The organism is Mucilaginibacter sp. CAU 1740, from assembly GCF_039839285.1.
GTDB lineage: Bacteria > Bacteroidota > Bacteroidia > Sphingobacteriales > Sphingobacteriaceae > Mucilaginibacter.
In genome coordinates this window covers 57,672-112,644 of the sequence record NZ_JBDOQS010000019.1, presented here as the reverse complement: position 1 = coordinate 112,644, position 54,973 = coordinate 57,672, and the positions used below count along the sequence as shown (strand labels likewise).

42 protein-coding genes and 1 tRNA gene (1 of these 43 running past the window's edge) are annotated in these 54,973 nt (G+C 42.8%); 21 read left to right on the top strand and 22 right to left on the bottom strand.

Annotated features, from left to right (window positions below; translation table 11 throughout):
• The first annotated feature begins 218 nt into the window (after positions 1 to 218).
• Together AAFN85_RS30150 and AAFN85_RS30145 are read left to right on the top strand one after the other, a co-directional pair.
• Positions 219 to 458, top strand: a complete 240-nt coding sequence (locus AAFN85_RS30150) for a hypothetical protein (protein ID WP_347531688.1) — start codon at positions 219 to 221, stop codon at positions 456 to 458.
• Between the two features lie 418 nt (positions 459 to 876).
• The gene (locus AAFN85_RS30145) at positions 877 to 1,947 is read left to right on the top strand and encodes an AAA family ATPase (protein ID WP_347531687.1); all 1,071 of its coding nucleotides are present in this window, start codon (positions 877 to 879) and stop codon (positions 1,945 to 1,947) included.
• Positions 1,948 to 2,009: 62 nt separating this feature from the next.
• Here the strand turns inward: AAFN85_RS30145 and AAFN85_RS30140 are convergent, their stop codons facing one another.
• The 7 genes from AAFN85_RS30140 to AAFN85_RS30110 form a co-directional block, all read right to left on the bottom strand.
• Entirely contained in the window at positions 2,010 to 3,491 is a 1,482-nt protein-coding gene (locus AAFN85_RS30140) for a class I SAM-dependent DNA methyltransferase (RefSeq protein ID WP_347531686.1), read from the bottom strand.
• Between the two features lie 31 nt (positions 3,492 to 3,522).
• Entirely contained in the window at positions 3,523 to 5,430 is a 1,908-nt protein-coding gene (locus AAFN85_RS30135) for a restriction endonuclease subunit S (protein WP_347531685.1), read from the bottom strand.
• Entirely contained in the window at positions 5,430 to 8,228 is a 2,799-nt protein-coding gene (locus tag AAFN85_RS30130) for a DEAD/DEAH box helicase family protein (RefSeq protein ID WP_347531684.1), read from the bottom strand. Before AAFN85_RS30130 ends, AAFN85_RS30135 begins: the two co-directional genes overlap by 1 nt.
• 347 nt (positions 8,229 to 8,575) lie before the next feature.
• Complete coding sequence (locus AAFN85_RS30125) at positions 8,576 to 10,144, bottom strand: hypothetical protein (protein WP_347531683.1); 1,569 nt, start codon at positions 10,142 to 10,144, stop codon at positions 8,576 to 8,578.
• The gene (locus tag AAFN85_RS30120; RefSeq protein WP_347531682.1) at positions 10,141 to 11,994 is read right to left on the bottom strand and encodes a glycosyltransferase; all 1,854 of its coding nucleotides are present in this window, start codon (positions 11,992 to 11,994) and stop codon (positions 10,141 to 10,143) included. The genes AAFN85_RS30125 and AAFN85_RS30120 overlap by 4 nt, the downstream gene beginning before the upstream one ends.
• A 269-nt stretch (positions 11,995 to 12,263) precedes the next feature.
• Entirely contained in the window at positions 12,264 to 14,354 is a 2,091-nt protein-coding gene (locus AAFN85_RS30115; protein WP_347531681.1) for a cellulose biosynthesis cyclic di-GMP-binding regulatory protein BcsB, read from the bottom strand.
• A 13-nt stretch (positions 14,355 to 14,367) separates the two neighbouring features.
• The gene (locus AAFN85_RS30110; RefSeq protein ID WP_347531680.1) at positions 14,368 to 15,714 is read right to left on the bottom strand and encodes an ATP-binding protein; all 1,347 of its coding nucleotides are present in this window, start codon (positions 15,712 to 15,714) and stop codon (positions 14,368 to 14,370) included.
• 107 nt (positions 15,715 to 15,821) lie between these two features.
• Between AAFN85_RS30110 and AAFN85_RS30105 the strand changes: the two genes are divergently transcribed.
• Both AAFN85_RS30105 and AAFN85_RS30100 read left to right on the top strand, forming a co-directional pair.
• On the top strand, positions 15,822 to 16,901 hold the full coding sequence (locus AAFN85_RS30105) for a cellulase family glycosylhydrolase (RefSeq protein ID WP_347531679.1): 1,080 nt from the start codon (positions 15,822 to 15,824) through the stop codon (positions 16,899 to 16,901).
• 59 nt (positions 16,902 to 16,960) lie between these two features.
• On the top strand, positions 16,961 to 17,941 hold the full coding sequence (locus tag AAFN85_RS30100; protein ID WP_347531678.1) for an acyl-ACP desaturase: 981 nt from the start codon (positions 16,961 to 16,963) through the stop codon (positions 17,939 to 17,941).
• A gap of 203 nt (positions 17,942 to 18,144) precedes the next feature.
• On the opposite strand, the gene AAFN85_RS30095 is transcribed toward AAFN85_RS30100, so the two are convergent.
• The gene (locus AAFN85_RS30095) at positions 18,145 to 19,755 is read right to left on the bottom strand and encodes a mechanosensitive ion channel family protein (protein ID WP_347531677.1); all 1,611 of its coding nucleotides are present in this window, start codon (positions 19,753 to 19,755) and stop codon (positions 18,145 to 18,147) included.
• 375 nt (positions 19,756 to 20,130) lie between these two features.
• Positions 20,131 to 20,457: a hypothetical protein gene (locus tag AAFN85_RS30090; protein ID WP_347531676.1), complete on the bottom strand. Its 327-nt coding sequence runs from the start codon at positions 20,455 to 20,457 to the stop codon at positions 20,131 to 20,133.
• A 140-nt stretch (positions 20,458 to 20,597) separates the two neighbouring features.
• On the opposite strand from AAFN85_RS30090, the gene AAFN85_RS30085 reads away from it, so the two are divergent.
• Positions 20,598 to 21,617 carry an aldo/keto reductase gene (locus AAFN85_RS30085; protein WP_347531675.1) on the top strand — a complete coding sequence of 340 codons (1,020 nt, stop codon included), beginning with the start codon at positions 20,598 to 20,600 and terminating at the stop codon, positions 21,615 to 21,617.
• A gap of 123 nt (positions 21,618 to 21,740) precedes the next feature.
• On the opposite strand, the gene AAFN85_RS30080 is transcribed toward AAFN85_RS30085, so the two are convergent.
• From AAFN85_RS30080 to AAFN85_RS30050, 7 genes are all read right to left on the bottom strand, one after another.
• A complete protein-coding gene (locus tag AAFN85_RS30080; protein WP_347531674.1) occupies positions 21,741 to 22,499 on the bottom strand; it encodes a DUF4846 domain-containing protein in 759 nt (252 codons plus the stop codon).
• Entirely contained in the window at positions 22,496 to 23,221 is a 726-nt protein-coding gene (locus AAFN85_RS30075) for a M23 family metallopeptidase (RefSeq protein ID WP_347531673.1), read from the bottom strand. Before AAFN85_RS30075 ends, AAFN85_RS30080 begins: the two co-directional genes overlap by 4 nt.
• Before the next feature lie 180 nt (positions 23,222 to 23,401).
• Complete coding sequence (locus AAFN85_RS30070) at positions 23,402 to 23,968, bottom strand: pentapeptide repeat-containing protein (RefSeq protein ID WP_347531672.1); 567 nt, start codon at positions 23,966 to 23,968, stop codon at positions 23,402 to 23,404.
• Between the two features lie 299 nt (positions 23,969 to 24,267).
• Entirely contained in the window at positions 24,268 to 25,221 is a 954-nt protein-coding gene (locus AAFN85_RS30065; protein WP_347531671.1) for an acetyl-CoA carboxylase carboxyltransferase subunit alpha, read from the bottom strand.
• Positions 25,222 to 25,272: 51 nt separating this feature from the next.
• Positions 25,273 to 25,776: a hypothetical protein gene (locus AAFN85_RS30060; protein ID WP_347531670.1), complete on the bottom strand. Its 504-nt coding sequence runs from the start codon at positions 25,774 to 25,776 to the stop codon at positions 25,273 to 25,275.
• A gap of 219 nt (positions 25,777 to 25,995) precedes the next feature.
• A complete protein-coding gene (locus AAFN85_RS30055) occupies positions 25,996 to 27,753 on the bottom strand; it encodes a discoidin domain-containing protein (protein ID WP_347531669.1) in 1,758 nt (585 codons plus the stop codon).
• Between the two features lie 73 nt (positions 27,754 to 27,826).
• Complete coding sequence (locus AAFN85_RS30050) at positions 27,827 to 28,303, bottom strand: hypothetical protein (protein ID WP_347531668.1); 477 nt, start codon at positions 28,301 to 28,303, stop codon at positions 27,827 to 27,829.
• Between the two features lie 169 nt (positions 28,304 to 28,472).
• Here AAFN85_RS30050 and AAFN85_RS30045 point away from each other — a divergent pair, with 169 nt between their 5' ends.
• Positions 28,473 to 30,557, top strand: coding sequence for a beta-galactosidase (locus tag AAFN85_RS30045; RefSeq protein WP_347531667.1), 2,085 nt, complete (start codon positions 28,473 to 28,475; stop codon positions 30,555 to 30,557).
• Between the two features lie 88 nt (positions 30,558 to 30,645).
• Complete coding sequence (locus tag AAFN85_RS30040) at positions 30,646 to 31,737, top strand: acyltransferase (protein WP_347531666.1); 1,092 nt, start codon at positions 30,646 to 30,648, stop codon at positions 31,735 to 31,737.
• A gap of 16 nt (positions 31,738 to 31,753) precedes the next feature.
• On the opposite strand, the gene AAFN85_RS30035 is transcribed toward AAFN85_RS30040, so the two are convergent.
• On the bottom strand, positions 31,754 to 32,128 hold the full coding sequence (locus AAFN85_RS30035; protein WP_347531665.1) for a hypothetical protein: 375 nt from the start codon (positions 32,126 to 32,128) through the stop codon (positions 31,754 to 31,756).
• A 133-nt stretch (positions 32,129 to 32,261) separates the two neighbouring features.
• Here AAFN85_RS30035 and AAFN85_RS30030 point away from each other — a divergent pair, with 133 nt between their 5' ends.
• Entirely contained in the window at positions 32,262 to 32,465 is a 204-nt protein-coding gene (locus AAFN85_RS30030) for a DNA-directed RNA polymerase subunit alpha C-terminal domain-containing protein (RefSeq protein ID WP_347531664.1), read from the top strand.
• Positions 32,466 to 32,579: 114 nt separating this feature from the next.
• On the opposite strand, the gene AAFN85_RS30025 is transcribed toward AAFN85_RS30030, so the two are convergent.
• The 4 genes from AAFN85_RS30025 to AAFN85_RS30010 all read right to left on the bottom strand — a co-directional run bounded on the left by AAFN85_RS30025 (position 32,580) and on the right by AAFN85_RS30010 (position 36,437).
• A complete protein-coding gene (locus tag AAFN85_RS30025; protein ID WP_347531663.1) occupies positions 32,580 to 33,512 on the bottom strand; it encodes a bestrophin family ion channel in 933 nt (310 codons plus the stop codon).
• Positions 33,513 to 33,538: 26 nt separating this feature from the next.
• Complete coding sequence (locus tag AAFN85_RS30020; RefSeq protein ID WP_347531662.1) at positions 33,539 to 34,030, bottom strand: hypothetical protein; 492 nt, start codon at positions 34,028 to 34,030, stop codon at positions 33,539 to 33,541.
• A 362-nt stretch (positions 34,031 to 34,392) separates the two neighbouring features.
• Complete coding sequence (locus AAFN85_RS30015; RefSeq protein ID WP_347531661.1) at positions 34,393 to 35,757, bottom strand: HAMP domain-containing sensor histidine kinase; 1,365 nt, start codon at positions 35,755 to 35,757, stop codon at positions 34,393 to 34,395.
• Entirely contained in the window at positions 35,754 to 36,437 is a 684-nt protein-coding gene (locus AAFN85_RS30010; protein WP_347531660.1) for a response regulator transcription factor, read from the bottom strand. The genes AAFN85_RS30015 and AAFN85_RS30010 overlap by 4 nt, the downstream gene beginning before the upstream one ends.
• Before the next feature lie 211 nt (positions 36,438 to 36,648).
• Between AAFN85_RS30010 and AAFN85_RS30005 the strand changes: the two genes are divergently transcribed.
• On the top strand, positions 36,649 to 37,695 hold the full coding sequence (locus tag AAFN85_RS30005; RefSeq protein ID WP_347531659.1) for a hypothetical protein: 1,047 nt from the start codon (positions 36,649 to 36,651) through the stop codon (positions 37,693 to 37,695).
• 448 nt (positions 37,696 to 38,143) lie between these two features.
• Here AAFN85_RS30005 and AAFN85_RS30000 read toward each other — a convergent pair whose 3' ends face one another.
• Entirely contained in the window at positions 38,144 to 41,281 is a 3,138-nt protein-coding gene (locus AAFN85_RS30000; RefSeq protein ID WP_347531658.1) for a DUF2723 domain-containing protein, read from the bottom strand.
• 215 nt (positions 41,282 to 41,496) lie between these two features.
• On the opposite strand from AAFN85_RS30000, the gene AAFN85_RS29995 reads away from it, so the two are divergent.
• From AAFN85_RS29995 to AAFN85_RS29940, 12 genes are all read left to right on the top strand, one after another.
• Positions 41,497 to 41,567, top strand: a tRNA-Gln gene (locus AAFN85_RS29995).
• Between the two features lie 155 nt (positions 41,568 to 41,722).
• The gene (locus tag AAFN85_RS29990; RefSeq protein ID WP_347531657.1) at positions 41,723 to 42,667 is read left to right on the top strand and encodes a ribose-phosphate pyrophosphokinase; all 945 of its coding nucleotides are present in this window, start codon (positions 41,723 to 41,725) and stop codon (positions 42,665 to 42,667) included.
• A gap of 62 nt (positions 42,668 to 42,729) precedes the next feature.
• The gene (locus AAFN85_RS29985; protein WP_347531656.1) at positions 42,730 to 43,314 is read left to right on the top strand and encodes a 50S ribosomal protein L25/general stress protein Ctc; all 585 of its coding nucleotides are present in this window, start codon (positions 42,730 to 42,732) and stop codon (positions 43,312 to 43,314) included.
• Positions 43,315 to 43,688: 374 nt separating this feature from the next.
• Complete coding sequence (pth, locus tag AAFN85_RS29980) at positions 43,689 to 44,249, top strand: aminoacyl-tRNA hydrolase (RefSeq protein WP_347531655.1); 561 nt, start codon at positions 43,689 to 43,691, stop codon at positions 44,247 to 44,249.
• Between the two features lie 104 nt (positions 44,250 to 44,353).
• Entirely contained in the window at positions 44,354 to 46,801 is a 2,448-nt protein-coding gene (locus tag AAFN85_RS29975) for a TonB-dependent receptor (RefSeq protein ID WP_347531654.1), read from the top strand.
• 114 nt (positions 46,802 to 46,915) lie between these two features.
• Positions 46,916 to 49,423, top strand: a complete 2,508-nt coding sequence (locus tag AAFN85_RS29970) for a TonB-dependent receptor (RefSeq protein ID WP_347531653.1) — start codon at positions 46,916 to 46,918, stop codon at positions 49,421 to 49,423.
• A gap of 159 nt (positions 49,424 to 49,582) precedes the next feature.
• Positions 49,583 to 49,933 carry a Spx/MgsR family RNA polymerase-binding regulatory protein gene (locus AAFN85_RS29965; RefSeq protein WP_347531652.1) on the top strand — a complete coding sequence of 117 codons (351 nt, stop codon included), beginning with the start codon at positions 49,583 to 49,585 and terminating at the stop codon, positions 49,931 to 49,933.
• Positions 49,934 to 50,171: 238 nt separating this feature from the next.
• On the top strand, positions 50,172 to 50,681 hold the full coding sequence (locus AAFN85_RS29960) for an SMI1/KNR4 family protein (protein ID WP_347531651.1): 510 nt from the start codon (positions 50,172 to 50,174) through the stop codon (positions 50,679 to 50,681).
• 118 nt (positions 50,682 to 50,799) lie between these two features.
• Complete coding sequence (locus AAFN85_RS29955; RefSeq protein ID WP_347531650.1) at positions 50,800 to 52,791, top strand: M1 family metallopeptidase; 1,992 nt, start codon at positions 50,800 to 50,802, stop codon at positions 52,789 to 52,791.
• A 336-nt stretch (positions 52,792 to 53,127) separates the two neighbouring features.
• Positions 53,128 to 53,970 (top strand): oxidoreductase, encoded by an 843-nt coding sequence (locus AAFN85_RS29950; RefSeq protein WP_347531649.1) that lies wholly within the window; start codon positions 53,128 to 53,130, stop codon positions 53,968 to 53,970.
• Between the two features lie 282 nt (positions 53,971 to 54,252).
• Complete coding sequence (locus tag AAFN85_RS29945) at positions 54,253 to 54,570, top strand: hypothetical protein (RefSeq protein ID WP_347531648.1); 318 nt, start codon at positions 54,253 to 54,255, stop codon at positions 54,568 to 54,570.
• Between the two features lie 10 nt (positions 54,571 to 54,580).
• Positions 54,581 to 54,973, top strand: the beginning of a protein-coding gene (locus AAFN85_RS29940; protein ID WP_347531647.1) for a DEAD/DEAH box helicase. It continues 1,017 nt past the right edge of the window; 393 of the gene's 1,410 nt are visible here — the first part of the coding sequence; its start codon is at positions 54,581 to 54,583; its stop codon lies beyond the right edge, outside the window.

The window sequence follows — 54,973 nt, the reverse complement described above, 5'->3', positions numbered from 1 at the left end:
GAACGGTACAGGGCGGATTTGTATAACCCCCTGCTTCCGTGCGATTGCTTCGTGCCTCGCAATGATGTGGAGGAGTAGTCAACCTTTAGTTATCGCCGGTAACCAACCACTCACCCAATCAACTCAACCAACCACTCACCACCCCCACAACAACTTTTTCACTTAGTTAACACAACGTGAACCCAATTTTTTATGTTTGCGCTTCCTAAAATAGCCCCATGGAATTTGAAAAATTAGCAGCCCAAATTAAGGTAGAAATAGCCAAACTGGATACCACCCCCGAAGTTGACAAGATCAACAAGGTGTTTGATGAAAAGATCCGCAAGGTAGAGGAAGCCCGCCGCGAAAAGCTGGCTACCGTGCCTGATAACAGCGTTGAAAAGAAAAAACTCATCGCCGCCCTCGAAGCCCTTGGCGAAAAATGGGTTGAACCGGCGAAGAAGAAGGCAAAGGAATAAGCAGTTTTTTTAAAAGCATTGAAGGTTAGCCGGGTTGGGCTGACCTTTTTTGTTTACAATCCATCGTATCCTCAAACGTTTGATGCTCACTAAAACATACTGTTCAATTTTTGAAAGTGTAAACACTTTGCATTTTTTTCAAAATTTAACACCTGATAATCAGTTGGTTATAAATTTATAAAACTGTTCAAAATTCGATATTGAACAAATTATATTTGATAATCAGGTCTTTATAAAATTTGATTTAAAAACATTGAACACCCCGTTTTTAAAAATTGAACACTGACAAAATACTGTCACCATCCTGGCCTTTTTTAGTGGGTAAATTTGAGTGCCTTTCATGATTGCCGGTAGGTTGGCGGCAAATAACGATGGATGTTTCCTGCTTTTTAAAGGGTGGGATTAGGCGGTAATTTTTATGAACCATACTTCAGAGAAGCCTTTGGTTGTTCAGGTGATTCGGCAGGAGGGGAGGGAATTTGCGGATAAGCTTGCGCGGAAAGGGCTGTATGTTAAGTCGGACCCGGAGGCTGTGGTTGAGTTGTTTGATATTTACCAGGCCAATGAGTGGATGGCTATGGAAACCGAACACGAAACCCCGCAAATGCTGTTTGGTAACTTCTGGCTGGAGGGCGAGTTGTGCATCCTGTTTGCCGATACCAATATGGGCAAAAGCCTGCTGGCTGTGCAGCTGGCCGACAGTATTACCCGTGGCGAACGCATCGCTCCTTTTGAACTTGGAGCCGAACCCTCGGCGGTGTTGTATATTGATTTTGAGCTTACCGGTAAGCAGTTTGAACAACGCTATACCGACGGGCAAAACCGTTATCAATTTGCCTCCTGGTTTTATCGCGGCGAATACAACCAATTTAACCGTGCAACCTCGCATTATAATAAGCAGTTTGACAAGTATGTTATTCAGGCTTTAACGCGAGGCATTAAGCGTACGGATGCCCGCGTACTCATTATTGATAATATCACTTGCCTGCGCAATGGAACCGAAAGCGCCGGGGCAGCCTTGTTACTGATGAAGGAATTGAAAAAGCTTAAAACCCGCCACGGGCTGAGTATCCTGGTGCTGGCCCATACGCCTAAACGGAACCTGCGACTGCCGCTTAGCCGTAACGATTTGCAGGGCAGTAAAATGCTGATCAATTTTTGCGACAGCGCTTTTGCCATGGGCGAAAGCCATGCAACACCCGGCCTACGGTATTTAAAGCAAATAAAGCAGCGTAGCACCGCCGAAACCTATGGTGCCGATCATATATGCCTTGCTCAACTGGAGCGGCATAACGGCTTTTTAAAGTTTGTTTTTACAGGCAATGATTGCGAGAAAAACCACCTGCGAGATACTTCCAGGCAAGAACGTGAACGGATGCGCCAGGACGCTAAGAAATTAAGCGATGAAGGTTTGAGCCAGCGGCAAGTGGCAGAGCGGCTTGGGTTGAGTGTGGGAAGTGTGAATAGAATGCTGAATAACCGTGTTTAGATTTTTATGGAGACGCGGATGCACAGTTTTTGATAGCACCATGCACTCGCGTCGAATCAAGACTATTGCAGCTGTTTAATTATCGATCTGAAGTTTTCTAAACCTGCTTCTAAGTTTTCCATAATATCTAAAGCTAAAACATCAGGATCGGGGAGGTTATCTAAATCTGCCAGCGATTTATCTTTGAGCCAGGTGATATCTAAACTTGTTTTATCACGGGTTATAATTTCATCATAGCTATATTTTCGCCAGCGTCCGTCTGGGTTCGTTTCGGCGTTAAATGTTTCGGAACGTTTATGACGATTGGCAGGCTGATAACAATCGATGAAATTCTGTAAATCTTCTAATTTTAGCGGATTCTTTTTTAGTGTGTGATGAACATTGGTACGATAATCATAGTACCAGATTTCTTTTGTCCATGGTTCTTTTGCAGATGGTTTCGCATCGAAGAAAACTACATTAGCCTTAACACCATTGGCATAAAATATACCTGTAGGTAAACGGAGTATAGTATGCAGATCGGTAGTTTCTAATAACTTTTTGCGTACCAGTTCACCGGCACCGCCTTCAAACAAAACGTTATCAGGTAGTACAACAGCTGCCTTGCCCGTCGTTTTGAGCATAGTACGGATGTGTTGTATAAAATTTAACTGCTTGTTACTTGTTGTAGCAAAAAAGTCCTGGCGGTTATAGGTAAGGTCTTCCTTTTCCTGTTCGCCTTCTTCATTGGTAAAAGTCTGACTGCTTTTTTTACCAAATGGCGGATTGGCCAGCACGTAATCGTAAGTGGTGCTGCTTTGCGCTATAAGTGCATCTGCAGGCGAGATGTTGTTATCACTATCAATATCGCCGATATTGTGCAAAAACAAATTCATCAATGCCATTCGGCGGGTGCCGGCCACAATTTCGTTGCCAAAAAAAGTGTGGTATTTTAAAAATTGTTTTTGTTCTTTATCGAGAGTATAGTTCGTTTCGTCGGCAATAAAGTCGTAGGCAGATAAAAAGAACCCGCCGGTACCGCATGCAGGATCTGCGATGGTTTTATTTGGCTCGGGGCGAATACAGGCTACCATGGCGCGTATTAAAGCCCTTGGCGTGAAATACTGACCGGCACCGCTTTTGGTATCCTCCGCATTCTTTTCCAAAAGCCCCTCATAAATATCGCCTTTTACATCGGTATCCATCATGATCCAGTTTTCACGGTCGATCATATCGATCAACCTGTACAATTTAGCGGGATCTTGTATTTTGTTTTGACTTTTGGTAAAGATTTGACCAAGTACTCCTTTCTGTTGTCCTAATTCACGTAGTAACACCGAATAATGTAGTTCTAATTCGGCTCCACGTTTTTCGGTCAGGCTATCCCAATTGTATTCAGCAGGGATGGTTAATTTACGGCTATAGGGAGGTTTGCTATACTCATCGGCCATTTTTAAAAACAGAAGATAAGTGAGTTGTTCTAAGTAATCGCCGTAATTAACACCGTCATCGCGAAGCGTATTGCAGAAAGACCAAACCTTAGATATAATTGCGGATGAAGTCATTTTAATTTTAATTGAGTTTGATAATTACTTGTTAATTGCTTTTTGTAATTATTTCTCCAAAACCTGTTGGTATTAGTTTTTCGTCTTTCATCCACTGCCATGTTGAAAGTATCATAGGCTTTTTAAATTTAACCTTGTCTTCATGCCAACTATAAACTTCCTGCGGTAGCAAATCGGTTGAAAGACTTTTTTGTTCGATAATATAGTTATTCCATATAGCATAAATAGTTGCTATCAATTCAGCAGTATCTGTGTCTGTATCTTTGAGTAGTTTTATAACGAACCCAATTTTGTCACTGTTTGATCGGAAGTATTTTGGATAATCAGTTGTTAATTCGGAGATTGATGTTGATGGCTCATATTTATAACCGCCATTACCAACCTGCGTTTCTTCAATCCAGTTTTTTTGTTTAGCCTCGTTTAAAAAGGCGTATAAGAATTTAGAATCTAACGGCCCTGCTGCTTCTTTTAGATACCGGGTATCAAAATCCAATTGGGCATGTTGCTCACACAGGTATAATATTTTTTGAAGTTTGGTACGGCCGACATAGCCACCTTTTTGAAATGCATAAATGATATGACCTGCCAATACCTTTCGTTGCCAGTTATCATTATTTTCAATTGATACTATTTTAGCCTCTAAGGGTTGCTTGATAGTTTTTACAAGTTTACCTTCAAACGCCTTTTTTAAAATAGTTTGCCGTAAAGCTTCGGCTTGCCGCAGGCTGTTAGTTATGCTTTCTTCTATTTTATCACAGACACTTAAACGGCTTTCGAGAGACTGCACTACATTTTGTTGTTCGTTTAATGATGGAAGTGACAGACGGAATTTTTTTATAGAAGCAATACCTATATTAGCCTGAGTAGTTTCAACAACATAATTCCTAATTTCGTTTGTGGTATGAGGTGATAGAGAATAAAGGTATAAGTATTTAGCAATTACGATATTTGTATTGGGCTTAATGATCGCACATGAATAGGAAACTAAAAAATCCTTTTTGAAATCTATTAATATATTTTTTCCTATGGTTCCATAGCGAGGAAAGATAATGTCGCCATACTCGGGTTTTATCTTTCTTGAAAGAGCTAAATAATCTTCTTTGCTTATAAATTTGGCATGATCAAAAGATATTTTCAAATCGTCTGAAAAATCTTTAGTGGAAAGATAAGGATATCCAGTCGGCGTTGTTTTTGGCATTTTATGATCAATGTCGCCAATTTTATAACAAACATCAGAAAATGTGACCCACTTCCAACCCTCCGGCAATTCCCCATCCTTTACATTTTCATTTGTCAACCTACCCTCAAAAGCCCACTTTAAAACCGCCTGCCTGTAAACCTTAAGTTGTTTCTGTGCTGTTTTTAAATTTTCAATACCTTTATCAAGTTCGCTGAAAAGTTCTTCTATTTTCTCTAATATTTTTTTTTGTATTTCTAATTTGGGGATCGGGATTTTTATGTCTCGAACAATAGTCAAATTAACCCTGGCTCTCGTCGTACCTTTAGTAATTAGCTTAAATTGACTCTGCACTATTTCACTATTAATCACATATACTAAATATTGATCAACGACTTTTAATTTACTTGGACGTAATCGCATCAAGTCTGCAACTATTATTCCGAATGGATAATTATCGGGTACTTTACAGCATAAACCCAAAGGCTCGCCCAATTTGGTTATAATTAGATCTCCAGATTTAAATGAATGTCTAATCAAAGATTGTGCTTTTATCTCACTTATAAACGAAATTTTCTTGTCAATAAACCTCCCAGCTTTGATATTTTGAATTTTAAAAACTGGGACGCCATCTTCAATATATTCATCCGCTTTAAGATTAGACCCAAATGGGCCATCCACAAGATCTTGCTTAGGGTTGTCAACCAAGTTGCCCAATGGTTCCCATACCCACCCTTCCGGCAATTCCATATTCTTATCCATTATGCCGCTAATACTTCGTTTAATTCATTAATTATTTCGCCGGTACTATTGCCAAACAACTGCCACATTTTACCCAATCCCCCTTGTTTATTAAACGGATCGAGTTCAAAATCATCCTGCTCCACATGAAAGCTTGATGCTATATAATCTTTAATCATGCGCAGCCATTGCATCTGCTCGTCGTTAAATTTAACTGCTGCACCGGCCTGTTTACTAAATACCCATTGCTGAAAGTTAATATCAACCGTTTTATCATAGGTTGTTAAACTTTCATCAATCCCGCTTATTTTACGGAGCAGCGAAACTAAGGCTATTAATTCATTTTTTGGCTGGTCATTTACTTTTTCCAGTTGGGCAAAAGCACGCCAAATATTAAGTGGGGCCAACAATGGCTTGGTTACCTTTATTGTTTCGGCCAAATCCTTTATCATTTTATACGTAAGGGTACGCCTTTGGTAAGGTTGACCATAAAATAATTGCAGGGCAGTAATTTCGGTTATGTTTTCTGCTATCCAGGTTTTAAAATCCTGCACCAGGCTTTCGGCTATGGCGGTATTATCTTTTACCCAACCTATGTTTAATAATTCGTCGGGATTTATGTGGTCAATTACCTGGTCGTACTGTTTACGGATATCAATAATATAATTACGCAGATCGAAACTGTTAAACACCTGTGTGGCCTGTTCAATTAAGGCATTGTGTTGTACGTTAAAAGCGGCTTCTTTATCTACAGGTGCTGCGCCGGGCATTTGCCTGTCAATTTCGCGGCGAATGTTATCTAAGGTATCCGCATCATGCGCATTAAGCAGTTGCTTAACTACATGAGTAATTGTTTGGCCTTCGGCCTTTTCTGCAAAGGTTATTTTCTCTTTTTCGTTAATCAGTTTATCCAAACGGATAAGGCGGTTGGCCAGTGTGGTAAGCATATCCTCGTCGGTATTGCCCATGTGTACACTTTCAATCATTTCTTTAAGCGATAAACCTGGCTTTTTCTCTAAAGGGCGACTATCGGTTTTCTGGCTTTTTTCAACACCAATGGCATCTATAATTACAAAATGATCTTTAGTGAATTTTGCAGCCGGGGTGCCGGTAAGTTTCAGTTCTTCAATGCTACAGGTACGTGTACCACGGCCTTTCATTTGCTCGTAATAGCTTTTGCTTTTTACATCGCGCATAAACAGCAATACTTCCAACGGGCGTATGTCGGTACCGGTAGCAATCATATCAACGGTAACAGCAACCCGCGGGTAGTAACTATTGCGGAATTGCTGTAGAATGCTTTTAGGATCTTCCTCGCTGCGGTAAGTTATCTTTTTGCAAAACTTATTTTCTTCGGCAAATTCTTCGCGTACTAAATTAATGATATCATCGGCGTGGCTATCGCTTTTTGCAAATATCAGCATTTTGGGCACCTCGAATGTTTCGGGCGTAGTTGCAGTAGCAGGTGTAATCCTGTCTGGAAACATTACAGGCAGTTGCTCTTTTACTGCTTTAATAATTAACCGCAGTTGGTTTGGGTTTACTACTTTATCATCCAGTTGTTTGGCGCTGTATTCTACATCCTCATCCAGCGTATTCCAAAATTGCTTGCGGGTAAGTTTTTCACGCCTACCTATATATTCGCCAAGTTCAATTTTTGAGCCTTGCTGTGTTATTTTGGTAACAATTTCAAACACGTTGTAGGGCACAAGCACCCCATCTTCAACGGCTTTTTGATAGCCGTAATCGCAAACCAGGTTTTGGTTAAAATAACCAAAGGTGCGGTTATCGGGTGTGGCTGTTAAACCTATCTGAAAAGCATCAAAGTAATCCAACACCTGTTTCCACAAGTTATATATACTTCGGTGACATTCATCAACCACCACAAAATCAAAAAACTCCATTGGTATTTTCTGATTATAAACTACGGGCAGAGGTTCTTTAGCTACCCACTTTTTTTCATTAGGGTTTTGTTCTTCGTCGCGTTCATCCAACTCACTTCCCTTTAAAATAGAGTAAAGTCGTTGGATAGTACTGATATAAACCTGGCTATCATTAGGGATAAATGAACTGCTTAAGCGGGTAACGCCATAAAGTTCCGGAAATAAGCGGTTATCATCCTGTGGTTGATAGCGTTTAAATTCCTGTTCGGCCTGTTCGCCAAGGTTTTTGGTATCAACCAAAAATAAAACCTTTTTGGCTTTGGCATATTTTAACAGCCGGTAAATAAATGATATGGCAGTAAATGTTTTGCCCGATCCTGTCGCCATTTGTATCAGCGCTTTAGGGCGGTTTTCTTTAAATGATTTTTCAACTCCTGTTATGGCAGTTACCTGGCAATCGCGAAGGCCATCGGTTTCTAAAACCGGCGTATCATGCAAGCGGCTGCGCAAAGTGCGGCCTTCCTTTATCCATTGCTGAAAAGTTTCGGGACGGTGAAATGTAAAAACAGCCCGTGAGCGTGGTTTAGGATCGCGATAATCAGTAAAGCGGGTTAGTTCGCCTGTGCTTTCGTAAACAAACGGCAGCGAGTCATTATTAAGATATTTGAGTTTGGCCTTGGCGTACTCGGCAGATTGCTCTTCAGCAACAATCAGTTTGTAGCCTTCATCTTCACGTTTAGCCTCAATTACGCCAACCGGTTTTTTATCTACAAATAATATATAATCAGCAGGGCCGGTTTCGGTTTGGTATTCGCGTATGGCTACGCCAACACCGGCGCTAATATTACTTTGCTTTTTGCCCTGAACTATCCAACCGCAAGCTTCCAATTGCTTATCAATATGATCGCGGGCTATTTGTTCGGGGTTTTGATTCATTAGCTAAATAAGGTTTTATAAATATAGTATCATTTTTATAAATACCTAATATTATAGTAATATCTGGCCTCTGCGCGTAGGCCGCGTTAGGGATTGCAGCGGAAAACCCACAGCCCGTGCAGGCCTTCGGGCGCAATGGCCGGGGCGAGGATTTGTAGCGTAAAGCCCGGGCCGCAGGCAACGCCCTTAGTCAGTTTGCAGTTATGGGTTTGCAGTGAGTTTATTCCCCACGTCATTGCGAGGTACGAAGCAATCGCGAACTTTACAGGGAGGATTTGCATGGCCGCTCGGCTTCCGTGCGATTGCTTCGTGCCTCGCAATGACATGAGGGGTAACCTGCCAACTGATTACTGCATCGCTACAACCTTATACAAAATCCAATCGTCGGTTTCGTACACGCGTTTGTAGTTGATACCGCTGTTTAGGCGGCGAATTTCGGGGATGTATTTGTCGTTGAGTTGGGTATAGCCGGTGAAGGGGTTTTTGGGGGTGGCTATCAGTATGTAATCGTCGTAACGGTATGGGGTTTCTATGGCGCTCAGAAACTGCTCCAACTGGTAGGGCAGGGTGAGTTGCTTTACGTTATTGGTAAATGCGGCTATTGGGTAGGCTACGGCATCGTCCATCAGGATGTGCATGCCTGTAGGCAGGCTGTTAATGTATTTGGCTATTTCCTGGCTTTCGGCCTGATCTGATACCGGCTGACGCTCGGTTAGGGTGGTGATAAAGCGGCGCTCGTCTGTTATTAACGAGTTTTTCAGAAATATGTAGCCGGTGTATAGCTGTAGCAGTATTACCAGGCTGAGGCCTATTTTAACTGTTGTTTTTTTGCGGATGGTGTGTACCTTAAAAATCATGCACAGCAGGGCGGCAAATAAAAATATAAGGTAGTACTGGTAGGTGAGGAAAAGCTTATCGTATTTGATGTGCAAAAACTCAACAAAGCCAAACAGGGTTAATATGGTGAGTACATGGTAAGTACTTTCGCGCAGCAGGTACAGGCCAAACAGTATCAGCGGACAAAAACACAGGATCCGTAACGATATCAGGATGCTGAGTTCGGGCAGTTGGTAGTTTACGGCGGTTGAGGTGGTATCGTAGTTCAGTTTATCAACCAAAACCGTCCAGGTAGCCAGCGGACTTTCGCTAAAGTAATTTAAATCCGAGGCATGGGTTTGGTTTAACAGCTTATAACATATTAACGATGCTATGGGCAGCACAAACAAAATTACGTAAATGGCAAACGTTTTATTGATGAGCTTACGCCTTAATGATGGGCTGTTGAAACTCATAAACAAACGGAAAATGGATTCCTTTTCGCCCAGGTTTAAGCTGGCCAGCGTAATGGATAACACCAGCGGAATGAAGAACAGCGTGAGCCAGATAAAGCGGTAATCGCAAAAAATGAGCATTACCAAACACATACTGGCTACAGATACGTGGAAGGTGGTGTTTGAGCGGTAAAACTTTAACAGGTTTAAAAAAAACAGGTACACAAAGGCTACCACCAAATAAATGGCTTTGCCAGAGCAGGCCATGTATAATATGCCGGGATGCAGTAAAAACAGAAAGGCCAGCATCACCAAATAAAAATCATCCTTAACGCGGATAACGAACGAGCGCGATATGAGGTAAAACAAACCCGCCGTACCCAGCGCCGATGCTATTACCGGGGCAAGGTAGCTGTTAATGGTTGAAAATATAAAGGTAGAGTAAAAGGGCAGCAGCGGTGCTGTTAAGCCCATTACTTTTAGGCGGTTGCCCAGCCCCTCGAAAACTATTTTGGTTTTTTCGATATAAAACAGGCTTTCCTGGTTGTAATAGCCCAGTTTATTAAGGTATACGCCTATAATGAGGTACCAGGCTGCAAGTACCAGCGAAAATAAAAACAGGTATGTACTTTTGGTAATTTTCATTTAACAACGTTGGTTGGGTTATTAACCTTACTTAAGCCGTGGTTGGTTTTTTCCCAGTAAAACGGATTGGTGATGAGCTGGTAAAGGCCCATATAGGCGGCTATTGAGTGCATTAACCAGTAAATAGGGCTGGCAATGGCAAACAAAATAAGCTCGAAAAAGCGGCGTTTAAACACGGCCATCATGTTGATATATATCATGAGGATATTACCTACCATGAGGTTAAATATGGAGATGAACAGCACCCAATCTGGAAACAAACTGCGGATGGTTGAAAAATCGAATATCAGGTAGCATACAAATATGCCCAGCAATATGGGGTATATTAAAAACGTTGCTGATGTAGCGCCGATAAAAAAGTTAAAGCCCAGGAAGCCTTTCCAGCCAATTTTGCGGATAAGCGCTATTGGGTTACGCATGTGTACCAGGTAGGTTTGCATGTATCCCTTAATCCAGCGCGAACGCTGGCGGATCCAGTTCCAGAAGTGGTTGTTGGCTTCTTCGTAGGTAGTGGAGTTTACAATGGCTACTTTATAGCCTTTGGCATAGGCGCGCACGCCAAGGTCGGCATCTTCGGTTACGTTGAAGGGGTCCCAGGCGCCAAGCTCAACCAGCACGTCCATTTTAAAGTGGTTACTGGTGCCGCCAAGCGGGATGGGGATGTCAAGCGTATCTAAACCGGGCAGCATATAATCAAACCAGTACGAATACTCGAGGGTAAACATACGGGTAAGGAAGTTCTCGTTACGGTTAAAGTAGTTTAGCGCGCTTTGGATACAAATATAGTTTGATGGCAGTTTATGAAACAGGGCCACCACTTTTTTAAGCTGATCGGTATCGGGAATATCCTCGGCATCGTAAATAGTAAGGTATTTACCACGAGAGAAATGCAGACCGTAGTTACAGGCCTTCGGCTTGGTTTTAGGCATGTGGAAGGGCACCACAATAACCTCAAACACGGCCGGGAAATCGAGGTTTTTAACCGCGCCCAGGGTTTTGTTATCATCTTCCTCAATCAGCAGTTTAATATCCAGCTGCTCGCGCGGATAATCCAAACTCTGTAAGTTCCAGATGAGTTTTTTAATCAGCTTATCTTCTTTATAAACCGGCAGCAGGATGGTGTAAACCGGCAGTTCATCGTGTACTATTTTACGCAGATCATCCTTAGTAACAGCCTGGTGCAACTCGAACCGCGAACCAACCAATGCAAGGAACAACTTAAACACAATAGCCACCAAAAAGAACGCGCTGATAGCTACGTTTAACCCGATGGATACGTTTTTAAAGTTGAGGAACAGGCCGATGGTGATCAGCATGATGAGCGCGAAGATAAACACCAGCTGCGGGGTGGTAAAAGTGGTTGAGGCCGAGCTTTTAGGGTCGCGCTTTAGGAGTTCAAAAACGGAGGCTTTTACATATTTTTCGCCGATGAGTTTGTGGCTTAGCCAGGTTACTTCAAGGTCGGATGCTACGATAACTTCCGGCTCGAGATCGAAGGTAAAGCGAACAAAATCGAGGAAAAGCTCGTTGCTTGGGTCGGCCATAATGGTAACCACCCGGTTGTTTTCGATACGGAGGGGCAGGCCCAGCTGATCGTTGGCAAACTTGAGGTCTACTTTGGCGAGTACTTCTTTATCAAAGGCTTCTTCACGAATTTCAGCAAAGTTATAACCTGCGTTGGTGATAGAGCGTTCGAAGTTTTTGCGGGAGATATAGCCGAAGTTAAGGGCTATTTTGAGGTATGACATACCCGAGCGTTCAGAAAAAGCATGGATCTTTTCCTGGTCGGCGTGGGAAATGAACCCATCGGCAACCAACATTTCGGGAATTGAAATACTCAGTGTTTGCATATTTGCCTCACCTAAATCCTCTCCAAAGGAGAGGACTTAAGCTCCATTTTTATTAAATCCTCTCCAAAGGAGAGGATTTTGGTTTAATTTATTATCCTCTCCAAAGAAGAGGAATTGGCTTCATTATTTTAAAAACACTCTCCTTTGCAAAGAGCCTCACCTAATTCCTCTGCAAAGGAGGGGAATTAAGCTTCCTGATTTTTTAGAACCCTCTCCTTTGGAGAGGGCAGGGTGAGGCCAAAGTCTCCTCTGGAGAGGGTAGGGTGAGGCTAATCGTTAAACAGTTCCTGCGATTTTTGAACTTTCGAGCGTACGTACAGGAACGAAAGCAGGATCAGGATCAGGATACCCAGCAAAATGTACAGGTTATAGCTATCCCAGAAACGGGTTAAACCGCTTTTGGTATCGATATACTCCAGGTTTTCGCTGGATTTGTTGATGTTGAACAGGTATTTGTTGGAGTTAACATCCGAGATACAAACGTTGCTTGACAGGGTTGATAACTGCTCGGTAATAGAACGCGATGCAGCAAGGAATGCTTCGGCAACATGCTCGCCGGTGGCGGTTAGCACCAGGGTAGCGTTGTTACTTCTACCGTAAAAGATCTGTGCTAAACCGTTAGATACGGTATCCGACAGGGAGTAAACCGGTTTGTTATTATCGGTATTATACAACCTGAAATCGCGGTTAAACTTAATAGGCGCATCCGGAAACTCATCAAGCAGTTTATCATCTTTTGATAACAGGGCTATGATGTTGTATTTTTTCAAATCGTTAGTCGGATCAACATCTTTAGAGTAAACAAACTCAGGGAAGTTGTTGGCGTTGATGTTGTTGTTCAACTCATAAATGATCTCGCCCATGGCAGCAGCGGCATACTTAGCGTATTTTTCGCTCACTACTATACGGGTGGTACCGCTGTTAAATGCTTCAGGATATTGGTAGAAGCTTAGGTCGCTGGTGATGAAAGGGTTTTTTGATTCGAGGTATGATTTATCAACGTCAACCTCGGCAAAAAAGTTGGTGAAGCTGTTTTTACAGTTACCGGTAATAGGGTAAAACCTAAATTCGGCCTCCAGCGTGTTGTATTTATGGTGCTGATAGCGGTTAATAGTGATAGAGCTGTTCAGTTTGCCTGATGCATCCAGTTTTTCGCTGCTGATCAATAAACCATTAAGGTAGATATTGAAGAAACCGCGGTCGCCAGGCTGCAAAGCGCTGTAGTTGGCAATAAAGCGGATCTCCACCTCTTTAGGGGTAAAGCTAAAGTCGCTGTTTTTAAAGCTGTAAGCGCTTTTTAATGAGCCGATACCTGATAAGAAATCGCTAACACCGCCAATTTGTTTAAGCGATAGTTTTGAGCGGTTCTCGTCGATAGTTTTGAAGAAGGTATTTTGAGCCTCGTTAATTAACAGGTAATCGCCGTAGGTTGAGTTCAATACGTTCATGTTACCTAAAGCGGTAATAGCACGCTCGTAACCGGTATCATCGCCACCGGTAATGTACAATACCTCTTTAGGGGCTTGCTCTGATGTTACAGATTTAACCGGTACCAGCTGACCTTTAACCTCTACCATATGAACAATAGAATCTGTAATGGTGCTGATTGATTTATGCAGATAAAAAAGGCCCTGACCAGCTTGAGGGGCAACTTTTACGGCATCATGTTGCTCGGCAGATAATGTACCTGCGTTACCTACGCGGATGTAGTTACGTACGGTATCTGGTAGTTTACTTTCTTCGTAAACTACAATATCACGTGTTTGAGTCTTTTTTAACCTTGAATAAGCCCATGCAACGGCCTTTAAATCGTGCAGGGTAGGGTTTGATGGATATACAATTGCTTTTTTCGAATCGAAGCAGTTGCTAATATTTACGTTATCAAAAAAGTTTTTGTTGCTTTTTACCAATGATAGGTATGAATAGTTTTTAACCTTTAACCACATGGCAGGGTTATCCAGATCGCGGCACTGATCATCAGTAATGGTCAGTAACGTTTTGATCTGGATCTTTAAAAACTTATCGGCGCTTAAATCGGCACGGCTAAGGTTTAGGGTGATCTTCTGGATCGAATCGGGCCCTAACTGCATGCTATACGCCGGTTTGTTATTAATAACCAGGTTAATGTATGAACGTGATTTCATTATAGCCTGCGATGGTTCAAAATACAGAACCAGCTTGCTGCCATTCATTTCGGTTAAAGGGGTGATCTTAAAATAAAATGAAGTGGCCCCGCTCATGCCGTAAATCACATCATCTTCGTGCCCGTACGATTTGAAGGACGCGATAGTGTTACCCTGGCCCCATGAAGCTGTGCTGAATAGGAAGATAAAGGCTAATAAGGTAAAAAACTTATTCATTGATTTATAAATGTTAATTTATTACGTAAAATTCAACTCTGAAATAATTGCCATTGTCGTCGCTGCGGTAGCTAAGCTCGCCGCCCATTTCCTGCGTCATTAGTTTAGCTATCGATAAACCCAAACCTAAACGGCTTTCGGTAACACCATGGGTATCATTAAGGGTTTTAAGCTTGTTAAACATCATATCCAACTCTTGCTGACCGATGGCTATCCCCTCATCAATGATCTCGAAAACAAATTTCTGGCGTTGTAAGCTGGTTACTACCCTGATGCTGTTATTGGTTTGCGAAAACTTAATAGCGTTCGATAACAGGTTTTGGAATACCTGGCCTGTAAATACTTTATCCAAACGTACGTTTAAAGGCAGTTTCAAAATGTTATCAACCAGGTGGATGTTTTTCATCTGGGCGGTTTCATACAGGCCTTTAAATACGTGGTTAACCTCAACGTTGATATCAAATATCTCGTTGTTAAACTTCATCTCCGGCGATTCGATCTCCTTAACATCCATCAGGCGGTTAAGCATATACTGCATTTTCTCGGCCGATTCGGAGATATAGCCTACAAACTCTTTCTGATCGGTACTGAGGCGAAAATCCTCTTCCTTGATCATATTATTACTCATCACTATCGAGCCGATGAGGTTTTTTAAATCGTGACCTGCAATATTGATAAAGCTGTTTTTCTGGCTATCCAGTTTACGCAGCTGCTCGTACTGCATATCAATAAGGTTATTTTTTTCGTTGATATCCTGATTTTGAACCTTCAATTGCTCGTTAGATTTTTCGATCATGATCTGCGATTTCACCTCGCGCTGGATCACTTTATACCTGGCACCAGGGATTAAACACGAAATAGCCGCGATGATAAAAAACACCTGCCCGCCATTGCTCAATACCAAATCAAGATTGTACTCGCTTAACTGGTTAAAGAAAATAGCCAGCAGCAAAAGTGCCATCAATGTTTGGATAATAGAGTTTAATGGCTCCCAAAAAACCTGTAGGTTAAAAAACAAAATAATAGTGGCAAACAGCAAAAAGTAAACGGTTAAAAACTGGATGTTTACAATATTACAAAGTACAGCCGATGTGGTGGAGAGCATAAAGAAGCTGATGTGCAGCAATATGCGGTAACTGAATTTTTTATGCTGAAAAAAGCTGAAAAGCCCGTAAATTATCAAAATAGTTATAACGCGGATGAGGAAAAACTGGATCCAGTAGTTATTTAGATAGATAAAATCAACAATACTAAACAGGGGATAGAGGAATATAATTGTCCAGATTATATTGTTAGTTTGATACCACGCTTTTTTTGCGGTCTCTTTAATTAATTCTTCGTTAGTAATTTGAACAAACATTATTCGTTATCTTGAATTGTAATTAAAAATTAAGGCCGTTGTTGATTAAATCAGTTAAAATATTGGTTAACAAAAATATTCGTTATACGATAGTTCAAATAGGTTTGTTGTCAATATTCCTAATAGTAATAAACTCGTTTGCAAAAAGTAGTCCAATTACCCAATCAGCAAGGCTGCTTGCTTTTGCACGTGCCAAAAGTTTAAACAACGGTATCAGCATTTCCTGGCTCGAACAAACCTGGAATGAAGACAGCCTCGCCAAAAACGCCCCAACCAAAGCCGACTTTATTTTGCTTAAAAAACTTGGCTTTAAAAGCATCAGGTTGCCGGTTGCTTTCACCTCCTTCAGTTCAAAAATTACCCAGGCGCAACTATTTACCTATATAGATAATGTAATTAAGCTGTGTGATACCTACGGGTTTAAATTGGTAATAGACTATCATTACGGCCAGTTAAGCGATAATAATTATCTTACTGAAACACCTCAAATCATCAATTTGTGGCTAAAATTAACTAAAAGGTATAAAAATGCAAGTCGCGATAACCTGTTTTTCGAGATCTACAACGAACCGCCCCATATTAACCCCAAAGTGTGGAAAGATGCCGCATACAATATTGTCACCGCAATTCGCAAAGTTGATAAGCAGCGCACGCTAATTGTGGGCGCATCAAACTATAACAGCATTTATGAGCTCAGCAGGTTTGAAAGACTGGCAGATGATAACATTATTTACACCTTTCACTACTACGAACCTTTCTTTTTTACCCACCAGGGTGCCGCGTGGGTAGGCGATCAGGTTGCTACCACCGGGGTATCATTTCCTTATAATGCGGAAAATTTTCCTATACTTAACCCAAAGGCAAAAAACACCCCCGGAGAAAGTAACTACCGCATGTACCCGCGCGATGGTAACGAGCAATCAATAAATGATAAATTGCAGATAGTAAAAAACTGGGCCCTAAAGTACGATGTACCCATAATTTGCGGCGAGTACGGGGTATATAATAAGTACGCCGATCTGGATAGCCGCTGCCGTTATATCAAGGCCGTGAGGAAGGCTTTGAAGCGGCTGGATATTCCCGGCATGCTTTGGGATTATAACGGTACTTTTTCGTTATTTAATGGTAAACCAACGATGCAAACGCTGTCATCGTGTATGAGGGACGCAATTAGTAATAAGCCCTGAAAATGGTAAACATTATTGTTACAAATAATGTTACCTTTGCGGATTAACATACCTGTTTTATGGAATTTTTTGTTGAAAAGCGCAGAGAAGTAATGGTGCACATTGAGAAGTTCATGTTAGAAAAGATCAATGAGTATTTAAAGCCCATTGATACTATCTGGCAGCCTTCTGATTTTTTGCCTGATTCTTCAAGAGATTCATTTTTTAGCGAGATCAAAGAACTGCAGGAAAGCGCGGCAGGTTTATCTTATGATCTGATTGCTGTATTAATTGGCGATACCATTACCGAAGAGGCTTTGCCTACTTACGAGTCGTGGTTAACCATGGTACAAGGTGTATCAGATAATGAAGAAGGTGGCTGGATGCGCTGGACCCGACATTGGACCGGCGAAGAAAACCGTCACGGCGATCTGCTTAACAAATACCTTTATCTATCAGGCCGTGTTAATATGCGCATGATGGAGATCTCCACCCAGTACCTTATTGCCGATGGCTTTGATATCGGTACCGGTCATGATCCTTACCGTAACTTTATTTACACTTCCTTCCAGGAGTTGGCAACCAACGTATCACACCGCCGTGTAGCATCGCAGGCCAAAAAATATGGTGATACGCTGCTATCAAAAATGTGCGGCGTTATCGCATCTGATGAGGCACGCCACGCTAAAGCTTACAAATACTTTATCGAAAAAATATTTGAGGTAGATCCGAGCGAAGCCATGATAGCTTTTGAGGATATGATGCGCAAAAAGATTGTAATGCCTGCGCACTTCCTGCGCGAGGTTGGTTTAAAGGTAGGCCAAACTTTTGGTCACTTTACCGATGCAGCACAACGTTTAGGCATCTACACCGCTATCGACTATGTTGATATCCTGAAAGAATTAATTGAAGACTGGCACATAGAAAGCGTAACCGGCCTTGACGAAGCCGGCGAAAAAGCCCGCGACTATATAATGAACCTGCCAAACCGTTTATTACGCGTAGCAGAACGCATGAAAAACCCAATGCTGGAATACAAGTTTACCTGGATTAACGGGTAACTGCTTTAATATAGGAGGCACCTACGGAGCCTTTAAGCTTTAAAAAACAATACTATAAACACGATACTCCTACGGAGTGCTGAAAATGCTCAGTAACACTCCGTAGGAGTACCGTGTTTATAGCAAAAATGTAAGGGGATTCCTGACTCCGTAGGTGTCTCCTTCTTTAAGCGAGGCTATCTGCTTCAATAATTTCAGATTCCCTAATCTTCCTTCTCAATCTTAAACCCCGGCTTTTTATACTCTTCCGCAATATAATTTTCAGGAAGTTGGATCTGGTTACCATCACGCACAGCAGTAAAATGCGGCGACATGATCTCAACCCCAGCTTCATTAAACTTATCCTGTATGTTTTGGTACAACTGCGAATAAATAACAGCCATTTTAGCAGGATGATCGGTATAGGCGTTTATCTGGTAGCTTACGTTAAAATCATTAAGAGCTGTTTGCAGCACAAAGGGTTTAGGCTCGGGTAAAATGCCTTCAGTAGCTTCGGCGGCGCTGATCAGCAGCCCATATACAGTTTGCCAGGCCGCATCATAACCAATGGTAACGCTGGTGTTTAATATCAAACCTAATGTTTTTGCCGATGATGTATAATTGATGGTAGCACCACTTAAAATAGTGGCGTTAGGTACGGTGATATCCTCATTTTTAATGGTACGTACACGGGTTACCAGCAGGTTTTTCTCAATCACATCGCCCATAATATCCCCAACTTTTATCCTATCCCCAATTTTGAAGGGGCGCATATAGGTAAGCACAATACCCGATACAAGGTTTGAGATTGCCGACGATGATCCCAATGAAAACAATACACCTATAAATACAGTAACGCCCTGAAATACCTTCGATTGTGAACCCGGCAAATAAGGAAAAATCACAATAAACATAAAAGCATACATCAGCACGCGGATTATATTGTAGGTAGGGATAGCCCATTCAGGATAAAAACCGTTTAGCGTGATGCCTCCGTTGCTGATCTCGTTGGCTATAAATTTCACCAGCTTTACAATATACCGGGTAACCAAATAAATAACCGTTATGGTAAGCAGGTTAGGTATAAAATGTATGGCCGCAAGTACGATACCTTTTAGCGGACGGACAACAAACCCTATCAGTTGCGTGGCAATAGGCTGTGATGACGGAAATATATAAAACAATAACGGCAAGGCCAGATAAACCAACAGCAGTATAATAAGCAACCTGCCAACATTAACCAAACCGCTAATAAACGGAAGCAACCTTGATGCATAAGCAGCCGGTGCACCCTTAGCAGCATGCCTGCCGATGCGACTTTCCCAATTTAATAATACCCTGAGCTTGATCCATCTAAAAATCCTGTTGATAATATAGATGAGCAAAAGAAGCAGTACTATTACCGCGGTTGCTTCGAGTACGTTAATGGTTAACTGTTTAAGGCTGTTGTTTTCAAAAATATTGCCCAGTTTGTTTTTTAATATGGATAGATAACTGGCAGCAAGCTGAGGTCTGGTCAGTTCGGAGTAGGATGCGTCGATGTTGTTAACACCCATTATCATCTGCCCGTTATAGGTTATTATTGAGATCGATGTGTCGTTTTTAAGCGTGAGTGAATCCGGGTTAAAATCTATCCGGCTCATTAACGCTTCGATGCGTTTGGTAACTATTCCGGCACGCTCTTTAGGATCAAATAAGCCTTGGGGTGCATAGAATTTAAACAGGGTATCGCGATTGACCACCACCGGCTCGCCTTTTACGCCCGCAGGTAATTGCGCTTTTAAGGTAAATGCAGAAAATATAAATAATAAAAGCAGGTAGTATATTTTAGGCATAGGACGAGGTTTTATAATAAAGCTAACATATTTCTTTTAAAATACGTTAGGTTGAGGTTTTATAAGCACGCAAAGGCGCCAAGTCGCAAAGAATACTCAACACGTCGTTCAGCCCGTGGTTGGTTTTTTTACCATAGCTGTTCGGAAGATTTTTTAATTCCCTCCCTCGGGAGGGGTGCGGTTGGATTGTGCAGTGGCAGGGAGGGGTTTATACGTCTTGCATAGTTGTTTTGCAGGGCGTAAAACCCCTCCCTACACCCTCCCAAGGGAGGGAATTGCACACTCCCCCCCGCTTTTTATTTCTTCTGAAAGCCGACCATAAGCTAAACTATATTGTTGCGAGTCTTTCGCCTTTCCGCATTAAACCTTCAGCTTTTACCCCTCCTGCACCAGATCCGTTCCTAAATTCCCCGAAGCATCAGCAAACAGATCATTCAATATCGATTCGATAGTAAGCGAGTTTACATCATCTACATAATGTTCATTACGGGTTATCCAAAGTTCATCCCCATTAATAGCAATGCTGAAAAGCGCGCCGTCATAAAGTTCAGGTTGCGAGATCTCGATAGCTTCGCCGTTTAGCTTAACCTGGAAATTAATATCGCTTTGGCGTTGCTCATGAAACAATGGGTTTAGTTTTTCCTGCAATAACAGGTAAAGCTGACTCAGATCGGTAGTGGTATGGAGGGTGATGATTTTCATAATTTGGTATATTAGCAATGTATTAAATAGTACAAAGCAGCTAACGGGATTGTTTGATAACGGACGTATTGCTGCTTTTGATAATTACAAGCGAAACGGCACAGCTGCATAGCTTTATAGATAAAATAACATCACCACATATGAACTACAAATTATTAGGTCGATCGGGCCTTAAAGTTTCTGAACTATGCCTTGGCGCTATGGGCTTTGGTACCGAAGCAGGCTGGGGAGCAGATAAAGAAGGCAGCTTTTCCATCATGGATGCCTTTGCCAATGCAGGCGGCAATTTTATAGATACGGCCAACGTGTATAAGTTGGGAACCAGCGAAAAGATCATCGGCGAATACCTAAGTAACAATGATCGGGATTATTTTGTGTTGGCCACCAAATACACCCTGAAAGATAATACTACCAACCCCAACGCATCGGGCAATAACCGCAAAAACATGATGCGCAGCGTTGAAGAAAGCCTGAAACGCTTAAAAACTGATTTTATTGATGTGCTGTACCTGCACATATGGGATAATATTACGCCTATTGATGAGGTGCTGCGTGGATTGGACGACCTGATTAGGCAAGGTAAAGTAAATTATGCCGCCATCAGCGATACCCCCGCCTGGGTAGTATCAAAGGGCAATACCCTTGCCGAGCTGATGGGCTGGAGCCAGTTCATAGCCTTACAGGTTGAATACAGCCTGCTGGCCCGCACTGCCGAGCGTGAATTACTGCCGATGGCCAAACACTACGGCATGACGGTAACCCCATGGGCCCCATTAGCAGGAGGCGCACTAACCGGCAAATACCTCCGTGGAGAACAAGGCAGGGTAAAACCCGAGAGCAACCGCCGAAACGATCGCGCCATCAAAATAACTGAAGCAGTAGTCGAAATAGCAGCCGAATTAGGCGTATCAGAAAGCCACGTTGCCCTGCAATGGATGATGGACCGAGACCTAAGCTGTATCCCTATTGTAGGCGCCACCAAGTTGGAGCAGCTAAACGATAACCTGAAAGCCGTAGATACCAAACTAAGCGCCGAACATATTCAAAAACTAAACGAGGTGAGTGCTATTGAATTAGGCTTCCCCGGCGATTTTTTCAATGAAGATGCTGTGAAGTTGAATAGTTTCGGCGGGTTTTATGATAGGGTGGAAAAAAGGTAACTTCAATTACTCTCAGCCACGTCATTGCGAGGCACGAAGCAATCGCGAACTATACAGGGCCGCTCTGTAAGTCGGGGATTGCTTCGTGCCTCGCAATGACGTTGTGGGGATACAAGGCTAAAATCAAAACCGCTTCAAATAATCCTTGCTGATCAATTCCCCATAAAGTATCCCGCTATGCTTATCCATAGCAAACCAGGGCGAATCGTATTTCAACACCTGGATATTTTGTGCCGGCATAAAACTCTGAGCCAGTAAAAATTGCTTTTGGTGGGCTGCGTTCTCCACCACATCAAGCACAATAAAACAATGCCCAGGCGATCCTCCGTGGATAAACACATCGCCCGCTTTAACCTCGGCGGGGTTGGTAACTGTTTTTAGTTCTTTTTGTAAGGATAGCGTACCTGCATAGCTGAACACCAGGTTCATGTAGTTTAAAAATGTTGGGTACGAATAGTCGGGTTTGGCTTTTAATACCCAATGATCGTTTTTATAACGGTAACCTTTGGCGTAATGCTCATAATCGCATTTAAAGCCACTGGTAAAGTTGAAGCTTATTTCACTGTATTTTTTCTGTTGATAAAGGTATTCACCACGCAGGCGCATCACGGCATCGGCACATTGTTGCAAATCCTGGTTACCAACGCTCATATCAATAACGGCGGCGGTGTAAACATCTGTTCGGGCAATATCACCTTTGTAGGTTTTGGTTGGCGTACCTGTTGGTTTAAGCGGTAGTTCCTGTAGCCATGCGCCGAAACTACCCGGAGCGGATGCTACACGGTGATAGCCCTGCGGTACAGCAAATCGCTTCAATACATTATCGGGTGCAGGAGCATTAATATGTAAAAATAATAGCAGGCAGGTGATCAGGGCTTTCATAAGGTTTTGGCTTTAAGTAATTGTTGATAAGGGTTAAAAGGAACAGGAACGCCATCCACCAGTTTAAACTCGGAGAAGTGCAGGTGTGTTGGTGAACGCTTTTTGTAAGCGTTGTAACCGGTACGGCCTACTTCTGCAATTTTCTGGCCTTGTTTTACGTGATCGCCGGGTTTTACAAAAATCTGGTTGTTGTGGGCGTAATAGGTGAACACTTTACTTGCCGGGTGATAGATCCAGATAAATTTTCCGCCACGCATATTACTGGTAGCCTCCCATTGATTGGTACAGGCAATAACCCAACCTTCATCTACTGCGAGCACATCCACCGGTTTTTGGGTATGGTCGTCAATACAATCCTGGTTACGATCGTTTATAAAAATATCGTGGGCTGGGTGGGCACCGTGCTTGTTGCCATCTAAAAATTTGTAGCCCTTATCAAAATAGCCGTTGCCATGACTTCCGCCTATGGCGCTGCTTTTATAACCTTTTAAAGGGAATATCCATTGTCCCTTGTTCATAACTACTTCGCTGCGTACCATCTCTTTCGAATTGATATAGCTCATTATATCTTCAAACTGCTTTTTTGCTTCGGCTTTTTTTATCCCGCCATTTAAAACGCTGTTATTGAAATTGTTGAATTTGGTAAATATGGAAGTATCTGATTGAGCTAAAGCAACGGTTGAAATCAGGAGAAACGAAAAAAGCAGGAGTATTTTTTGCATAGGTTTATGTTCAGGTTAAGAAGTATAGAAATGTCGTCATTGCGAGGTACGAAGCAATCGCGAACTATACAGAGCGGATTTGCTTCCGGGCGATTGCTTCGTACCTCGCAATGACGATTGTTTTTTAATAAGTCAGGTACCTGGCTTGCATTTGATATTAACTAAATAGCAGCCAAAATATTATCCTATCCGGATATCATATTTAGCAAGCAAGCCCGGCAGGCCATGCAGCGAGAACTTTGCTTTTTTGATCACATTATCATCCGGATCAATAATAAAATTATACGACGAACTCAGATCAGCATTTTTAAGTACCGTACGGCTAAAGAAAGCATTTTTAAGATTACAGTTATTGAATTTGCAATCACTCAGATCAGCCTCGGTAAAATCAGTTTCCATCATGGAACAATCTGTAAATACGGCCTTTTTGTTTTTCTTTTTGTAGAAAACGGCATTATCCAAAATACAATCCTCAAAATGCACTTCGAACAAAAAATCGGCGGCTTTGCCAAAGTTTACACCGCTCAGTTTGCTATGTTTAAACCGGATGTTTTGCAAGCCGGTACTGCTAACATCGGCAAGGAGCAGGTTGCAGGTATCAAACAGGCAATCAACAAAAGTAAAGCCGTAAAGGTGGGCGTTGGCCAAATCGCAGTTGATGAACTTGCAGTTTTCGTAATTGCCGGGGCCAAGCTCGCGGGCGCTGAGTTTGGTAAAAGTTTGGTCTTCGTAGTAGGCAGATGGCATACGGCAAATCTAAATTTAATTTGCAATAAACTCGTTGCTCTGGTGGCACTATGACCGTTCGGGAAAATAAAAGAGCGGGGATAGTGCGATTCCCTCCCCTGGGAGGGTGTAGGGAGGGGTTTGTGCGTCGTGCATAACGAATATGTTGTGCGCATAAACCCCTCCATGCCACAACACTATTCCATCACACCCCTCCCGAAGGAGGTAATTAAAAATCTTACTATATCGCAGCCTTGCCATCAAACAAAAAAAGCCGCCCTTGCAGGCAGCTCTTTCAATATCTAAATCAAAAAATCTGATTATTCGTTAACCACACCCATCGAGCAGAACTTGTCGATACGCTCGGCAACAAGCTCGTCGATGTTTTTCTCCGAAAGGGTTTTTAGATCTTTTAGTAATTGTTTTTTCAGGATGCTGGCCATTGCAACCGGATCCTGGTGGGCACCACCAAGTGGTTCTTTAATTACGCCGTCAATCAGTTTGTTTTTTAACATTTCTGTCGAGGTTAATTTCAATACTTCGGCAGCGCGTTCTTTATTTTCCCAGGTTTTCCAAAGGATGGTTGAACAGTTTTCGGGCGAGATCACCGAATACCATGAGTTATCCAGCATCATCACTTTATCGCCAATACCAATACCCAATGCACCGCCCGATGCACCTTCGCCTATGATAACACAGATAACCGGTACTTTCAATACAGCCATCTCTAATAAGTTGCGGGCAATAGCTTCGCCTTGTCCACGTTCTTCGGCTTCTAAGCCTGGGAATGCTCCTGGAGTATCGATCAGGGTAACAACAGGCTTGTTAAATTTCTCGGCCATTTTCATCAGCCTTAAAGCTTTGCGGTAACCTTCGGGGTTAGCCATACCGAAGTTGCGGTACTGGCGTTCCTTAGTGTTACGGCCTTTTTGGTGACCGATAAACATTACGGTTTGGCCATTCAAAGTACCGAAACCGCCAATGATGGCTTTATCATCGCCTACGGTACGGTCGCCATGCAGTTCAATAAAATCATCGCACATCAGTTCGATGTATTGCAGGGTGTAAGGCCTTTCGGGGTGACGGGAAATTTGAACTTTTTGCCAACCGGTAAGGTTGCTGTATATATCTTTTTTGGCTTCTTCCAGCTTGCCTTCAAGTTCGGCAACGGTGGCCGACATGTCGAGTTTATTTTTTTCCTCAACCTGTTTTACCTTTTCAATTTGCTGCTGTAGTTCAGCCAGTGGCTTTTCAAAATCAAATGAAATCTTCATACATTAAATTTGGAGGCGCTAAATTAAGCAAATCTAACGGGATATTGTCAATTAATGGTTTATCAGTGTTTCCAGTTTACTCACCTGCCCCGGCGAGAGCAGGTTCCCGGTGCTTACACAAGCCTGCAAAATGGCATTCCTAAGCTCGCCATAGTACAATCCCGAGCGGTTAGCATAAAAAATAATGCTGCCGTTATCGGTGCCTTTTTTTAGCAGTTTATCTAAAGTGGTTTCGTTGGTGACAATAAAATTGCCCATTTCAACGCGTTTGCGGTGCAGTTCGGTAGCTATAGGGGTGAGTTTAGTAACCTGATTAGGGCTAAGACTAAGCTCTTTTTTAAATTTCAGGGCATCGCCCGGCATGGGGTAATGGTTAAGCAGGGCCGCCTGGTTAATATCATCAAATAAATACTCGCCGGTTATTAGTAAAGTGTACTGTTTATCGGTTATTGTTTTTATGGGGGATTTTTTGAGTGTGCTATCAGGTTGTTGCTGTGCTTTGGCAGCGGTGAATAAAAACAGGGTTATGATGAGGGTAGATAGTGTTTTTAGCATAGGTGTAGTTTTGTTCCTTAAAGATAAGAAACGCCAAATGTAAAGTAATCTTGTATGGCGCACAATCTACTCACCCGATCTATGCTTCGCTGGATCACCCTCTCTAACCTTTGGTTAAAGAGGGTAGGAAAAATAAAAATAAATAAAAAATCCCCTCTTTATGCGCAGCATAGAGAGGGGTGACAAGCGTAGCGGTGTCGGGGTGAGTAAATACAGGTGCTATTCCACCTTCACAACCTTAGTCCTTGCCGAGATCCCATTTTCATTAAAAGCCTCAATCTGGAAATAGTACGGCAAACTTTTATCCATCCCATTAAAATAGTACTCATTGCGGCCATAAACCATCATGCTGCTGTACAACTTATCGGGTGCTATGCCAAAATAAATGGTGTACCCTATGGCATTATCATTAGGTTTCCATTTAAGCCATGAGTTACGGCGTTCGCTATCACCACGCAGTACTATTAGGTTTTGAACAGTATCCGGCCTTGCACCACCGCCTTTTCCAAATACCCTTAAACCTGATAGCGCGAACTTGCCGGTGGGCATATGCAGGTTTACCATTTTTATATAGCGTGCTTTTGCCGGTGTTTTCAGTTCAACATAATCATGCGGAACATCTTTGTTGTTGTTGTTTTTGTCAATCAATGGTTTCCATGTTTTGCCGTTAAGCGATGAGTAAACTATATACTGATGATAAACGCCCTGCGATTTCCCCATAAAGCCGGCATCCTGGTCGGCATAGTTTATTTGGATGGCGTTGATGGTACTTACCTCGCCGAGGTCGGTTTTTAGCCACTCGCCTTTGTTGGCGGTTTTGGCGCTCCAGTAGGTTTTGATATCCTCGTCGACGGCGTTATTGGCTGCATATGCACCGAGGGTTGACGAAACTTCTACTGGTTTATTATAGTTGAGGAGCATCCAGCCAGTGAAGTTGCTTTTTAGGTGATCTTCTGGTCCGTTAGATAAATAATGCGGATAATCGCCGTAGGCGGTATTGCTGTACAGAACACCATCTTTATCAAAACCCGCCGGCCAGAAACCTATGCGGCGCTCAAAATTGTTTTTTACCGAGATGCCCATGGTGCTGATGTGCCAGTAGTTGCCATATTTATCGGCCCAGGTTGCCCCATGGCCGGCACCTTTGGCAAAGCCGCCCGGTTTGTACGAGAATGGGTTATGCTTTTGATAGGTGAACGGCCCCAGCGGTTTATCGCCCACAAAAACGCCATCGCCGTAGCCGCTTTGCTCGGTACCCGGGGCGCCGAATTGCAGGTAGTATTTGCCTTTATACTTGTTCATCCACGAACCTTCAATAAAAGGCAGCAGGAAAACATTATCGTTATGCTCGCCGAAACGTTCCCAGCCGTGCTCTTCGGGGTTGAGTTTTACCATTTCCTTTTTGGGGCCGATGGGTTCGAAGGTGTGGCGGTCAATTTCCTGTCCGTATAATGGGAGGGTATTGCTTGATCCGTGATAGATGTACACCCGACCGTCATCATCGGCAAACATACCGGGGTCCCAGGCACCTACTTTAAAATAGTCTTTGGCGGCTTTCCAATCGTCGCGCGTTGGGTTGGTGCTCATCCATAGGGTAAAATCTTTATTATAGGTTGATCCGATCACCAGCAGGGTGTCGCCCAAAACCAACGTAGCGGGGGCGCAAAGTTCATCGCCTTTTACTTCATTATAGGGGCGGACAAACTTGCGATAAACAAAGTTCCAGTTCAGCATATCATCGCTCCACCAATAGCCGAATTGGTTGGTAGAGAAAAGGTAGTATTTGCCTTTAAACAAAGTCATGGTTGGGTCGGCCGTAGCGCGGTGCTTTCCCCAGCTTGCAAAGGTCTCGAAAGGGGTGTAACCATAATCGAGGTTGAGTGGGTTGCAATAGGTGAGGCGCTTGGTTTGCGCAATGGCGCTAAACAAGCTACAGCAAAATATCAGTACCAACAGGTAGCGGAGGGTTGTTTTCATAACAGGTTATAAACGGTTATATAGGTAATATAGCAGCAGTCTGAATAATTTAATTTCAAAAAATGCAAAATCATTAAAATGGGTTTTCGCCATTTAGGTAATCTACAAGCCCTGAATTTATAAATTGAGCCAATGTTGTATTTAGTGTATGAATCCATCCTCTGGCGGCGTCTCCTCCAAATACTGCTTCATACAAAGTCGGATCGTCTTTCCCTTCGTCTAAGTATACGAACAGGAACTGGTCATGCGCATTATAAACATCTACCACATAAAAAGGCCTCGATATGCTTAATTCATAATCAGCCAAATCTTCCCTCGCTATTTCCTGCATTTTTGCCTGGTTGTTTTTATAGTAAGCTAACACATAACAATATTCACCTGCTATATATAACAACTCCCTCAAAGCTTTGGGAAATGGATTGCCTCCATTATATGTCTTTTCCAAACTAATGATTTCATCCATAGCTATGGGTTTAAGATATTTTACATAACCTCTTGCTCTGGTTACTGAAGGATATTTATTGAGCTGGTTTAAATATTCTATTTCCATGTTTTAGCTATAATAACACAATGCTAATATCTGTTTTTGTACCGCAATAAAAATGGTATGTACTACTACATCTGTTTCACAAACAAAATAATTTATTATTGTGTGTTAAAAACACAATTAATTTGTACTTTCATCAGCGTAAGCCATTTAGCCTGAAATTAGCCTTTTTATGAAAAAGATTTACCTGTTGCTGCTTGTTGTGCAGTTACTTTTCGCATTGCCTGCTTTAGCTCAATACCCCAAAATGGATAAGCTGCTTTACGGTGTAGCCTACTATGACGAGTATATGCCCTATGAGCGTCTGGATAAAGATGTGCAAATGATGAAAGCCTGCGGCATCAATGTGGTTCGCATAGCCGAATCGACCTGGAGCACAGAAGAGCCGCAGGATGGTGTTTTTGATTTTAAGCATATTGACAGGGTGCTGAATGCCATGCAAAAAGCGGGCATCCATGTGATCATCGGTACCCCAACCTACGCCGTACCTACCTGGATGGTGAAGAAACACCCCGAAATACTGGCCATTACCCCATCGGGCCAAAACCAATACGGCGCGCGCCAAAACATGGATATCAGCAATAAAGATTACCGCTTTTACGCAGAACGGGTGATCCGCAAGATCATGGAGCATGTAAAGGATAACCCAGCTGTGCTAGGTTACCAGGTTGATAACGAAACCAAGGCTTACAATACCGCCGGGCCAAATGTACAGGCGTTGTTTGTAAATTACATGAAGGCTAAGTACAAAACGCTCGATAATATTAACCACATTTTCGGCCTCGATTACTGGAGCAATCGGATCAACAACTGGGACGATTTTCCGTCGATGATCGGCACCATAAACGGTAGCCTTGCGGCCGAGTTTGCTAAGTTTCAGAGGCAGTTAGTTACCGATTTTCTGAGTTGGCAGGCGGCCATAGTGCGGGAATACAAACGCCCTAACCAGTTCATTACCCAAAATTTCGATCTGGAATGGCATGGCTTCTCGTTCGGGATCCAACCAGATGTTGACCACTTCGCGGCAGCCAAAGCTTTGGATATAGCAGGTATCGATATTTATCATCCCAGCCAGGATAAACTTACCGGTGTGGAGATCTCGTTTGGTGGAGATGTTGCCCGATCGATGAAGGGCGGCAAAAACTATCTCACTATCGAAACCGAAGCGCAAGGCTTCCCGCAATGGACGCCGTTTCCGGGCCAATTAAGGTTGCAGGCCTTTAGTCACCTGGCATCAGGCGCAAATATGGTGAGTTACTGGCCATGGCACTCCATCCATAACTCGGCCGAAACGTATTGGAAAGGTTTGTTAAGCCACGATTTTGAACCTAACCCGGTTTACGACGAAGCCAAAACCATCGGCAAAGATTTCGACAGGCTAAGCGCTAAACTCATCAACCTGAAAAAGAAAAACGATGTAGCCATCCTTTTCAGCAATGAGGCCCTAAGTGGTTTCAAAGCATTTGGCTTTGGTTGGGGCGTGCGTACCGGCTATAACGATGTGCTGCGCCAATTTTACGACGGCCTGTACCACATGAACGTAGGCTGCGACTTTGTTGACCCCACAAGCAAAAACATCGAGGATTATAAACTGATGATAGTACCATTATTATATGCCGCACCGGATAGCCTGCTGCAACGCCTCAACACTTACGTTAAAAATGGCGGCCATATCATCTATACCTTTAAAAGCGGTTTCGCAGATGAAAATGTAAAAGTGCGCGCTACCCATCAGCCCGGCATTATCAACGAGGCCTGCGGGATTTACTACAGCCAGTTCACCGAACCCAGTAACGCCTCGCTAAAACTGGATAACCGGAACCTGAAACCCGAAGACAAAAAGCTCAACACCTGGATGGAGCTCATCACTCCAACCACCGCCAAAGTGCTGGCTTATTATGATCACCCGGTTTGGGGCAAGTACGCGGCCATCACCCAAAACAATTACGGTAAAGGTGTAGCAACTTATATAGGTGCAATTACCACCAGTGCGGTTACTGATAAGTTAATTGCTGATGAGGTAAAATCGGTAGGTTTATGGGGAGATGATCAGCAATTGGCCTGGCCTTTAATTACCAAACAAGGTGTTAACCAAGGTGGTAAAACTGTTCACTACTATTTTAACTACTCGGCTAATGAAAGCAGTATCACCTATCCTTATGGCAATGGAAAAGAACTTTTATCGGGACAAAGCATCAGCAAGGGCAGCAGTGTAAAACTGGAGCCATGGGGTATTAAGATCATCGAGGTGAATTAGTATTATCTTAACGCAAACTGCTTTATGTGATATTATCTTTTACATTTGTTTGCCTTAGGGCACCTAAAAGGAAATATCACAAAGCAGCATGCTGAAACTAAAATATATTGATGCTTTACGCGGACTTGCGGTTTTGGCGGTATTGGTTGTGCATACTTATCATTTTGGTGATAATGCACATTTACCTGCCCTGTTTGCCGCGTTTGTAAATAAGGGCATTTATGGGGTGCAATTGTTTTTCTTCATCAGCGCATTCACGCTTTTTCTATCGGTAAATGCCCGGTATGAAAAGGAAAAGCACTTTACCGGCAATTTTTTTATCCGCCGTTTTTTCAGGATAGCACCTATGTTTTATCTGGCGGTAATTTATTACCTGTGGCAAATTGGTACTGGCGATGGTTTTTGGTTGGGGGATGACGGAAAAGTAACCACAGCCAATATCGTTTCTAATTTCTTCTTTGTTCAGGGTTTTAAACCATCGTGGATCAATAGTATTGTTCCGGGTGGATGGTCGGTAGCGGTGGAGATGGTGTTTTATCTTTTCATCCCATTTTTATTTTATCGGATAAAGAATACACAGCAGGCCGCGATATTCTTTTTTATAAGCCTGGCTATCCGTTTGGCGCTGGATATGGTGTTTCATAAAATGCACCCCATTCATAATGATGCTTTATGGTACCTGTACCTCTATTACTATTTTCCATCACAGTTGCCGGTATTTGCTTTGGGCATCCTATTTTATTTTGTAATAAAGGATAATTATAAACTTACGTTAAATCCCTGCCTGGTATTGATCACCGCTATAGTTTTACTGGTGCATTTGGCTTTGGTGCCGGTAATACCCGAGCATGTTGCTTTCACAATAGCCTTTTTTGTATTGGCTATAGCTTTAAGTAAACGCGAATACAAAATTATCGTGAACCGCTTTACGGCGTATATGGGTAAAATAAGTTATAGCGTTTACCTTACGCACTTCGCGGTATTTTATTGGTTAAACAAGTTTAACCTTGTCAATTACCTGGCAGGGCAAAGCTCAACGGTTGCGGTATTTAACTTCGTTATCCGGTTTTTACTGGTAATGGTGTTAAGTGCTCTGCTATCTACCATTTTGCATCATTTAATTGAACTTCCCGGGCAACGGTTAGGCTACCGGATCATTAAAAAACGCGAAAATAAATAAACAGAACTATAGAACCTTAGCTGTTATGCTCATTAGCATGTTTGCTTCTGCGTAAAACTATAATAGCAACCAGGCCAACCAAACCAAATACACCCAAAATCCAGTAACCGCTTACTGATGTTGGGTTAACCGCTTTTTGATCTGTTATTTGCTTCACACCGGCATCACCGGCAGGCACACTTGTTTTTGTGCTATCCTGTAGCGTGCCGGTACCTGTTCCCGACACCGTGGCCGAACCCGGTGCGCCCTGGCTTGCTCCGTTTCCTGCACCCGCACCATTAGCTTTGGTGGTTGATGAGGTATCTTTTGAAGATTGGGCCATTGATGGTGATACAGCTCCAAGTGTTAATCCCAAAAACAATATGGCGAGTTTTATTTTTAATGTTTTCATGGTGATGGTATTGATGTTCATTGATTGATGCAATAGCCATGCCACTGGTGATTTTCAACTGCAAATAGTCGCGAATGCACCTCATGGTAAATGCTTTGGTGTAGTAAATTTGATAACCTTAAAAATCAGCATTATGGAGAATAAAGATACTGCCTACCCATTCGGTAAACTTGGCAATCCGGCGCAAAGGGCGTTGGCCAACGCCGGTATTACCACATTGCAACAATTATCGAAGTTTACCGAAAAGGAAATTTTAAAACTGCATGGCATGGGGAAGTCCTCGTTGCCGATACTGAGGGTGGCTTTGGAGCAAGGGGGATTGGCTTTTGCGGGGTAATTGCGTTGGTGACAAAAAAAATGCGCCTGTTTCACAACAGACGCATAAACCAATATATAGATTAAAACAAATTCAGGAAAAAACCTGTGCCTTCCCGCACAGGTTTAAAAAAGCTTACAGTATATAATATACATCAGCTTTGTTGGCAACAGTATGGGCTGTTGCCCGCTCACCCTCATGAGTATCGTTTAACATCTGTTTCAAATCGCGCTCAATAGTTTGCGAAATGGCAGTTGTTGGAGTATCGGTAGGTTTGTTTTCAAAGGGGTCCTGCAGGTGGATGGCCATTTTTTCAACCAGTAAAAAGGCTGCGGCTATAGCTACGATCAGCGGTACTTCGAACATGCCGAAATACTCGATCAGCCCGAATGGCAGCAGTGCGATGAACAGGTACAGGCAAAAATGGATGTACAAGCTATACGTTACCGGGAAAACGGTGTTCTTGATCCGCTCGCATTTGCCCATGGCATCGCACAGGCGGGTTAGCGTGCCATCAATCTGTACCTGTTGGTAATCGTTAAGCCAGCCATTTTTGTAAGCCAGTTTCAGGTCGAGGCCGTGTAGTTTTAATAAACTGTTGGGTACGTTGGTGAAGCGGTGTGTAAATTTTACTTCTTCATCAACCAATAGCTTCTCTGTTCGGGCATAAGGATCATGTTTGCGGAGCGATTGGCTCAGGCTGTAGCACCAGGCTATCTGGCGGTGAACAAAGCGTTTTTTAAAACCTTCTATTTCTTCGCAGGCGGCGTGATCGCCATCTAAAAAGGTGGTGAGTTCGCGGGTTAATGAGCGCGAATCGTTAACGATAGCTCCCCAAATGCTGCGGGCTTCCCACCAACGGTCATACGCCTGGTTTGAACGGAAGGCCAGTAGCAGCGATATGATAGTAGCCAATATAGCCGGAACAGCGATAGGGATCGAGATCCTGTAATCGGGAAGAAACTTATGGAACAAAGCTATCATTACTGCATACCCGGCAACCAGTAAAAGCTCGCCCTTAATTTTTCCCACCATATATTTTACCGGGATATTCTCTTTTAATAGCATATTACTATTGTTTAATGAGTTTGATATTAAACCTCAAGCAACTCTTGTGCTGCTTCAGTTTTGGCGGCAACTTTTGCTTGTTTAACCAGGGCTTTAACAGTTAATGTTTTGTAGCCGCTGCGCTGCATCAATATAGCCGGGTCGAAACTATTTGGCGTTAAGCGCTCGTAGCTATGATTTTCGGGCATGGCAATTAATGCTATTTCCTGCGCCTCCAAATAGTTTTTAAATACGGCTACGGTGTTGCCATAAAAAAAGTCGGGGGTAAGTTTAGTTATCTGGTCCGGGTAATCATTTTTAAGCATGTTACAGCCAGCGTAAAACTCATCGCTGATAAGTTTGTATTCGCGACTGCGGCGAGATAGCAACAACAGATCTGATATCGAGTCAGACAGTTGCAGGAAATGTACAAGGGATATATTGAGTTGCTGGTTTGGATAACGCTCCACCAAAGCAGGGATAATGTTTAACGATGATAAGGTGAAATCGGATGGGATGAGAATGTTCAATGTTTTCATGACGATACCTTTTTAGTTTACTATTATTGTTTGATGATACAATAATCGGTACCGGCCATTAAAGCGGTTTAAGAGGGAGATTAGAATGTGATTAGAGGGTATTCTTGTAGGTTGTAAGGGTGGCTTTTTGGGTGTAAAAGTGACGGATTTGGGTGATATTTAAAAACTTTTTTTCGATTACTTAGATGCTTTTGAAGCGGGGGGCTGGGCGATTCCCTCCCTTGGGAGGGTGTAGGGAGGGGTTTCTACAAGAAGTATATCTGTTAGTAGGGCGTATAAACCCCTCCCTGCCACTTCACAACCAAACGCGCCCCTCCCCGAGGAGGGAATAAAAAAATATTTTGTGATAAGAGAGAATACTACTATCCCCTATAAATCGGCAGCATCACCCGTATCTCCGTTCCCTCGCCCTCTTTAGATACAATGCCGATATTGCCTTTGTGCAGCCGCACAATATTTAAAGCTAAAGGCAAACCAACCCCATGTCCGTCGTACTTACCGGTGTTCGATGCCCGGAAAAAAGGTTCGAAAATATGCTGCACATCTTCGGCAGGGATGCCGATACCCTGATCTTTCACGCTGAAAATAATGCTATAGTTTTCAGCATAAACTTTCAATATTACAGGTTTGTTTTCTGAGTATTTGCAGGCGTTAAGGCAAATGTTGCTGATGGCCAGTTTTAGCAGGTTAATGTTACCCTCGGTTAGCAGTTTATCGACATCATCGGGTAGGGAGGTGAAATCGATACTTAGGTTATTGGTGGGGATAATTTTATCAACTGCCTCTTTAACCATAAAAGTCAATTCATCGGCACGGATCTGCTCCCAGTTTTGTTTTTTTCCGTCGAAACCGCTTTGTGCCAGGCCTAATAAGCTGGTGATGATATCCTGCAGGCTTTGAGTGCCGTGCAAGATCTCGGTAAGGTTTTTATGCAGATCAACACCCGGTTTATCAAGGCTTTTCAGCGTAAGTTCGGCCTCTCCTTTAATAATAGCCAACGGGGTACGCAGCTCGTGCGAAGCATTGCTGATAAAATTATTCTGCGTTTCGAAGGCGGTTTCCAGCCTGTCGAGCATATTGTTAAACGTTTGGGTAAGCTCGGCAATCTCATCGTTGCCGCTATAGTCTCCCAGGCGCAGGTGCAGGTTGCTGGCGGTTATGGTGTTTACTTTTTTGATGATCTTACGCACGGGCTTAAAAGTATGGTATGAAAACCGCCTGCCGATAATATATACGATCAGTATAGAAGCCAGGAAACTGATGATAAGTACCTGCTCAAGATCATTCAACTCATTAAGGCCAGATGGGTTAGTTGCCGAAACTACGATGATGGCATCCCCCTCCGGAAAGCGGAATATATTGCCCGCGTAAAAAACGCTATTTGCTTTGAACCTCGATTTTCCATCGGCAAGGATGTTGTCTATCAATTTACGCGGAACACCTTTTACTGTTTTACCCTTGGTATAAACTTCGGGTTTAATAATGTACTGCTTCTCGTCGATAAGTCGCTCGAGGTAGCGCTGGCGGATCTCTTTGTACATGCCCAGGCTATCCCGGTCATTAAGGTGATGGATCTGTGAGGAGATGTTTACCCGCGTTTCCAGCCGTTTATAAAAATCATCGAAGGTAAACTGATGCACAAAATAAAAAACAGCGCCGCTTAATACCAATATCACCGATATGGTTAAAACGAGAAATAGCAACGCTACTTTTTTCTGGATAGTCATGCGGCGTTGTGTTTTAAAATATAGCCCATGCCTATCACCGTGTGGATCAGCTTATCATCAAAATCCTTATCTACTTTTTTGCGCAGATAGTTGATATACACGTCAACCACATTGGTGCCCATATTAAAATCAATGCTCCAAACATGCTCCAGAATCTCTATCCGGCTAAGCATGTGGTTTTTATTGCGGGCCAGAAACTCCAGCAGGCGGTATTCGGTGGCGGTGAGGTCGATGGTTTTGTTGCCTCGTTTTACCGATTTTTCGTCGCCGTTAATTATCAGGTCGGCAATTTGGATAACGTTGGCGGGTTGCGCCATGCCGGTGTTACGACGAGCGAGGGTGCGGATGCGGGCATTAAGCTCTGCCAGGCTGAAGGGCTTAACCATGTAATCGTCGGCACCGCTATCCAGGCCTATCACTATGTTTTCGGTAGTGCCAAGGGCGGTAAGCATTAATATGGCGGCGTTCTGGTTTGCCTGTCGTAAGCGCTTGCATACCTCAATGCCATTAATGCCAGGCAGCATGATATCCAAAATAATGAGTTGAAAATCCATTTTTATGGCCATCTCCAGGCCGGTGTTACCATCAAGGGCAACACTTATTTCATGGCCTTCGGCGGTAAGGTCGCGCTGGATAATGGATACCAGTTTGGGTTCGTCTTCAATTAGCAGGATTTTCATTGTAGCAAATATAATTTTCAATTATATAAACAGTAAATAACAGTACTGTTTTAATTTATTTGGTTGGAAATATGATTAATTTAATGCGGAAATTAATTCGCCTTAGATTATGCCTAATCCTTTCAAAATCACTTATAAGTTAATCTATTTTGTACTCGTTTTAGCTGCGTTTGCCTGTAATCAGGTGGCTAAGAAACCGGAAAGAAAGGTTGTGAAAAAAGCACAAAAGGTAAAGCCCAAAGAATATAAAGAGATTAAATACACCGAACCTCAGCTTATCGCTTTTTTTGATAGTGTTGGTAAATTGCCCATACAGCCGCTTGCTGATAAAGCAACCTTTTTAGCTGATTCTATTTTTGAAAATTTTACGCAGCCGATGAATAAAATAGTGTCATCCGCTGATTTTGTATCGTTGAAAAATTGTATCCGGAATGGAATGATCAATACAAGCACTGCGAAAAAGATATTTGGCGAAATAAAATTTGATAGCACGTGTAATGCTAAAACTTTATTCGATTCTGTAAAAAAAGGAAATGTTTATTTAGAATACCTTCCATTCGATGGCCATAGAAACAAGTTCGACGAATTTGGAATATTATTAGGTGATGCCGCGCATTGCGACAGTTCAATGCTGTATTTTTTTAAGGGCAATAAAATAATTGCCAGGCAAAGCGGCTACAGTAGATATAATGACAATATCCAGTATTTTAAAAATGTGGATGGTGAAAGTATTATTTACCGGCGATTCGAATTTACCCGTGGTTCAGGTATCTGGTGGTTTAACTCTTTCTTTTATAAATATGACGGTGATAGGATAATCCCCGTGTTAAATGAGTTGAAAAATTCGAACTTATTGCAACCATCCCCATGGGGAACGCGTGAACTATGGTTGGAATCTATTATTCAAACTACCAATCCTTTAGTTATAAAAGTGGTTTATCATCAGCAATTTCCGGATACTACCGACTATGATCATTATGTTACCGATACTAAACCGGGGCCTATGATAGCTAATGATTCAACCGTGATACGATATACCTGGAATGCGAAAACAAAAAAACTGGAAGCACAACTTGAGAAGGCTAAAATAAACAGGCCCCAAATATTGTCCTACTATCTTGTTGATAATGAAATGCTATTTATTAGTGCTTATCACCAAAGAATAAAAACGATCATGCTCAATAAAAACAGGAAAAAGTCAGTTCTTCATTATTTGAACATTGTAAAGAATCAGCAAAATGAATTATCTGAACGTTAAGACCGTAGGTATTTGTGCTTTACTGACTTCTTTTACTGGTCGAAGTTTAGCGTTAGCGTAACTTCGACCTAAACTGTTGGAAGCATTCTGATTCCGTGGTTAAGGTAATTTAATAATATTTAAGCAACAATACTCAAGTTGAAAGCTTGAGCAGGTTTAGGACGAAGTTACGCTAACGCTAACTTCGACCTGTACTTGGATTTGATAGGCTGCACCAGAGGTGCAAAAGCTTTGTAGAACTAAAATAGGCCAACTTTGGTGTGCCAGAGGTACACAACTCCGATGTTCCGTACCTCTGGCACGGCTAATCAAGCTTAATATTTTACTACAAAGCTGTTCTCCCTCTGGGAGATTTCTTTAATTTAATGACATTAGAATAGAGTATATATGGACACAAACAAAAAATGCCCGCTCAACAGCGGGCATTTTCAATATCAAAAATCAAGACCTATCTCTTACCACTCATCCCAAACTTTTTCTCATAACCACTCAATTGCGCGGTAAACTTGCTGTACAATTGTGGCTGTTTAAACTGCTTGGTAAACTCAATCAATCCACCCAATATCTGCATAGAATATTGAACGTCGCGGCTTTCGGCGGTAGCTTCGCCTTTTTGCACCAGGGCATAGTTATAATCTAAAAGGTTAGTAACATAATCGCCAACCTGGCCGGCAATTTTATTACCCAGCTGAATGTTGTTCAGCTTGTAAGCATTATCAATCATATAATACTTACGCACCGCTATCTCCAGCGAGTTAATGGTAGCAGGCATTACGTCATCATATCTTTTAAGCACTTTACGCGCCGAATCAACTTTGCCTTCTTTTAAAAGGTCATCGGCCAGGGTTGAGTACAAGCGGGTGATCAACGGATAAAACATCGTTAACGATTCATGATCCAGATAGCTAGCGTTTTTCATGTTACCCCATTTGTACTTGTTCATCATGTTATCGTACATTTTGCCGGTGTTGCTGGCCTCTAAAGGCGCGATGGCAGTATCTGGTTTTATTGGCAATAAGCGGTAAGCAAAGCCTTCGTTGTACATGTATTTATCCAAACCTATCATATTGCTGTTAGGCACGGTGATAGAGAAATAGATAGGGCGTTTCCAATCATTGTGCGACAGGATATCCATCATCGCTAAAACATCCTTAGTAACATAACGGCCCGCAAAATTCCATTGCAATTCAGTGGCTATTTTATCTTTATCGGCTGCGGCAACTGTACCTGTTTTAACCACTTCATCCGGGTTAACGGTTAGTTTAAATTTATTGGTTGGTAAATAGTTGGCTTGCTCGCCGTTCTGATACTCAACCATAGCCTCTTTTTTATCAGAGGTGATAAAATCGAATACATCTTTCAGCTCGGTAGCTTCTGGTATTTTCTGATCGTTAAAATAGATTACATCGCGTACACCCGGTTTAAACTTATCATTGCTCATGCTGATAGGCAGCGGTGCCGATTCGTTCATCTGGTTTTTCATACCGCGGATATACCAATCGGTACCCAGTAAGCTCAGGTTTACAATGCGCACATCCGGGCGCACATTTTCAACTTCCTGTATGTACCAAAGCGGGTAGGTATCATTATCGCCATAGGTAAACAAAATGGCGTTCGGCGCGCAGGAGTTAAGGTAGTTGTAAGCCATATCGTGCGGCGTAAGCTTGGTTGATCGGTTGTGATCGTCCCATTCCTGGTTGGCCATTAATACCGGGGCGGCCAGTAAGCAAACTACGGTGGCTATGATAGCGCCAACTTTAGGGTTAAGTTTTTTGCTGATGATATCGGCAATACCAATCACACCTAAACCTATCCAGATGGCGAAGGCATAGAACGAACCCGCATAGGCATAATCACGTTCACGTGGCTGCAATGGATCCTGGTTAAGGTAAAGCACAATGGCCAAACCGGTAAAAAAGAACAGGATGAGTACAATGCCAGCATCACGCTGGTGGCGCATAAAGTGGAACACCGCGCCGAAAAGGCCGATAATAAGCGGTAAAAAGAACAGACGGTTATAGCTTTTGCTTTGAGTAACAGCGTAAGGCAGGGGCTTGTTAAAATTCCAGCCGCTTATCCATTCGCCGTCGGCACCGGTGCCAAGGCTTTGTCCGTCAAGGTCGTTAGCACGACCGGCAAAATTCCACAGGAAGTATCGGGTGTACATCTGATTGATCTGCCATTTGGCAAAAAAGTTAATGTTGCTGCCAAAGGTTGGATGCTCGCTTTCGCCTAAACCGGTCCACTCACGGTAAAACTGCGCATGGCCTGGTTTGTCGCTAAACATCCGTGGAAATATGGTATTGCGATCGTAAACAGTATTCAGTTTTTTGCCTGCAACTTCATATTTGGTTTCGCCACGGCGATAAATATTGGCCCCTTCAGTTTGGGCGGTAGCTTCCGAATCAAAAAACTGACCGTAAAGCAGGGGAGTATCGCCGTACTGGTCGCGGTTAAGGTAGCTGTTTAATGCGAAGGCATTTTCCGGATCACTGTTATTCAAGTTAGGATTAGCTTTCGCTCTCACTACGATCATTACAAACGAACTGTAGCCAAACAGGATAAAGGCCAAACAAACCAAAACGCTGTTCAACGCAAAACGTTTTTCGCGGATCTTTACCACATACTCCAGTAAGGCTAAAATGCCTATGCCTACAATTAAACCAACAATACCCGCACTAATACCTAAGGCCAACGCGAAGCAAACCGCAGCTATTATAATAGCCGGTTTAACCGGGTTGGTTGTATAGTAGATGCCGGCAACTATTACCAGGATCACTAATATAAAAAATACAATTGCACCGCTGCCAAAGCCCATACCCAGGGTATTTACAAAAAGCAGATCGGAAAAGGCAGCGCCTTTAACTGTAAACTGAATCACACCCCAAAGCACAAAACCCAGCGCTACTATACTTACAGCAAAAGCGCCGATAGTACCTTTAGTAGTTACATTTTTAGCCCTGCGGAAATAAATTACCAGGCCTATAGCCGGGATCACCAAAAGGTTTAGCAGGTGGATACCGATAGAAAGGCCCATTACATAGGCGATAAAAACAATCCATTTATCGGCATGTGGCTCATCGGCATGGGCATCCCATTTCAATATGGCCCAGAATACCACAGCCGTACAAAGCGACGATTGCGCGTAAACTTCAGATTCGACCGCCGAAAACCAGAAGGTATCAGACCATGCGTAGGCCAATGCGCCAACCATGCCCGATCCTAAAATTAATATCAGGTTGGTTACATTAAGTTGTTCCTGAGTTTTTACCAAAAGCTTTTTGGCCAGTGCGGTAATGGTCCAGAACAAAAACATAATGGTAGCGCCGCTGGCCAGTGCCGATGCCATGTTGGCCCAGTAGGCAACTTTGGTATTATCGCCAAAGGATAGGAGGGTAAACACCTTACCTATAATGGTGAACAAAGGTGCGCCGGGCTGGTGGGCAACCTGCATACGATAAATACAGGCAATAAACTCGCCGCAATCCCAAAAGCTTGCAGATGGCTCGAGGGTTAAAATGTAGGTGATTGTTGCAATGGCAAAGGCCGCCCAGCCGAAGATATTGTTGAGCTTTTTGTAATTCATGTTCAGGATGCTATCTATAAAAACAGGATTAATGCAGCCGAAAATACTAAAACTATTGTGATGTTGATGCTAAAAGCGGTTGTTTAGGGGCTATTTGAAATTTATTTTGCTGTGTTTTAAGAGGTAATGAATTTTTTTAAAATTCTATTTTGACTTTCAAATATTCGCGCTATATTTGCAAACCTTTTCGGGGAGGATACGAACCTTAAGGAGATTGCCTGATAGTATAATGGTAGTACGACGGTTTTTGGTACCGTTTGTCTAGGTTCGAATCCTGGTCGGGCAACAATAAAAATTCGGATTTCGAATTTTCAATTTCAGATTTATGCTGATTGGAAAATTGAAATCCGAATTGTGTTTTATAACGATTGTGTTTATAAAAAGATAAGCGATCAAGGAGCTGCTGAATCCGAAATCGAACATCCAAAATCCGAAATCAAAATGCCTTTACAATTTAACCCGGTTAAATTATTTTCAGGTTCAGGTTCGCAAGCCCTGGCACATCGAATTGCAGATGCTTACGGCCGCGAATTAGGAGAAGTTGTGATATCGCGTTTTAGCGATGGTGAATACCAGCCGCATTTTAATGAATCTGTAAGAGGAAGTGATGTTTTCCTGATCCAGTCTACCCATCAGCCTACCGATAACTTAATGGAATTACTGATGATGATCGATGCCGCCCGTCGCGCTTCGGCCCATTATGTTAATGCCGTTATACCTTATTTTGGTTTGGCCAGGCAGGATAGGAAAGATAAGCCACGTGTGGCCATCGGTGCAAAGCTGGTAGCCAACCTGTTGGTTGCAGCAGGTATTAACCGTATCATGACCATGGATTTGCACGCAGCGCAAATTCAGGGCTTTTTTGATGTTCCGGTTGATCACCTTGATGCCTCGATCATTTTTGTGCCTTATATCAAAAGCCTTGGTTTAGGTCATTTGACTATCGCATCGCCGGATATGGGTGGTTCGTACAGGGCACGGAGCTTTGCCAAGTTCTTCAACGCCGAAGTGGTAATTTGCGATAAACGCCGTAAACGCGCCAACGAAATTGAAGCCATGACCCTGATAGGCGATGTAACCGACCAGGATATTGTATTGATTGATGATATCTGTGATACTGCCGGTACCCTTGCAAAAGCAGCCGGACTGATCATGGAGCGTGGTGCACGCAGCGTACGTGCCGTTTGTACACATCCGGTATTATCAGGTAAAGCATATGAAACTATCGAAAACTCGGCTTTAACCGAACTGATAGTAACAGATACTATACCATTAAAACAGCAAAGCCCTAAAATAAAAGTGCTTTCAACCGCCGAACTGTTTGCGAAAGCGATAAGCAATGTAAATGAGCATGGTTCGATCAGTACACTGTTTAAGGTAGATTAAAAGAGAATAAAAGCAAATCCATGGTTTATTTCCATGGACTATTAAATAAACAAATAAATAAAATGAAATCAATTGCTATTAGCGGTTCTCTAAGAGAGAACGTAGGGAAAAGAGACGCGAAAGAGCTGCGTTACAATGGCTTAGTGCCTGCAGTTCTTTATGGTGGTGCTACACAGACCCACTTTGCAGTGTCCGCAGCTGATTTGAGAGCCGTAGTTTATACTCCGGTTGTTCATTTCATCAACCTGGAAATTGCTGGTGTTACTTCACAAGCTATCATCCAGGACATCCAATTCCACCCACTAACTGAAAAAATCACTCACGTTGACTTTTTATTGTTAGACGAGAAAAAACCTATCGCCATCGAGATCCCTGTTAAATTAACCGGTACTTCTCCAGGTGTTAAAGTAGGTGGTAAATTGGTACAAAAATTAAGGAAACTGCGTATCAAAGCGCTTCCTAAAGATCACTTAGATGCTATCGAAGTAAGCATCGAATCGTTAGAAGTAGGTAAATCAGTTAAAGTATCTGATATTAAATTAGATGGCTTAACTATCACCAACGCTAAAGAAGACACTATTGTTTCTGTAACTACTTCACGTGCATTACGTCAGGCAGAGCAGGAAGCAGCTTCAGGCAAAAAATAATTTTGCTCAGCAAATTATCAAAACAGCGATAAGGAAACTTATCGCTGTTTTTGTTTAAAGCAATAAATAATATCTTCGCATCAAAATTCAATAAAGCCTTGTTATAAGGAGAGTTACTGCGCATGTGTTGCTTAATGCGCGGTGGGCTGACAGAAAAGCGGGCCGGGCGTATGGCCTTGCGGGCTGAAGCTTTTTTCTGTCTTGGGTTTTTGGTTACTTTTGGGCCAAGCCAAAAGTAACAGCCTCCGCGGCAAATGAGCGGCCAATGTTGGTCTGATAACACAAAGTTGTTGTAAACCTCAAAGCCACTAAGCAGGGATCTTGGATAACGATAACTAACTAATCAAATTTCTCTCTTTAAGAGAGTAGGGGGCATGAAATATCTAATTGTAGGTTTAGGAAATATTGGTCCGGAATATGCCGATACAAGGCATAACATCGGTTTTATGGTTTTAGATGAACTGGCTAAGCAGGAAGGCACAAGGTTTCAAAGCTCGCGTTTGGCTTATTATACCGAAGTATCGCACAAAGGCCGTACGCTATGCCTCATCAAACCCACCACCTACATGAACTTGAGCGGTAAGGCGCTTAACCATTGGATGAAGGATTTGAAGATCCCGATAGAAAATGTATTGGTTATTGTAGATGATCTTGCACTGCCCCTGGGCACCCTTCGCTTAAAACCCAAAGGCAGCGCCGCCGGGCACAATGGCCTTAAAAATATTGAAGAAGTACTTAGCAATAATAACTACGCCCGCCTGCGTTTTGGTATCGGCGATAATTACCCCAAAGGCCGCCAGGTTGATTTTGTGCTGAGTAAATTTGATAAAGATGAACTGCCCGAACTTCCGGCGCTGATTGATCGCTCTATCGAAATGGTGAAAAGCTTTGCCGCTATTGGCACCGAATTAACCATGACCCGGTACAATAAGTAACATCACCGTTACAAGCTAATATAATAGTTAAAATTCCGTTCAAATCGTAATTCGCGTTGTAACGCGGGGCGATGTTCTTACGTCTTGTAAACCTAAATCACCTTATGAAACAAATCTTACTACTGGTACTTTGTCTTTGCTTTTCTACGTTCTTATCTGCTCAAACCAAAACACCTGCTGCTACTACAACCGCTATCCCCAATATTACTGTAAAAGGAATTATTATCGATTCGGCTGTGAACAAACCTATGGGTTATGTTACCGTGGCCTTGCAGGACGAAGCTACCAAAGCCCCGGTAAAAAGTACCTTAGCTAAAGATGATGGCAGCTTTGAACTTAAAGCGCCCGAAGGTAAAACGTACCAACTGGTAGCTGTATTTATAGGTTATGCAACCAAAACTATCCCGGTAAAGCTCACAGGCAATACTTTTAACGCTGGTCGTATTCTATTGTCTCCGTCAAGCAAGCAATTAAAAGAGGTTACCGTAACCGCCGTAAAGCCTGTGATGAAACAGGAGGTAGACCGCCTGAGCTACGATGTAACCGCCGACCCGGAAAGTAAAACGATCACCGCGCTGGATATGATCCGCAAGGTGCCTTTATTATCTGTAGATGGTAATGATGCCATCAAACTTCGCGGGAATGATAATTATAAGATCCTGATCAATGGTAAAGAATCGGCCATGATGGCGAAGAACCCATCGGATGTGCTGAAATCAATGCCTGCTGCCAATATTGAAAAGATAGAAGTGATCACCACTCCGCCCGCAAAATATGATGCCGAGGGTTTGGCGGGGATCATCAATATCATCACCAAAAAGAATGCCGACCAGGGTTACAACGTAAGTGTTAATTCCGGGTATAATAGTATTTGGGGATTGCGCAACAACGTTAACCTTACTTTAAAACAGGGAAAGTTTGGCTTTAGCGGGTATGCTGGCTACAACTACAGGCCATTGCGAACTTCATCATTCGAGAATATGACCATTTTTGATTACATGAATACCTCACTAAGCCAAACCGGTACAAGGGGCAATGGTGGTAAAAATCTTTACGGCAGCGGCGAATTAAGTTATGAGATAGATACCCTGAACCTCATCACCGGTACGTTTGATTCCTACAATAGTAAAAGTAATCAGCACAATTACCAGGCTACCACACAGCGCGATGCCAACGATGCCATTACCCAGTTTTACAGTTTGTTTAACGATGGTACCGGCCAATTTCGCGGAACCGATGTTGGGTTGAATTATCAATTAGGGTTTAAACGCAATAAGGAGCAATTGTTAACTTTATCCTATAAATATAATTACGATAATAACCTGCAAAATAGCGAAGCCCTTAAAGGCGACGATGCTACAGGTAAAGGTCTCCCGCCAGATTACAGACAGTACAATAACTCTGGTACAAAACAACACGCGTTTCAGTTGGATTACATCCAGCCATCTAAAATACTTACGGTTGAGGCGGGCGGTAAAGCAACCCTGCGTAATAACTACAGCCAGTTTAACACCGATGTAAAAGATAGCGTGGACAACCAGTTTCACGCCGATCCGGCACAGGTGAATAATTTTACCTACAAGCAGAATATTTATGGGGTATATAACTCTTATTCAGTTAAGTTGAGCAAATGGGCCTTTAAAGCAGGTATGCGCCTGGAGCACACTACAGTGGATGCCAATTTTGCTGTAGGGCTACCGCCGGTTACACAGGATTATGATAATTTTGTACCATCGGCATCAATACAACGCAGCCTGAAAAGCAGCAGCCTTACACTCGGCTTTACCCAGCGCATCCAGCGCCCGGGTATTTATCAGCTTAATCCTTATACCGATATTTCCAATCCGCAATACCGTAACGTGGGTAACCCCAACCTGCGGGCAGCCGTTACTAATAATTTTGAGTTGGGCTACAGCAATTTTGCCAAAGGATCTATCAACTTAAGTACTAATTACTCGTTTTCGAACAATACGGTACAAAACCTGGCGAGTGTTGATACAGCCGGAGTTACTACTACCACTTATGCCAACGCAGGCTCCAACAAAACATGGGGCTTTGATTTAAGTGTGAATTATCCAATCACTACCAAACTCAACGTAAATATCAATGCCGAACTGATGTTTGTTTGGCTGAAAGGTGCGTACAATGGCGCGCTTTTTACTAATAAGGGTAACCAGGGGCATATTTTTACCTATACCACTTATAAGTTTGATGGAGGTTATCGCGCAGCTATAAATATTGGATACGATAGCCGTTATGTATTGCTGCAAGGCAAGGATAACTATTACTTTTTTAGCAGCATCAGCGGTAGCAAAACCTTGTTTAAAGAAAAGGCCGGCATAGCGCTGAATGTTAACAATCCGTTCAAAAAATTTAACAAACTCGATTTTTACACCAAAGGCACAGGTTTTGAAACTTATAATGCCAACAACAATTTTTACCGTGCTATAAACGTAAGCGTGTATTACAAATTTGGCCGTCTTAACAGCAGCATCAAGAAAAATCAACGTGGTATTAATACTGATGATGCTACCAGCACTGGCCGTAATTAGGGCAGCGGTAATTATTTCGTTACGTACTAAGTTGTTAGGTTAAAAAGTGTTAAACGCATATTTTTTAGTGTAACGGTCGGATATCTTACACGTCTTATCACCAAACTCGCAATTATGAAACAATTTCTACTAACAGTATTATGCTGTTTTGTCACGGGCATGGCAATGTCCCAAACTACCACAACAGCGCCTGTTAAAAATATAACGGTTAAAGGTATCGTGATCGATTCGGTAGCCAATAAACCCTTAGGTTATGGTACAGTGGCCCTACAGGATGCCGCTACCAAAGCCCCCGTAAAAAGTACCCTTGCCAAAGATGACGGCAGCTTTGAGCTGAAAGCCCCCGAAGGTAAAACTTACCAGTTGGTAGTTGCTTCGGTTGGATATGCTACCAAAGTTATACCAGTAAAATTAACCGGCGATACTTTTGATGCAGGCCGCATCCTGGTATCTACCTCAAACAAACAACTGAACGAGGTAACCATTACAGCGGTAAAACCAGTAATGAAACAGGAAGTCGACAGGTTAAGCTACGACGTAACCGCCGACCCGGAAAGTAAAGCCATCTCCGCATTGGATATGATGCGCAAAGTGCCGCTTTTGGCAGTTGATGGCGATGATAATATTAAACTGAAAGGCAGTGGTAAATACAAGATATTGATCAATGGTAAAGAATCGGCATTGATGGCCAAGAATCCGTCGGATGTACTGAAAGCCATGCCCGCAACCAACATCGAAAAAATTGAGGTGATCACCACGCCGCCTGCAAAGTACGATGCCGAAGGCCTGGCAGGTATCATCAATATCATCACTAAAAAGAATGCCGACCAAGGTTTTAACGGTAGCATTAACTCAAGGTACAATACTGTATGGGGAACAGGTTATAACCTTAACATTACTGCTAAGCAAGGTAAATTCGGTATTTCGGGATACGCGGGTTTCGGTAAGCAAAATCAAAACACCAATAGTTTTACCAACAACCAAACCTATTATGTGCCAAATACTAAAACCGTAACATCATCACTGCTGCAAAGCGGTGATAACACTTTTGCCGGTAAGTACCGTTATGCCAACGCTGAGTTGAGTTATGAAATTGACAGCTTGAATTTATTAACAGGCTCGTTCGAAGCTTTTCATGGGGAATTTGATCAGAACGGTCATCAGCGCACTACTCAACGGGATGCAGTTGGCAATACTACCCAAGGCTATTATTTAACAAACAACGGATATAATCACGACCAGGGCTTGGATGCTTCTATCAATTACCAGTTAGGGTTTAAAGGTCATAAAGATGAGTTACTTACCTTATCGTACAAATACAGTTACGGGCCAGGTAAAAACTATACCGACAATCAGTTTTCAGAAAGAGACCACTATTACAACGCTATTCAGCCCGATTTCAGGCAGTATAACCGGGCAGGTAATAAGGAACACACTTTTCAGTTAGATTACGCTTACCCGCTAAAAAAGATCAGCATTGAGGCAGGTGCTAAAGTGATACTGCGTAATAATTTTAGCGATTACAGGCGGGAGGATAAAGATTCAACCACAACCGCTCCCAACGCTGTGTACAATGTAAACGAAGGTCAAACCGGCGAATTTGATTACCAGCAGGATGTGTATAGCGCTTACAACTCGTACCAGCTAAAATTTGATAAATGGACAGGCAAAGCAGGTTTGCGCTTAGAGCATACCCGCGTGAATGCCATATTTACAGGTACACCGCTTGATAAAAGTTACAACAACCTCATCCCGTCGGTATCAATTCAACGATCGATGAAAAGCAGCAGTCTCAGCCTGGGCTTTACTCAACGTATCCAAAGGCCGGGCATTTACCAGTTAAACCCCTTTGTTGATAGCTCAAACCCTAAGTTTATAAGTACCGGTAATCCTGACTTGAAACCAGAGTTGAACAATACATTTGAATTGAACTATAGCAATTTTTCGAAAGGGTCTATCAATGTTGGGGTAAGTTACGCGTTCTCGAATAATGCCATTCAGAATGTTACCCATTTGGTTCAAAACAACATAAATAGTCCTTCTGATACACTTTCTTATACTACCTATACCACTTATCAAAACCTGGGTAGTAACCGTTCGTTAGGGGTAAACCTCAATACCAATATTTCCATCACTAAAAAATTTACGGTGAATGTTAATGGCCAGATATCACATATTTGGTTAAAAGGAACATACAACAGTCAATTTTACAAAAACGACGGCTATACCGGCAATGCTTTCGCTAATATTGCATACAAGTTTGATAGCGGCTACCGCGTTGGCCTGGATGCGGGCTTCTTTAGTGGCGATGTTACTTTGCAAGGCAAATCGAGCAATTTTATTTTTAACTCTTACGTAGTTTCAAAAGAGTTCCTGAATAAAAAACTGACCATATCGGCGGTAGCTAATAATCCATACAGCAAATACCGCACGTTCCGGTCAACCACCAACACGGCTGATTTTGACCAGGAATCATTATATCACAACCGCTACCGCAACTTCGCGGTTAGGGTAAACTTTAAATTTGGCAGGTTGAACAGCGAAATTAAAAAGAACCAGCGCGGTATTAATAATGATGATACCAAAGGCGGCGGCAAAAGTAATGGTGGCGGCAACGGATAATTAACAAATTGAGCATATACAACTATTAATAACCAACAATCAGGCGCCGGGAGGCGCCTTTTTTGCTTTTAAAGTTTGCTGTCCGTAGACGGAGTCTACGGACTAATATGCCTGTAGTTTGCAAAACAGGAAATGACTATAATCACTAAATTTACGCCCATGAAAGTTTACGGAATAACCAATTGCAATACAGTAAAAAAAGCCCTCGACTGGCTTAAACAAAATAATGTAGCTTACGATTTCCAGGATTTTAAAAAGCTTGGTGTAAGTACCGAAAAACTACAGGAATGGGATACCAAAGCCGGCTACGAAAAGTTTATGAATAAACAAGGCCTCACCTGGAAACAACTTGATCCGGCAGTAAAAGAAAGCATCAAAACCAATGCAGATGCCCTGCAATTATTACAACAAAAAACCAGCATGATCAAACGCCCGGTTATTGAGGATGGTGGGTTTTTGTTTTTTGGATTTGATGAGAAGGTTTATGCTGATCATTTTTTGGGGAAGTAGACAAATAGTTGCGAACGGCGATGAAATGATATTGTTGCTTTAAGAGGATTGTGCGGTGGCTGCGTTAGGGATTGCAGTGGAAAGCCCACAGCGCGCGCGGCACTGAGGGGTGGAAAGGCGAGGACTTGGAACGGAAAGCCCGGGCCGCAGGCAACGCGCATGTTGTAGCCTTGGTTAGGATATACATTTTTGAAGAAACGCGCGCTTCCGGATTAATTTTATTCTATTCAAGTAAGTTATGAAAGAAATCCTTAAACAAATATCTCGGTTAACCACTCCTGAATGCTCTTACAGTTATATAACGGAGGAGAAGATCAAAACAGGATGGATAGGTAACTCGCCCGCAGTTGCTGATGATGTTAAACTTGCCGAAGAAAGATTAGGGGTGGTTTTGCCTGATGATTATAAAAAATTTCTTCTTATTACCAATGGTTTCCCTGCACCAATTGATACTGAACCCGAATTTGAACCTGTTAACAAGATAGACTATCTTAAAAATATCGATCCTGATTTACTGAAGATTTGGGACAAATCAGAGTCGGAGGAAGGTCTTGATTTGCCACGAAGCATATTGGTAGCAGGTAATGGTCAGGAGCAGCAGTTTTTGTTAGTTCCCCCCGCTTCTTCTGATTTGGGCGCATGGAAATATATGAAATTTGCTTACTGGATACCTGGTGGGCGATACGTTGAAAACCTGGAAGATTATTTTAAATACGTGTTGAAATTTATGCAAGATAATCCGGATTAACGTTCTCTATCTCAGGTATCGTCCCCTTAATAAATCCGTAACAATCGTTTTACCTACCCCTCGCATCTCCCTAATTTGTAGTATACTTGTTCTTTTTACTGAATTTATTTGACTGAACATGAAACTAAAATTAATGGCAGGTTGCAGCCTTGCCCTTACCCTGGCTGCAAGTGTAGGTAATGCCCAGCAAGCACCACCCGCATCTACTACCCCGGCCGGCTCGGTGTATGATTACCACGAAACTTTCGGGCCTGGCTTTTACACTAAAAACGGAACTGAATTTCGTGCCGCCAGTGGAGAGCCTGGTGCCAAATACTGGCAAAACCGTGCCGATTATCAATTGGCTGCCAAACTAAACGATGAAACCAATGAAATTACCGGTTCTGAAACTTTAACCTATACCAATAACAGTCCGCAAACTTTGGGCTTTATGTGGATGCAGTTAGATCAGAACTTGTTTAAATTAGATTCGAGGGGTACTGCCATTGTTCCACCATCGGGTAGCCGTAACTGGGGCAGGGGCGAGGCGTTTGATGCCGGTTATAAAATTAAATCGGTAAAAGTTGCCAACCTTAAAGGTGAATATAGTGATGTTAAATTCCTGATCAATGATACCCGTATGCAGATCTTTTTACCAAAAGATATTGCTGCAAACGGCGGTCAGGCTAAAATAAAAGTTGAATATTCGTTTGTATCGCCTAACTACGGTTCAGACCGTACCGGCTACCTGCAAACTAAAAATGGTAAAATTTACACCATCGCGCAATGGTACCCACGCGTATGTGTGTATGATGATGTAATGGGCTGGAATACGCTTCCATACAGTGGTCCGGGTGAATTTTACCTGGAGTACGGCGATTTCGACCTGAGCATTACCGCTCCTGCCAACCACATTGTAGTAGCATCGGGCGAGTTACAAAACCCACAGGAAGTTTATACCCCTGAGCAATTAAAGCGTTGGGCTGCTGCCGAAAAAAGCGAAACTACGGTTATCATCCGCGGTGCTAATGAGGTAACCGATCCAAAATCTCGTCCGGCAGGTAAGCCAACTTTAACCTGGCACTTCAAAATTAAAAACGCGCGTGATGCTTCGTGGGCTTCATCTGCTGCATTCATTGTTGATGCCGCTAAGATGGATTTGCCAAGCGGTAAAAAATCGACCGCAATTTCGGCTTACCCTGTTGAAAGCGATGGCAATGATGCCTGGGGCCGTTCTACCGAGTACGTTAAAAAATCTATCGAGTACAACTCAAAAAAATGGTTCGAGTTCCCTTATCCTGCTGCTACAGCCGTTGCCGGTATTGTTGGCGGTATGGAGTATCCGGGCATTGTTTTCTGCGGAGCGAAAGCTAAAAAAGGAAGCCTTTGGGGTGTGAACGACCACGAGTTTGGCCACACCTGGTTCCCGATGATCGTTGGATCTAACGAGCGTATGTTTGGTTGGATGGACGAAGGTTTCAACACTTTCATCAACACCCTTTCAACTGCCGATTTTAACAACGGCGAATACAAAAGCACCCGCGCTACAGACATGCATGCTACCGGCGCTTTCTTTACCCGTCCGGATCTGGAGCCTATCATGAGCCAACCAGCCAACCTTAAAGAAAGAAACACAGGTACGTTATTGTACTCAAAACCAAGCGCTGGTTTGGTATTGTTACGTGAGCAGATATTAGGCCCTGAGCGTTTCGATTTCGCTTTCAAAACCTACATTAACCGCTGGGCGTTTAAGCACCCGCAACCTGACGACTTTTTCCGCACGATCGAAAATGCTGCCGGCGAAAACCTGCAATGGTTTTGGAGAGGCTGGTTCCTTAACGATTGGCGTTTAGATGTATCCGTAAGCGATGTGAAATATGTTGATAACGATCCAACTAAAGGTTCATTGATCACCATCAACAATCTGGGTAAAATGGCGATGCCGGTTATCCTGGAAGTAAAAACCACAGGCGGCAAAACCGACCGTATAAAACTACCGGTTGAAATTTGGGAGCGTAACGCTACCTGGACATTTAAATATCCTTCAACCGAAGAAATTGAATCGGTAACATATGATCCGGACAAAGTATTGCCTGATTATAATTCAGACAATAACGTTTGGAAGAAATAATTACTCTAAATCTCCCCTGAAGGGGAGATTTTAAGAAACGGCGATGAGTTGAAAACTCGTCGCCGTTTTTGTTTTAGAAGTATTAAACACTATTAGTACGAACAATTTTCAATTCCCTCCCTTGGGAGGGGTGCGAGGGATAAGTGTAGTAGGAGGGAGGGGTTCTTCGCCATGCATAGCGGCAGTACATAGCGAAGAAACCCCTCCCTACACCCTCCCAGGGGGGGAATCGCTCGTTCCCCCGCTTTTTTATTTTTCACTTCTGTAACAATGAAACATCCCTGACAAACAATTGCCCGTTTACCTGTTAATTTGAATATAAAAACACAATCTATCATGAGTAAAAAAGTATGGTTAATAACAGGCTGCTCAACAGGTTTTGGCCGTGAGTTGGCTAAGTTGGTTTTAGAGTTAGGTTATAAGGCCGGCGTAGCATCGCGCAATACCGATGATGTAAAGGATATTGTTGAGGCATACCCAGAAACAGCCGTAGCCCTTAAACTTGACGTTACAAAACCCGACGAGATTAAAGCTGCAGTTGAAACGGTTAAAGAAAAGTTTGGAACCATTGATGTGTTGGTAAACAATGCAGGTATCGGTTATTTCGGCGCGATAGAAGAAAGCGAAGAAGATGAGGTGCACCGTATGTTCGAGATCAATTTCTTTGGTTTGGCTAACATGACCAAAGCTGTATTACCAATTATGCGCGCGCAACGGAGCGGACATGTGCTTAACATAGCATCTATAGGCGGTTTGGTAGGATTCCCTGCGGTTGGTTTTTATAATGCTACCAAGTTTGCTGTGGATGGTTATTCTGAAGCTTTGGCTAAAGAAACTAAACATCTCGGCATTAAAGTTACTGTGATTGCACCAAGCGGTTTCCGTACCGATTGGGCAGGCAGATCGGCCAATAACAGCAAAATAGTTATTGACGATTATAAAGAAACTGCCGGGACCAACAAAAACAATATCCGCGGCTACAGCGGCAAACAACCCGGCGATCCGGAACGTGCCGCAAAAGCCATTGTTGCGGCAGTTGAAGCCGAAAACCCACCATTGCGTTTGCTGTTAGGTAAAGCCGCGTTGAAGGGTGCCCGCAATAAGCTACAGGAATTGCAAAAAGATTTTGATACCTGGGAAGATACTACCGTAGGTGCAGATTTTCCGGAAGGGGAATAAGCGTTTCAAGTTCCCCTCTTGAGAGGGGGCGCGGTAGAAAAGAGCGGGAGCAGGGGTGTGTTATATAAGCGATATGTAGCACGTAGAATAACACACCCCTCCACCCCTCTCGAGAGGGGAATCGCACATTCCCACGCTTTTTAGGAGTTTTTACTTAAGTTAACAGCTATGGTGTGGGCCGCTTAAACCCGCAACTTGATGTTTTTGACTTTTCTCCGCGCCTTTGGGTGCTTATTAAATAACCACCCAAAATCGTAAATTGCAACACAATAAACTAACCCTATGGGACAAATTGTAATTGTGGCCTATAAGCCTAAGCCAGGCAAGGAGGAGACGCTAAAGCAACTAATGAAAACCCATTTACCACGCCTTAAACAGGAAGGCCTGGTAACCGATCGCGAATCTATCATTATGGAGGCTGCTGACGGTACCATTATCGAAGTGTTTGAATGGCTAAGTGCCGAAGCTATCGCTAATGCACACAACAACCCGGTGGTACAGCAAATGTGGAGCGAATATGCCGCCGTATGCGATTACATTCCCCTAAATACATTGGCAGAAGCAGGTGATATGTTTGCTACTTTTGCCCCGCTTAATTAATAGGATATCCGTGCCTACAACCTTAAACGCAGATCAGAAAGCGGCTTTTAAAGCTATACAAAAGTTTTTGGATCACCCTGCCGCCAATGTATTCGTATTGAAAGGCTATGCCGGTACCGGTAAAACTTTCTTGATGCAGCATATTGCCCAATGGCTGCAGGATAAAAAGAAAAAGTTTTGCATGCTGGCCGCAACGGGCAGGGCCGCCACTGTGCTAAGAGGTAAAACAGGCTTTACAGCATCAACAGTACATAGCGAGCTATATAATTTTAGCAAGATAGACGGGCTTGATGAAGAAACACTTTCCGAAAATTCACCTGCTGGCATTTCGGGACAAATGACCTTACAGTTCACCATCCGCCAGCCGGATGAGGAAACTACCGTTTATATTGTTGATGAGGCT

Coding starts and splice junctions, on each gene's coding strand:
- AAFN85_RS30030 (WP_347531664.1), top strand. CDS start 32,262: ATGGAGAATAAAGATACTGCCTACCCATTCGGTAAACTTGGCAATCCG.
- AAFN85_RS30145 (WP_347531687.1), top strand. CDS start 877: ATGAACCATACTTCAGAGAAGCCTTTGGTTGTTCAGGTGATTCGGCAG.
- AAFN85_RS30025 (WP_347531663.1), bottom strand. CDS start 33,512: ATGCTATTAAAAGAGAATATCCCGGTAAAATATATGGTGGGAAAAATT.
- AAFN85_RS30075 (WP_347531673.1), bottom strand. CDS start 23,221: ATGCAAAAAATACTCCTGCTTTTTTCGTTTCTCCTGATTTCAACCGTT.
- AAFN85_RS30150 (WP_347531688.1), top strand. CDS start 219: ATGGAATTTGAAAAATTAGCAGCCCAAATTAAGGTAGAAATAGCCAAA.
- AAFN85_RS30085 (WP_347531675.1), top strand. CDS start 20,598: ATGAACTACAAATTATTAGGTCGATCGGGCCTTAAAGTTTCTGAACTA.
- AAFN85_RS30140 (WP_347531686.1), bottom strand. CDS start 3,491: ATGACTTCATCCGCAATTATATCTAAGGTTTGGTCTTTCTGCAATACG.
- AAFN85_RS29945 (WP_347531648.1), top strand. CDS start 54,253: ATGGGACAAATTGTAATTGTGGCCTATAAGCCTAAGCCAGGCAAGGAG.
- AAFN85_RS30055 (WP_347531669.1), bottom strand. CDS start 27,753: ATGAAAACAACCCTCCGCTACCTGTTGGTACTGATATTTTGCTGTAGC.
- AAFN85_RS30045 (WP_347531667.1), top strand. CDS start 28,473: ATGAAAAAGATTTACCTGTTGCTGCTTGTTGTGCAGTTACTTTTCGCA.
- AAFN85_RS30125 (WP_347531683.1), bottom strand. CDS start 10,144: ATGAAAATTACCAAAAGTACATACCTGTTTTTATTTTCGCTGGTACTT.
- AAFN85_RS29965 (WP_347531652.1), top strand. CDS start 49,583: ATGAAAGTTTACGGAATAACCAATTGCAATACAGTAAAAAAAGCCCTC.
- pth (WP_347531655.1), top strand. CDS start 43,689: ATGAAATATCTAATTGTAGGTTTAGGAAATATTGGTCCGGAATATGCC.
- AAFN85_RS29970 (WP_347531653.1), top strand. CDS start 46,916: ATGAAACAATTTCTACTAACAGTATTATGCTGTTTTGTCACGGGCATG.
- AAFN85_RS30010 (WP_347531660.1), bottom strand. CDS start 36,437: ATGAAAATCCTGCTAATTGAAGACGAACCCAAACTGGTATCCATTATC.
- AAFN85_RS30035 (WP_347531665.1), bottom strand. CDS start 32,128: ATGAAAACATTAAAAATAAAACTCGCCATATTGTTTTTGGGATTAACA.
- AAFN85_RS30100 (WP_347531678.1), top strand. CDS start 16,961: ATGGAATTTTTTGTTGAAAAGCGCAGAGAAGTAATGGTGCACATTGAG.
- AAFN85_RS30015 (WP_347531661.1), bottom strand. CDS start 35,757: ATGACTATCCAGAAAAAAGTAGCGTTGCTATTTCTCGTTTTAACCATA.
- AAFN85_RS29950 (WP_347531649.1), top strand. CDS start 53,128: ATGAGTAAAAAAGTATGGTTAATAACAGGCTGCTCAACAGGTTTTGGC.
- AAFN85_RS30065 (WP_347531671.1), bottom strand. CDS start 25,221: ATGAAGATTTCATTTGATTTTGAAAAGCCACTGGCTGAACTACAGCAG.
- AAFN85_RS30080 (WP_347531674.1), bottom strand. CDS start 22,499: ATGAAAGCCCTGATCACCTGCCTGCTATTATTTTTACATATTAATGCT.
- AAFN85_RS30095 (WP_347531677.1), bottom strand. CDS start 19,755: ATGCCTAAAATATACTACCTGCTTTTATTATTTATATTTTCTGCATTT.
- AAFN85_RS30020 (WP_347531662.1), bottom strand. CDS start 34,030: ATGAAAACATTGAACATTCTCATCCCATCCGATTTCACCTTATCATCG.
- AAFN85_RS30060 (WP_347531670.1), bottom strand. CDS start 25,776: ATGCTAAAAACACTATCTACCCTCATCATAACCCTGTTTTTATTCACC.
- AAFN85_RS30130 (WP_347531684.1), bottom strand. CDS start 8,228: ATGAATCAAAACCCCGAACAAATAGCCCGCGATCATATTGATAAGCAA.
- AAFN85_RS30040 (WP_347531666.1), top strand. CDS start 30,646: ATGCTGAAACTAAAATATATTGATGCTTTACGCGGACTTGCGGTTTTG.
- AAFN85_RS29960 (WP_347531651.1), top strand. CDS start 50,172: ATGAAAGAAATCCTTAAACAAATATCTCGGTTAACCACTCCTGAATGC.
- AAFN85_RS29955 (WP_347531650.1), top strand. CDS start 50,800: ATGAAACTAAAATTAATGGCAGGTTGCAGCCTTGCCCTTACCCTGGCT.
- AAFN85_RS29975 (WP_347531654.1), top strand. CDS start 44,354: ATGAAACAAATCTTACTACTGGTACTTTGTCTTTGCTTTTCTACGTTC.
- AAFN85_RS29990 (WP_347531657.1), top strand. CDS start 41,723: ATGCCTTTACAATTTAACCCGGTTAAATTATTTTCAGGTTCAGGTTCG.
- AAFN85_RS30110 (WP_347531680.1), bottom strand. CDS start 15,714: ATGTTTGTTCAAATTACTAACGAAGAATTAATTAAAGAGACCGCAAAA.
- AAFN85_RS30050 (WP_347531668.1), bottom strand. CDS start 28,303: ATGGAAATAGAATATTTAAACCAGCTCAATAAATATCCTTCAGTAACC.
- AAFN85_RS30000 (WP_347531658.1), bottom strand. CDS start 41,281: ATGAATTACAAAAAGCTCAACAATATCTTCGGCTGGGCGGCCTTTGCC.
- AAFN85_RS30090 (WP_347531676.1), bottom strand. CDS start 20,457: ATGAAAATCATCACCCTCCATACCACTACCGATCTGAGTCAGCTTTAC.
- AAFN85_RS29985 (WP_347531656.1), top strand. CDS start 42,730: ATGAAATCAATTGCTATTAGCGGTTCTCTAAGAGAGAACGTAGGGAAA.
- AAFN85_RS30070 (WP_347531672.1), bottom strand. CDS start 23,968: ATGCCATCTGCCTACTACGAAGACCAAACTTTTACCAAACTCAGCGCC.
- AAFN85_RS30115 (WP_347531681.1), bottom strand. CDS start 14,354: ATGAATAAGTTTTTTACCTTATTAGCCTTTATCTTCCTATTCAGCACA.
- AAFN85_RS30135 (WP_347531685.1), bottom strand. CDS start 5,430: ATGGATAAGAATATGGAATTGCCGGAAGGGTGGGTATGGGAACCATTG.
- AAFN85_RS30120 (WP_347531682.1), bottom strand. CDS start 11,994: ATGCAAACACTGAGTATTTCAATTCCCGAAATGTTGGTTGCCGATGGG.